Here is a 57,671-nt window from a genome sequence, read left to right as displayed (position 1 = left end):
TTTAGGAATTATGTAGGCCTCCAAACGAAAGCTGTCCGCACCGCCCAGCCTGATAATTCCTCCGTAGGGCACATCAATTTGTTCGTTTTCGCGGAGGGCTGTGCCGGCCAGGAAAGTTCCATTCAAACTTCCACGATGTTGCCTGGTAACGGGATCTGTGGTTCCATCCTGAAGGCGGTAACGTAGCAGCCCAGTCCATTTATCAAAGCTTACGTCCAGCGTGCAGTGCCGCCGGCTAATGAAGCACTTTCCCTGGTGCATAAACCGGTCAACAACCACCGTGCACTCCGTCGATAAGCCGATCACGTTCAAACCAAATTGAAGCGGATAGACCACCGGCGTCGCGCTTTCTGTATAAATTAATTGTCCAAAAGAGGGCAAACCCGCTGTGATGCTCGGATCATAATAGCTCTGCGTCAACAGTTTATTGACGTAGCCGCAGCCCGGATGTTTACAAGTGATTTCTCCCCGCTCCCGGTCGGAGGCTTTCACCATAACCATCTGCCGACAGCCTCCGCAATGAATCAGGGTATTTTTAAATGCGTGCATTGCGTTCAAAGATTATTTTCTTCGGCAGCATGATTATTATAATCTGGATCCGAAGTCGTCTCATCGTCCACATCATCGAATTTATGAGCAACGAAGAATGAAGTATCTTCTGTGTCATTGTCTGGCACCAAAGCTCCGGGCCCGTAAAGCTGGTTTTCCAACCCGTTCAGACCTTGCTCAAAGTCCTCATTCGAAAGGTGCAAAGGATGGGCGATGCGTTCTGTTTTAAGCACTTTCTGGCTCAGCGTATCGTAGACAAACGCGGTGTCAAGGCCGCCATCTCCCTGCTGATCAACCAATATAATTTCCCGATCATGGCCCCCCGGCAAAACCACCATGTCTACAATGCCGTCGAAGTCATCATCAATCCCAATTACCCGGTGCCCATTTACCAAAGCATCCATCATGATGGGCTCGATAGGGTCAGGCTCCACGCGAACGGTTTGATCGGTGTAAGGTTTGAAGCCCAGATCCGTTAAATATTCCTGCCGCTGGGCCAGCGAAAGGGAGTTCCACTCTTCTTTGTAATAGGTGTTGTACGTTTGTCCCTGCCAGACAAAAACGCCCCCGGGGCCTGCCTCCGCGCGAGCCGCATTAAATGCATCGTTGAACGACATTTTCTGGTTGACATGCGCGATCTGAATATCCCGATTTGGGTGCACCGTTCCGCCTTCAACGGGCATAGTCGTATCGTGTTCCAGAACTAGTTCAGGTTGCCCCTTGGCTAAAGGCCGTAGATTTTCAGAGTCTGTTCCGTGCAGGTTGGGCGTTTCGGTAATCTGCGAAATACCCCAGGCCAGGGTTGACGCCCCAACGAGTACCGACGCCGTCATAATCACCCCTCTTTTTTTAGCTGTAAATGGAGCGTGTGTTGTGGGGATTGAGGAATCTTGCGCGAAATAGTCAGTAAAGTCGTTCTGTGTTGCCATAGTTTTAATGAGCCGATCTGTTTATTGCTTTATCAAGCAAACCAGTAAAAAGTAAGGGATCAGGCTGGATTATTTTACCCAGATAGCTTTGCATTTGGAACAACTCTTCTGGCGCGCCAACGAATTCCACTCCCGGTTCCCAAATGGATCGCGGCAGTTTGGATTAGGACAGCGGTAAATCTCTCGGTATTCTCTATCTAATATTTCTATTTTTTCTTCGGTAGAAAGGATGGTCGAACTAAGCGTGGGGATAAGCATGCCTAATCCGGCGCTGGATAGTATTTGCAGCACTGGCAACGTTCCTCCGCTGGTCAATATGGCGCTAACCCCAATTGCTGAAGAAAGAATAACGCTTCCCATCCGAATCATCTTTTCACGATTGCGGCAGCCTTTGCGCAGCTCTGGGTATTGCTCATGCACTACTTTCAAAGCTTGAAATGTCTGAGTAATATCCTGGGAACTATTGTCTTCCCGAAGCAGGTCTGCAACAACTAAAGCACTAGTTGCCAGGAAAATATGATCTTCTGGACTAACGATTTTACGGGAGGTACGAAATCCGTTTACAAACGTACCGTGTTTGCTTTCCAGATCTTCCAGTAAAAAATTATGCGGAGAAAGCTGCGTCAGTTGAGCGTGGTAACGACTGATTTTTTCGTTCGCCAGTACAATCCGATTGTCTGAATTCCGCCCGATGGAATAAGTGACTGACGAATGCTGCGACAGCGCAGTTTCCAGGATTGTTTGGAGTTTACTCAGACTCATAAGGGTATGCACAAACCATTGCTAACCAGAAAATACCAAGCAAAATAAAAATAGATGGCTTCTGTTCCAAGTGGGTAGTGCCGGATTTCAAAAATTATTCGTTGCGCGACAAGCGCAGATGCCTTACTAGCCACCAGCACACACTGGCGGAAAGAACGCAGAGGCCCAGACAGAGGGTCCACAAAGTAGCAAAGCCGTATCGCTCCACAACCTGCGATCCATAAACCGGAGCCGTAATCTGGGCGACGGCGTAGGCCATTGAGTACAGAGCCAGGTACTGCCCCCGATTTTGGGCGCTGGCTCGCTCTACCGCAAACGTCTGCATGAAGGGCATCGCCAGCATCTCACCCACCGTAACCAGCAAGACCGAAACTAACACCAAACCCGGCCACTGCCCACCGTTTAAGAGCCAGAATGACAGCCCGACCAGCAAAATTCCGTAGGGAATAACTTTAATTTTCTGCGTTCCATACCGCTTCTCAATGCTGTATACCAGGGCCATTTCTACGGCGACAATCAGCAGGCCATTCAGGGTCATCAGCAGGCCAATCTGCGTTTCGTCCAAATGCAGAACCTGCTTGTAGTACAGAGTCGCCATGCTGAACAACTGCATAAAAACAATGGCGAACAGCACCGTGGATACCAGAAAAAGCAGGAATAACCGGTCGCGGTAAGGCGATGTGGTAACCGCTGCGCCTTCGTCTTGCGACAATTTAACCGAACGGGTAGTTTCAGCGCTGGGAGGCAGAAAAAACCGTAAAACCAACGCGGCAAAAACGCAGGTCAGTCCATCCGCCCAGAACAGTAATTTATAATCAATACCCGCCAGATAGCCACCGATGCCGCCGCCAAATGACCAACCGAGATTGATCGCCAGTCGATTAAGTGAATACGCCCGTGTTCGGTTTTCGGGTAAGCTGTAGTGCGCAATGGCCGACGAATTGGCCGGACGAAAAGCATCGCCCAGCAAGGTGTAGATGAAAACGGTTCCGCACATGGTGTAAAAACCGTCGATGAATTGCAGAAGAATCAGAAAGAAGCCGGAAATAAGTAAACTCAAAAACTGGACGTAATAAAATCCAATCCGGTCCGACAACCAACCTCCCAGAAACGTACCTGCCAGCGCGCCCGTGCCATAGACCGCCATCACAATACCCGCCTCTTTGACGCTGTAGTGCAGGTGTTGCGTTAGATACAGCGTGAGGTAGGGCAAGACCATCGTACCGCTGCGGTTGATGAGCATTACCCCAGACAAGAGCCAAATGGAGGGCGACAACCCCCGGTAAGCATCGCGATAAATGCGTAGACTTTGACGAATCATGCCTCAAAGGTCGGATGCTGATGATCAATAACAAAGAATGGCTTAGCAAACGTCTTTTCCCTTTATGTGACCATTTTCTCTTGTCCGCAAATGTACGTAGGGCGTCCGTTTACGGACAAACAAGCGCCTAACTTCATTGTAATTACCTAATATATAGCTAAGTATGTATTCTGGTATAGCATTTGGACTTATATTTTGGCCAATGATCAACTGGTTATTGTACACCCAGATTTAACCTGCTGCTTTTCTATGTTCCTAAACTATCTCAGAATTGCGCTGCGGAATTTACGCACCCAAACGACCTACTCGTTTATCAATTTGTTTGGTCTGGCGGTTGGTGTAGCCAGTTGTTTGCTGATTGTTCTTTTCGTGAAAGATGAGCTGGCATATGACCGGTTTTTGCCCAACGCGGAGCGAATTTATCAAGTCAATACATCCGGTAATTTTGGCGGAAGTGACTTTACGGCCAGTAGCTCGCCCACGCCCGCGGGCAAAACGCTGGTCCGCGAATTTCCCGAAATTGAGACCTATACGCGCACTTTTCAGCCTACCGACGCCGTGGTACAACGCGAAAAATTGGGCAAAATCGAGCATTCCTTTACCGAACCAAACATCATGGCGGTGGACTCCAATTTTCTGGATGTATTCCGCTTTCGGCTGGTAGCCGGGAATCCTGCAACCTGCTTGCTTGAGCCTAATTCACTGGTTCTGACAAACCGCATGGCCCAGAAATATTTTGGGAAGCAGGACGCAATGGGGCAAGTTTTACGGGTTGATAAACAGCCCTTTAAAGTAACGGCTATTCTGGCCGACGTCCCTTCCCAATCCTCGGTTAAGTTTGATTTCCTGACGCCCATGAAAACCTACAGCGTGGTGCAATACTTCGACTGGAGCTGGGTGTGGCTGAATGTGGCCACCTACGTTCGGCTGAACGAGAACGTGGCTAGCCAGCCTGGTCAGGTGCAGGCGCTGGGTGCTAAGCTACCGGGCATGGTCAAAAAATACGCGGAAACGACCTTTAAGCGCATTGGCCAGCCCGAGTTCCTGACGAAAGGAGGCCGCTGGGAGCTACAGCTTCAACCGCTGACGAAAGTGCACCTGCACTCGAGCGAAGTCATGACCTCCTACACCAATTTGGGCGACCGTAAACAGGTCATGACGTTCTCGGTAGTCGCCGTTTTTATCATTATTCTGGCCTGCGTGAATTTCATGAATTTGTCGACCGCCCGCTCCGTCAAAAGGGCCAAGGAAGTCGGCGTTCGGAAAGTACTAGGCTCCTACAAAAGCACGCTTGTTGGCCAGTTTCTGACCGAATCCCTGCTTTATAGCCTGGCGGCAACTACCCTGGGCATTGGTCTGGTCCTGCTGACGTTGCCCTTTTTTAATCAATTGGCCAGCAAGAATTTTACCACGCAGAGTCTGCTCACGCCCGACATTTTAAGCCTGATTGGCGCACTGGTCCTGGTGGTTGGGCTGCTGGCAGGTAGTTACCCCGCGTTTTACCTGACCTCTTTCAACCCAGTTCAAACGCTCAAAAACGGCATCCTAAAGACTTCCCTGGCCCACCGGCTAATTCGAAACGGGCTGGTCGTCTTCCAGTTTTCCGTATCAACGGCGCTTATCATCGGCACGATTGTGGTGTTCAGTCAGTTGCGTTTTGCGCAGAACAAAGAGCTGGGTCTCAACAAGGAAAATGTACTGGTGATTCGCAACGCAAACCGCCTCGGAACGAATGGCGAAGCATTCCGGCAGGAACTGACCCGCTCGGCGGAAGTCATCAACGCCAGCATTTCGTCCAGTGTTCCGCTACAGGGTGGCTTTGGCGATTTCTACAATCCAGTGGCAAGGGGGGAAAAACAGGTTGCGAAAGACCTCGCTCTCTATTCGTTTATGACCGATTATCAGCTTGTCCCGACGCTAGGACTTAAATTGGTGCAGGGGCGAAATTTTTCCGAAGCTTTCTCCGACTCGCTCTCCGTAATCCTGAACGAAACGGCAGTCAAACAGATTGGCTGGAAAAACCCGATTGGCCAAACACTGATCTATCCCGGCGGCGACATGCAACCTTATAAAGTGATTGGTGTCATGAAGGATTTTGACATGGAATCGGTGCGCTCAGCCATGGTGCCTTTTGCGCTGTTTCATACTTCTTCCAAATCATACGAAGTGCCTAATTCTTACCTGGTTGTACGTCTCCGGGCGGGGCAACTTGAACCGGCTCTCAAAAAGATTGAGGCCCAGTGGAAACACTTTTCGCCCGATACGCCGCTTGATTATACATTTCTGGATAATGAATTTAGCAATGCTTACCGCACGGATCAGCAAACAGGTCGGGTGTTCGGCATCTTTACAACGCTGGCCATCTTTATTGCCTGTCTGGGACTTTTTGGACTAACCACTTTCGCCGCCGAACAGCGCACCAAAGAAATCGGGGTACGGAAGGTGCTGGGTGCTTCCGTTTCCAACATTGTGGCCCTGCTTTCCAAAGACTTTCTCAAACTCGTTTTGATCGCCATTATCTTGGCTATTCCGCTGGCCTGGTACGTTATGAATCGCTGGCTGGAAGATTTTGCCTATAAAATTGACATCAGTTGGTGGATATTTGCCCTGGCTGGTAGTATGGCGGTGCTGATTGCGTTTGCGACAGTCAGTTTCCAGAGCATCAAAGCGGCCCTGATGAATCCGGTAAAAAGCTTAAAAAACGAATAAGTAACAAGCGTGAAATTAAGCCCGTAAGCCAGGTACCCTACGGGCTTAATTTCGCTATAAATGAATCCAGCGCATCAAACTCCAACGACTAAATAACAAATGCTACGTAACTATTTCACCACCGCCTTCCGCAACCTTCGGCGAAACTGGAATTATTCAGTTCTGAACATCGCCGGGCTTTCTTTGGGATTAACGTGCTGTTTGCTCCTTTTTGTGTCTATTCGCTACGAACTTAGCTTTGATCGCCACCACAGCCAGGCTGATCAAACGTTTCGTTTGGTAACCCATTACCAGTCAGCGAATTTTGATGGCTTCAACGTAGGCATGCCGATGCCTGTCATCAGTGCCTTGCGGAGTGATTTCCCGGAGCTGAAAAAAAACGTTACCCTCGTTACAAGCCTGAATAATATCGTCGCCACAAAGGTGAACGGACAGATTAAGAAGTTTCAGGAAGAATCCGATAACTTGGCTTTTATCGAGCCTGAATATTTCAACATCTTCGATTACACCTGGTTGAAAGGCAGCCCGGCAACGTCTTTGCAAAATCCAAATTCGGTGGTCTTGACGGAGGCGATGGCACAAAAATATTTCGGCTCTGCCAACCCCATTGGCAAAATACTCCGGGTTGCCAACCGAATGGATTTCACCGTTACGGGCCTCGTCGCCACGCCACCGGTAACGACTGATTTTCCGTTTGGCATTATGCTTTCCTTCGCTTCTTTGAAGGAATACGGCCCCAATACCGATTGGGAAGACTGGCATTCATCTTACAGTGGAGCACAAATCTACATGGTTCTGCCTAAGTCGCTTTCGGCCCAACAAGTAGAAGGACAACTGGTTGCCTTCAGCCAAAAGTACAAAAGTCCCGAGGAGGCACGCGAAGAAACGTTTGAGCTTCAACCCTTGAAAGACATTCATTTTGCCACTAAGATGAGCATTTACAGCGAGCGTTCGGTGGGTAAAGAGCTGATTTGGGCCATGGGCCTGATTGGTTTGTTTATCCTCATTACGGCTTGCGTAAACTTCATCAACATGGCAACCGCACAAGCTCTTCGGCGGGCCAAAGAAGTGGGCGTGCGCAAGGTTCTTGGCAGCTCGCGGATGCAGCTAGTCCGTCAATTTTTGGGTGAAACTGCTTTTCTGACTAGCTGCGCCTTGGTGCTATCGCTGTTACTGGCCCAACTTTCTATTCCCTACGTGGCGGACCTGATGAACATCAAGCCGGAGAGTTTTTCACTAACGGAGCCACTTGTGATTGGTTTTCTCTTTTTGCTGGCTTGTCTTACGACGCTGTTGGCCGGCTTTTATCCGGCGTTGGTCTTGTCGGGTTATCAGCCCGCTCTGGCCCTGAAAGGCAAATTGAAAACGGGAAAAACCGGCCAGCTTTCGCTACGACGAGCTTTGATCGTTCTTCAGTTTACTATTTCGCAAACCCTGGTTATTGGCACCATTATCGTGTATAACCAGATGGAGTATTTTCGCTCAGCGGATCTGGGTTTTACCAAAGAGGCCATCTTCACCTTACCAATCCCCGACAAAAATTCGGCAAAGCTATCGGCCTTAAAAGCCAAATTAGCGACATACCCGGCTATTCAGTCGTTGAGTTATGGCATGTCTGCACCTTCTGCTAATGGCAACTGGAAATCCAGTTTTCGCCTGGGTAATGCAGACAAAGAAGCTGATTTTGGGGTTGTGATGCGCCCCGCCGACACGGCTTATGTGCGTACTTACGGGCTTAAACTAATTGCTGGCCGGATGTATCAGTCTGCCGACACCATGCGCGAAGTCATTGTCAATGAGACTTTTGTGGAACGAATGAATTTCAAAAATCCACAGCAGGCTCTCGGACAGCTGATTAGGCTTGGCGCAGATAGTCCAAAGCTGCCTATCGTCGGTGTTGTAAAAGACTTCAACACGTTTTCCCTGCACCGGAAGACGGAACCCTGCTTGCTTTCGTCCTACAGGGATAATTATAGTAGCCTGGGCGTTCGTCTAAATACCCGTTCGGGGGGAATAGGTAATCTAAATCAGCTCATTAGCCAGATTGAGAAAGATTGGACCGCTACATTTCCCGATCATTTATTCAAATACCAATTTGTTGACGCGCAATTGGCCAAATTCTACGAGAGCGAAGAACGGATGTTCCAGCTTTTTAAACTCCTCGCTTCGATTGCCATTTTTATCGGTTGTTTGGGCCTCTACGGTGTAGTGGCCTACATGGCCGAAGCCCGCACCAAAGAGGTCGGAATCCGGAAAGTGCTGGGCGCTTCGGTCGCTAGCATCTTCGGTCTTTTCTCGTTGGATTTTGTCAAATTGGTGGTGATTGGCTTCGTGCTGGCATCGCCGCTAGCCTGGTATGTCATGAGCGACTGGCTCGAAGACTTTGCCTATAAAATTGATATTAAGTGGTGGATGTTTGGTCTGGCCGGTCTGCTTGCCGTGAGTATAGCCCTGCTGACAGTAAGCTTCCAAAGCATCAGAGCAGCCACCCGAAATCCAGTGAAGAGCCTGCGGGCTGAATAAGAAAGCAGCCTATCCAGCACGGCAGTGATACCGTGCTGGTTTTGTTCTTACCAGCCGATGTATCCTTCGGGCGTAATACCATTCAACCGAATATAGCAGATAGCCTGCCCCCGGTGATGGATAATGTGATTTTCCAGGGCGTAGAAAACCCGCCATTTGGGCATTTCCTCACCCGCGTAGTTCTCTGTTTCCAGCAGTGCTTTGTCCGGTAAACCCGTCATGGTTTGTTTTACCCAGTCGTAAAACTTCTGAATATCAGTTGCCAGCGCGGCTTTCGTTAGCTTATTCCAATATTCGTTTGTTTTGCCCTCGTACGGATTTTTCAGGTCTAGCCGACCAGCCAACTGAGCCGCCGTAAAAACAATGCAATGCACAAATTGCGTGCGAAAACTAAACGATTCGGGCGTATAACGGTAATCCAAACGCTCTTCGGGTATCTGGTTGAACACCGTCAGGGTATATTGGCAGGAACGATCCCAGGCAGCAGCAAACTCCGCCCGAATATCCCGCGCCAAGTCCGCTTGCGCAGTGGTCACCGTTGGCAATGTTACGGCTCCGGCCAATATAGTTTTTAACGCGTTTTTACGATTCATGCAATGGCAAGGCTATCTTTCTTGCAAATAACGCATTATTATCAATTACTTATCGCTTATTTATAACAATTCCACATAATAATAAAGTGTAGTTACTGCGCAATCTTTTTTCTAAACCCCATGCAACTATCGGCTGTGTTTAAACATCATCCAGTTACCACAAAGACAACAACACTATGAAATTTCTCCAAAACACCTTTCTCGCAACGGCCGTATTTGCTGCCAGCGGTGCCTTCGCCCAGTCGTCGAACGAGCAGCCTTATAAAACGCAAAATTTCTCCGGTAACTATAATAACGTCCGCGTTCAGACTTCGGGCGGCAGCATTACCGTAGAAGGCAGCCAAAATAGCGGTGCTAAAGTTGAGATGTACGTTCGTGCCAACAACGGTAACGACCGGCTTAGCCAGTCTGAGCTTGAAGATCGATTAAGAGACTACGACATTTCAATTACTACCGAAGGCAACACCGTTGTCGCCACAGCCAAACGGCATCAAAACAATCAGGACTGGAAGCGTTCTGTAAGCATTGCCTTCAAGGTATTTGTTCCCCGCACCATAGCGACTGACCTGAAAACCAGTGGTGGTAGCATCCGCATTTCCCACCTCAATGGGCAGCAGAATTTCCAGACCAGCGGCGGCAGCCTGCACCTGGTAGACATAGAAGGAACCGTTCGGGGCCGGACTTCAGGAGGAAGTATCCATCTCGACGATTGCCGCAAAGACATCGAGCTAACCACCAGCGGCGGCTCTATCCACGCCAAAAACTCGAGCGGAGATCTGCGCCTGAAAACCAGCGGAGGCAGCATCCATCTGCAAGATTTGAAAGGCATGATTCAGGCTCGTACGAGCGGCGGAAGCGTCAACGTGGATGGCGCCGATGGCGAACTGATGGCCAGCACATCCGGTGGTAGCATTCGCCTCCGCGACATTACGGGCAGCATTCGGGCAGAAACCAGCGCGGGCGGTATTGACGCCGACATTCGGAAACTGGGCGAATTTCTGCGGTTATCTACTTCAGCGGGCAGCGTTCGGGTGAACTTACCAATGGATAAAGGCATGGACATTGAACTGCGCGGCAACCGCGTAGCAACTGGCGCCCTCCGTAGCTTCGATGGTACTATGGAAAAAGACCATGTTCGGGGCCGCCTTAACGGTGGTGGCGTTCCGGTTCAGATTTCAGCCGGAAGCGGCAACGTGTATGTAAACCAGTAACGTCGAAATAAATCTTTGTTGAGCTTCTGCGGGAAACCAGAATTCTGGTTTCCCGCGCGTATTTTAGGCCCACCCAACCGCTTATAGCTGACCTGTTCACAAGCGGACAAACCCTGTCCATATTCGGACAAAACCCCGCTTTAATTTTTAGGTAATAAACTATTCTTCAGCTATTTACTTTTGTTGGCACGTCCGTTGTTTTAGTGTATGCAGTCATAAACAGGACGTGCATATGATTCGTAATTACCTCAAAATAGCCTTTCGGAACCTTTGGAAAAATCGCCTGACCACCGCCATCAACGTAGTCGGTCTGGCGGTTGCTTTTGGGAGTAGCGTTCTTCTTTTTCTAACAGCCTGGTTTGAGTGGTCTTACGACGAATTTCACACGAATGCCAACCAGATTTTCCGCACTTATTCCGTTAGCAACGATCCCGAAGGCGTCAGCAAATCGGAGACGATGCCCTTTCCCCTGGTCCCCACGTTAAAGCAGGAGTTTCCAGAAGTCGAGAAGGCCGCCCGCATCATGTGGGGATCGAGCGTTATTCAATACGGTGACAAGCAACTGCGGAAACAGGTTCGTTGCACAGACGCCGATTTTCTGGAGATGTTTTCGTTCCCCTTAAAGCAGGGAAGCTCACAAACGGCTCTGAATAGCCTCAGTAGCCTTGTTATCAGCGAAAACACAGCAAATGATATTTTTGGCAACGCCAGTCCTATGGGTAAAACAGTCCGGATTGGCTCCAATGGCGTCTGGAAAGATTACGTCGTGACGGGTGTGGTAGCCGATGCGCCTAAAAATTCGACCATTGAATACGATGCCTTCATTCGGATTGAAAATTCACCCAGTTACGCCGAAGGCAAAGGGCGCTGGGACCAGGCCAACCACGAAGTTTTTGTTAAGCTGCGCCCTGATGTAGACCAGGCAACGATGGAAAAGCGGTTACGGCCCTTTACTGCGAAATATTACCAGCAGAACATACGCGAAATGAAGCAGAACGGCGCTAAGCCCGACAGCCAGGGCGAGTTGTTCAGCTTGCGGTTGCAACCGCTGCTCGATGTCCACCTCGATACGCAAAAAGTAGAAGGCTCGGGCACGGAACAGCTTTATGTCTACACACTGGTGCTGATTGGCCTGTTTATCCTGGCCATTGCCGGTATCAACTACGTAAATTTATCGCTGGCACGCATTTTCACGCGGGCTAAGGAAGTGGGCGTTCGTAAAACGCTTGGTGCCCTGCCCCGCCAGTTATTTGTTCAACTCTGGAGCGAATCGGTCTTGACGTGCCTTGCAGGATTGGCTTTCGGATTGCTCCTGGTTAGCTTGCTGCTGCCCGCCTATAACACCCTTTTCAAGTCCGGCCTGACGCTTGCGTTGATTTATAGCCCGGCTTCGTTGCTAGTGATTCTGGGAGGTTTTCTAGCCATAACCTTGCTGACTGGCGGCTATCCGGCAGTGGCATTAACCCGCTTCAATATTGTAACCGTTCTGAAGGGAAAGTTATCTCCCCAAAAGCCAGGAGCACTGCGCAACTCCCTGATTGTGGCACAATTTGCCCTAGCCTGTTTACTCATCACCTGCACGTTGGTTATTTTGCAACAGCTTCGTTACCTGCGGGATAAACCGCTGGGCTTCGACGAAGAGCAAGTCATTAGCATTCCCGTTGGAAACGACAACGATGGCAATGCACTCCTTACTCTGATGCGCACTCGATTGGCCACGAATCCAAACGTTTTGGGCGTAACCGGAACAGGCGTTAACCTGGGTCGTGGCCGCGACGGAAGCAGTTCACGAAGTATTTCGGGCTTCATGCACAAAGGTCACGAAGTAGCTACCGATTGGGTGCGCGTCGATTACGATTACCTAAAAACACTCGGCATCAAACTGCTGGCTGGCCGGGAGTTTAGCCCTCAATACGCAACGGACTCGGTTTCCTCGGTGATTATTTCGGCTAGCATGGCTAAAGCGCTGGATGAGAAAACGCCGGTTGGAGCCCGCTTCCAAACCGATAGCGGCGGGGTTTATTACCAGGTTATTGGCGTTATTCCGGATATTCATTTGTATGCTCTCCACCAGAAGGTTAAGCCCATCACCATGCACATCCAGCGGCGGGATGACCTCGACTACATTCTGGTTCGGGTAACGCGTCAAAACATGGTTTCCACGATGGATCAGTTGAAGGCGCTGTACAAAGAGCTGGCTCCACGGTCGGAGTTTATGGCTTCGTTTCTGAGCGAAAATACCGACCGCTGGTACAAACGGGAAGAGCGATTATCAACGATTTTCAGCATTGCCGCCGCCATTACTGTTGTACTGTCGTGCATGGGCTTGTTTGCCATTGCGCTCCTAACCATTGAGCAACGGACTAAAGAAATTGGCATCCGGAAAGTACTGGGAGCCTCCGTTCCAGGAATTGTTGCGTTGCTTTCGCAGAGCTTTCTTAAATTGGTTTTTCTTTCTATTATCTTGGCTTCGCCGGTTGCGTGGTATGCCATCGACAAGTGGTTACAGGATTTTGCCTATAGAATCGATGTTCCTTGGTGGGTTTTCCTGCTATCGGGTAGTCTGGCCATTCTGATCGCCTTGTTAACCGTTAGCTTCCATAGCGTCAAAGCGGCGCTGATGAATCCAGTGAAGAGTTTACGAAGTGAATAATAGCTCCGGTTCTAACCCATATTTACCTGATCCTTACAACCATGATCCGCAACTATTTTAAAATCGCTCTTCGTAACCTCTGGAAACACAAGCTGTTTTCGTTCATTAATATCTTTGGACTAGCAGCGGGCATTATGGTCTGTCTGGTGGCGCTAACGCACATCAAAGGCGCGTACGACTACGATGATTTCCACCCCAACCGGGAGCGCATTTACCGCGTTCTGACCGATGTTACCGATCAGGGGAATAATCGTTCTTTGTTTGCCTCCTCTCCCATTCCGCTGGCTGGCGAATTGAAGAGCGGCTATGATTTCGTCGAATCCACCGCGCGCGTTATTCGGCATTACGGCGAAATTGACGTTAGCCACAAACGCTTTAATAACCTGCTGCTGCGGGCCGTTGATCCTTCTTTCTTTTCCATTTTTGGGTTTAAATTACGGCAGGGTCAATACGCCACCGAACCGAAAACGGCAGTCCTCAGCCCGAAAACAGCGGAACGCCTTTTTGGTAAAGCCAGCCCCATTGGTCAGACCCTACAGCACAGCAGCTTAGGCGCGTTTACGGTGGTGGGTGTTGTCGATGATGCGTTTAATCAATCGCATTTACGGTTTGATCTGTTGGTTGCCATGCCGCCCGCTTCTTTCACAGAGCAGTCGGCAAACGACTGGCGCGACTACCGAACAGCTTATACATACGTGCTTTTAAAACCCGGAACACCGGCAGACTTACTTCAAAAGGCCGTTACGTCGGTAAGCAATCGCGTTACGCAGGGCCTGCAACTGCATCCGGCCAACAGACCCAACGAAGGCGACAAGGACTACACGTTTCTTACCCAGGCGCTTACGAATTTTTCTCCCGCGCGTCAGCAATTGTACAACGGCACCCACGAGCCTGATCGCATCGCCTTGACTATTGAGATGGGAGTCTGTTTACTTACCTTGTTGCTGGCCGGTTTTAATTACGTCAACTTAACGCTGGCCCGCTCGCTCAGTCGGGCGCGGGAAGTGGGTATCCGCAAGGTGGTTGGTGCCTTGCGCTGGCAGCTCATGGGGCAATTCATGGCGGAATCCCTAATCCTGTCCTTATTCTCATTGGGGCTGTCCTATGCCATGTTACAGATCGTGAAGCCGATGGCAGCCATCCAACAATGGTTTATTGGTGGCGTTCGGGAAGATGGTCGGCTCTGGCTTATCTTTATTGCTTTTAGTCTATTCACGGGTTTGGTGGCGGGCCTCATTCCGGCGCGGGTACTCTCTGGTTTCCAGCCAGCAATGGTCTTACGAAGCCAGACAGGCTTGCGGGTTCTACGTGGCATCTCTCTGCGTAAGAGCCTGATTGTTATTCAGTTTGCTCTGACACTAACCGCCGTGATTCTGTTGGTAACCATGACTCGGCAACAGCGCTACATGGCCAATGCTGATTATGGGTTCCGGCGTGATGGTGTACTAAACATTCCGCTGCACGATGTTCCTGTACAGCGATTAGCCAATGAATTGGCCAAAATTTCGGGCGTTGAGGGCGTTTCTCCCCTGTCGATCATGCTGGGCGACCACGGTGGTGATGGTGCCATCGTCCGGCGGCAACGGTCAGCCGACGACTCTTCCGCATCTTTTGTGATCGCGGCCGATGCTGGTTTTGTGCCCACCATGCAATTAACGCTGGCTGCCGGACAGAATCTGCCGCAAACGCATACCGATTCGGCTAGTCGCCTGGTACTGATCAACGAAGAGGCCGTACGAAAATTTGGTCTGGACGATGCGCGTGCCGCCGTTGGGCAAACCATCTGGCTCAATAACAACGAGGAAGTTCAGGTTGCTGGTGTACTCAAAGACTTTCAGTATACCACCTTTGCCTGGTCGATTAAGCCGCTAATTGTGCGTTATTCCCCCGATCGCTTTCGCTACGTTAACGTGGCTGTAGCCAGAGGGTCCGAAGAAAATGTGCTGGCGGCAACCCGGCAGATTTGGAAGCAGCTTCATCGCTACGGTTCGTTTGATGGCCAATGGTATGATACGTATCTGGAAGACCGCCACGGACATTACGAAGATTTGCATGTGCTGCTCCTGCTGATTGGACTGGCTCTGTCCATTGCGTGTCTGGGCTTGTTGGGTATGGTGATTTATACGACTGAAACCCGCATTAAAGAGATTGGTATTCGCAAAGTAATGGGCGCGCAGGTTAGTCAGATTAGCTGGTTGCTGTCTTGGGATTTTGTGCGGCTGTTGATCATTGCGGGTGTGATTGCCTTGCCGTCGGGGTATTTTATCGGCAACTTTTTTATACGAAATTTTGCCTACCACGTTGACATCGGCTTCGAAACACTGGGACTATGTTTTGGCCTGATGCTAATTATTGGTAGTTTGACCATTGGAATTAAAACCTACCGGGCGGCACAGGCCAATCCGGCGGATAGTTTACGAAGTGAATAATTAAAAGACATTTATACATAAATTTTATGATTGTACTGAATAACGTCTCCAAATACTATCCCGTTGGTTTTGGCCGCAATTACGTGCTACGGAATGTATCACTTGAAATTAAGGAGGGAGAATTTGTGTCGATCATGGGGCCGTCTGGTTCGGGCAAATCAACCCTGCTGCATATTCTGGGCTTGTTAGAAGAGCCTTCCGAAGGAGAGTATCTTTTCCTGGATCAACCCGTTCAGAAGCTATCGGAGAAGCGCCGGACTGACCTGCACCGCAACCACATTGGTTTTGTGTTTCAGGCTTACCACCTGATTGACGAACTAACGGTGTATGAAAACATCGAAACGCCATTGCTTTACAAAGGCTTATCGGGTTCCGAACGCAAAAGCCGCGTTGCCGACCTGCTCGACCGATTCAACATTGTAGGCAAAAAAGATCTTTTCCCGAGCCAGTTGTCGGGTGGTCAGCAACAGTTGGTCGGAATTGCCCGCGCCATTGCTGCCCAGCCCCGGGTTATTTTCGCGGATGAACCAACCGGAAATCTTCATTCCGACCAGGCAAAAGAGATTATGGAACTGTTCAAGAAATTGAACAAAGAAGACGGCGTAACCATCGTACAGGTGACGCACTCGGAAGTAAACGCGGAATACGGCAACCGAGTTCTGCACCTGAAAGATGGCTGGCTAGAATCTTCCGAGACGAAGCTGAGTCAACAGGATGCCTAGCGGGTTTTCGTCGGACATCACCCAGGGAAACGGATTGTTCACGAGCGGACTGTCTACGCTTCGGAACCATTGAACACCGGCGGCATTGGTACAAAAAACGGCTTCGGCCTCGCTCAACGCCTCGGGTTTGTACAATCCCTGGTGAATCGGAAGACCGAGCTGTTGTCCCAGACGAAGGATTTGTTTCCGCATGATTCCATCGATACAGCCCGTTTGCAACGAAGGCGTATAGATGGTCTGGTTCTTGTACCAAAACAGGTTTGAGGCCAGGCATTCGCTTAGATTTCCGTCGGTGTCGAGTAAAATCACGTCGTCAACGCCCTGTTCCAGCCTTGCCATACCGGCGAGTACGTAGGGCAGGGCATTAACGGTTTTGTAGGCCGAAACGGGGGTAAGGTTTAACCGAAAATCCTCGAAAATGCCTACTTTTTCTTTCTCTGTCACGGAGAAAGGCTGACCAGGGCGGGTAGTAATCAGGTAATCGATTTCATGCCGGGTAGGTGTATAAAGGCCACCGGGTTTACGCCAGACCTGTAGCTTGATGTAGATGGGTTGGTTACCCGCTCCGTTTTGGTCCAGCAGTTGGAAAATAATTTGGTAAATCCGCTCTTCGGAAAATTGCGTAGGTGCAATCATACGTAAGGCGTGCATGCCGCGACTGAGCCGGTCGAAATGATCAGACCAGTACCAAAGTTTGCCCGCTTCATACCGAATGGTTTCAAACAAACCATCTCCGTATTGAAATGCCCGGTTTGTAAACGAAAGTTCTCCCCCATTCTGTGGTAGGACATCACCATTATAAACCGCGTTGGTTCGTATATTCACCGCTTATACAAAAAAGAATAGTCAGACCACAAGATAGTTTTTAACATTGAAGATGAAAAGCGTAGCCATGATGAAGACAATGGTTTATCAGTTTCTGCGTAGAGGAGTAGGGTTAATGAGTTTTGTGGCCGTAAATGCCGCATTTGCTCAGACAACAGTGCAGAACCAACCTGCTGAACGATACTCTCTTAAGCAGTGTATCGAAATTGCTTTGCAGAATAACCTTCAGATTCGGCAGCAGCAATTAAATGTGCAGAACAACAGCCTGTCCCTGCAACAGGCAAAGCTCAACCGCTATCCGAACGCAAACTTATTCGCGAATCAGGCTTTTAATGGGGGTTATAGCATTGACCAGGCCTCCAACGAATTTGTTAACCAGACGTTCCGATCAAACAATTTCCAGGCCTCTTCTACCCTAACCATTTTCAATGGTTTTGCGCTCCAAAATGCCGTCAAACAAAGTAAGCTGTCGCTAGAGGCATCGCAGCAAAATTTGTTTGCAACCCAGAATACGATCTCAATTACAGTAGTCCAAAATTACCTGAATGTCCTAACGTATACAGAGCAGTTGGAAATTGCCCGTCGGCAAGTAGAGGCGTCCCGTTCTCAGGAAGAGCGGACCCAAAAGCTGGTTAGTGCGGGTACATTAGCCGAAGCCGATTTATACACCATTCGGGCGCAGGTAGCTAACGACCAGCTAGCCATTGTAAATGCCCAAAACAACGTAGACTTGGCGAAACTGGCTTTGTTGCAGGCCATGAACATTCCGTCGGGAACACCCGCTCCCAGAGAAGTGGAAGTAGAACGGTATCAACTTGACGATCCTTCTGTTGCGGCGTATCCATCGACAGCGCAGCAGGTTTACGAAACGGCTTTGCAGTTTATGCCGGACGTGAAAGCCTCTGATTTGCAGGTTAGAGCGGATGCAATGGGTGTGCAGGTAGCTAAAAGCCGCTTGTATCCTACCCTTTCGGTTAATGGTAGCTTAAACTCCGTCTATTCGAACACAGGTTTCCGCCGGGTAGTTAGTGCGCTACAGGAGCCGAGACGAACGGAAAACTTTGTAATTGTCGATAACAATCCATATCCGGTATTCTCAACTGATCCTATATTTACTGCCGTTCCGACTACTTTTGGCCAACAGATCCGAAATAATTTCAACCGGTCATTGGTGTTTAGCCTGAATATTCCCATTTTTAATTATTCGAGAAACCGGAACTTAGTCACATCGGCCATTATTACCCAGAAGTCATCCGAAATTACGGCGGATAACACACGCTTGACGCTACGGCAGAACATCGAAACAGCGTATACCAACATGCTGGCTGCTTCCAATCGGTACCAGGCTACGCAAATTCAGGTAGAGTCTTTCGCCCAGGCATTCAGAGCGGCGGAGAGCCGTTTTAATGCCGGTGCTTTTAATTCCGTCGATTACAACATCGCCAAAACCAATTTGGATAAATCGCGGGCTGATCTGGTGCAGGCGAAATACGATTATATTTTCCGGACTAAAATCTTAGATTTCTACCAGAACCGCCCTTTAACATTTTAAGGTGATTAGGTGGTTGGACGAAATAAATCATTAGTCAGGCAATCCATATTTTTTTGTTTTATTTGCCAAATAACTTGAATTCTCCAATTACCTAAGCAATAATGAAGCGTAAATCAAATCGTATCTGGTGGATTCTGGGTGGTATTGTCGTGCTACTCATTGCCGGCCTAGTAGGCGCCAAACAAGCTGGCTTGATTGGCCAGACCAAACCGACAGAAGTTGACTTTGCGGCAGTTAAAAGAGCCGACATTATCGAACGTGTTAGCGCTTCCGGACGCGTTCAGCCGGAAGTTGAAGTAAAAATAAGCCCGGACGTTTCTGGTGAAATTATTGGGCTGTATGTCGCGGAAGGTGATTCGGTGAAGCAAGGACAGTTGTTAGTCAAAATTCGACCAGACAACTACGAATCCCTCCTGGCCCGCGCCCGCGCTACGGTGAACTCCAGTCGGGCCCAGTACGAGCAGTCGAAAGCGCTGGTTTCTCAGTCGGAAGCACGCCTTGTTCGCGCCAAGGCCAATTATGAACGCCAGCGTAAACTGTTGGCCGAAAAAGTAATTCCAACGTCTGATTTTGAGCAGGCTGAGGCTGACTATAACGTTGCCAAACAGGATGTAGAATCCGCGCAGGCAAACGTTCGAGCAGCTCAGTTTAACATTCAGGGTGCTGATGCCAGCTTGCGGGATGCTAACGAGAACCTGCGGAAAACGACCATCTATGCGCCCGTGAACGGAACGGTTTCCAAGTTAAATATTGAGTTGGGTGAGCGCGTGGTAGGTACATCGCAAATGGCGGGTACGGAAATCATGCGGATCGCTAACCTTAATAATATGGAAGTTCGGGTTAACGTCAACGAAAACGATATTGTCCGGGTTAGTCTGGGCGATTCGGTTGATATCGACGTAGACTCGTACTCCACTACCGGCCGCAAGTTCAAAGGGCTCGTTACCGAAATTGCGAACACCGCCAACGGTTTGGGTAGTAGCACCTCCGCGGCCAGTGCTTCGCTGTCAACTGATGCCGTTACGGAGTTTGAAGTGCGTATCAAAGTTTTGAATAGCTCATACAAAGATTTACTGACGCAGAAAGGTCGAAAAACATCGCCCCTCAAACCGGGTATGACCGCTTCGGTGGAAGTGATTACCGAACGGAAAACCAAAGTGCTGGCCATTCCGATTGCGGCGGTTACTACGCGGGGAGCGGCGCAGGAAGCCATGAATGCCACGCCTAACCAGGAGGGCAATAACAACAAACCCGAGGAGTCAAAAGCTGCGCCGGCCAAGAAAGAGGAAATCAAGGAAATCGTTTTTGTCAACGAAAATGGGAAGGCGGTTCAGCGGGAAGTTAAAACGGGCATCAGTGATTTCGAAAACATTGAAATTGTTTCTGGCTTGAAAGAAGGCGATCAAATTGTCTCGGGGCCCTTCATAGCGGTCTCGAAAAAGCTGAACAGCGGCGATGCGATTGCCAAACGCGATCCGAATAAGAATAAAAAGCCTGAGAAAGAAGCTGAAAACTGATACAACTAGTGAGTTTACAGGCTTTATCTATGTAGCATAAGCTGACCGGAAAATAAGCGGTAGCAGCTAGCGAACGAAGAGCAGGAAAAGAGAAACGAGGCGAACAGGAAATAATCCTTTTTGCTTTTCCTTTCTCCTTTCCTGCTTTCTTCTTTTTTTTACTCCATGAATCAACCCGCTCGAATAACGGTCGTAGGAGGAGGTAGCTGGGCCACCGCTCTCATTAAAATGCTTTCGGAAAGTAATGTGCAGATTCGCTGGTGGATGCGAAGCAAAACCGACGCCGACCACATCAAAAAATTTCATCACAATCCGAGTTACCTCAGCGACGTTCAGATTAGCTCGCGCAAGGTGCGGGTCTGTATGAAGATCAAGGAAGCCTTGCGGGATAGTCAGTACGTTATTCTAGCCGTACCTGCGGCCTTCGTCAGCGAAGCATTGAAAGGATTAAAAGCCGAAAATTTCGCGGATAAGTGCATTGTATCGGCCATCAAAGGCATGGTTCCCGAAAAGAATGTGCTGGTGACCGATTGGATGGAGCAGGAGTTCGACGTTCCAGCGCAAAAACTGGCGGTCATCGCGGGTCCTTGCCACGCCGAAGAAGTAGCGCTGGAAAAGCATTCCTACCTAACTATTGCCTCAACCGGCCTTGACTGCGCCGCCAGCGTAGCCGAACTGCTGAGCTGCCGGTTTGTTCAGGCCTCTCCCATCGATGATATTTACGGGGTTGAGTATTGCGCCGTCATGAAGAACATCATTGCCCTCGCCTGCGGAATCACCCACGGTTTGGGCTTCGGTGATAATTTTCAGGCTGTTTTGGTGTCCAATGCCATGCAGGAAATCAAGCGGTTTGTCGATGCTATTTATCCCAAACACCGTGATTTAAGTGGTTCGGCCTACCTGGGTGATTTGCTGGTAACGGCTTACTCTCCCTTCAGCCGGAATCGTACGTTTGGCCACCTGATCGGGCGCGGCTACAGCGTGCAGTCGGCCCAAATGGAAATGAACATGATTGCCGAAGGCTACTACGCGGCAAAAAGCATTCACGTCATCAATCAGCATTACAAAGTCGATATGCCAATCACGAATATGGTTTATAATATTCTCTACGAGAAAGCGTCGCCTGTTGCCGAGACAAGTGCGTTAAGGGCGCTTCTTAAATAAAGATTCCAATTGGCTCAGGTACTTACAATTGAGCCAATTGGTACAAAACGGCCATCCGAACGGCAACGCCGTTTTCAACCTGATCGAGGATAATGCTGTGGTGGGAATCTGCCGCGTCGGAGGTTAATTCCACGCCGCGATTGATCGGGCCGGGGTGCATCAATACAATGGGCCGGTCCAGCTCGTCCAGCAATTTTTTGCTAATCCCAAAATACAGCGAGTATTCCCGCAGCGAAGGAAAGTATTTGATCTGCATCCGCTCCAACTGAATGCGCAATACATTGGCTACGTCACACCATTGCAACGCTTCCCGGACATTGTGCGATATTTTCACACCTAACGCAGAAATGTATTTGGGTATCAGGGTTGTTGGCCCACATACCATCACCTCTGCCCCTTGCTTCTGTAGGCAAAAAATATTCGATAAGGCCACGCGGGAGTGCAGAATATCACCGATGATGGCCACGCGTTTTCCGGCCACGTCCCCTAGTTTTTGCCGGATCGAAAAAGAATCAAGCAGGGCTTGCGTGGGGTGTTCGTGCGTTCCGTCACCCGCATTAACCACATTGGCCGCAATGCGGGTCGACAGGTAATGCGGAGCGCCCGGGCTGCTATGGCGCATCACAATCATATCAACTTTCATCGCCAGGATATTATTGACCGTATCCAGCAATGTTTCCCCTTTTTTGACGGAGCTTCCCGAGGCCGAAAAATTAACGACATCCGCCGAAAGACGCTTTTCCGCCAATTCAAAAGAAAGCCGCGTCCGCGTTGAATTCTCGAAGAAAACGTTCGCAATCGTCACATCGCGCAGCGAAGGCACTTTTTTAATGGGGCGGTTGATGACTTCTTTGAACTGACCCGCCGTTTCCAGAATAAGCTGGATATCATTTTCGGTCAGGTTTTTAATACCCAGCAGGTGTCGAACGCTGAGATGTTGCATAACGAATAGCAGAGGAAAGTTTTGCAAAGATAGCCAAGCGACTCTTACTCAAAAATTACGCACGCTTAAAAAACAATTCTTCTCTTTCCAAAAGCATTCGTTTACCTTGATAAACAGTTCTCAAGAACGGTTCTTTAACCTAGTTAATGCACCATGTTTCAGTCACTTATACGCTTTGTCGGGCGATTATATGCGCTAATTTGGTCCTTCATTATAATTGCGTTTCTTGCTTTTGTCGCTTGGCTACTCTGGCATTTTTATGGGGAAGCCCGACTCGACAGGCAATTTACCGAAGCAGGAGAACGGGTTCGGGTGCAAGTCAAGGCAGTCGATTCGGAGCGACGCACCTGGTTTGACCTGGGCCAAAGCGTTTACCTTTCGTTCGATTACAAAAATAAACGCTACACTACCCGCTATGTTTTTGACACAACCTGGGCAAACGAAGGCGACTATATTCAGTTGCTTTACCACCCGCAAGTAGACGAATTTCGACAAGTGCCAACGGTACAAAAGGCTAACTCGTCCCGCCTTGTTTCGCGTTTGATTCGTTGGAGTTCTCTTCACACGCTCAGTACCGAACACAAAATGCTGGGCGGGTTCCTGTTCATTCTTCTTTTTCTTTTCTTCTACGCAGGCGGCGTGGTAGTTGGCCTGACCGGCTGGACTTTTCCCCAGCAGATTGCCCGCTTTACTTTGTTGCTTGCTCTGGGCGCAGCGGCCTTGTTTTTTACCTACGAAACCGTGACTTACTACCGGTATTACCAGCGCATTCGGGTTAATGGAAAGCCCATGGAGGTAACCGTTCTGGAAACAGACCGCCACAGCGTTGGCCATAGTCGGAGCAGCAGCTTCAAGCAGTACAATTACGAAGTTGTTTTTCGCTATCAAAACCAGGAAAGAGTGGCCCCCATTACCGAAGATGAATACGATGTTTTAAAGCCCCAAAGCCGGTTGCGGGTGCTCCACGACGAGGCACTGGATGACTTTATGTCGGCCACTTATCCCGGCGATTACCTGAAAATCCTGGTGCCTTTATTCTTCTGGATCCTTTTTATTATTCTCTGGTGGAATACTTTTTTTAAGTCCAGAAGCAAATATTCTCGCTAGTTGGCAAACAATTACGGTTGGTTTTGGAGTAGTACACAAATGGACGTCCTATCTGAGAAAAAGCAACCTGTTGTTACGTTTACCATCTTGCGGTATTCTTTACGCTACCGATACCGGGCTTTTGCCAACATGGGACGCTGGATTTGGCAACCTTTCCAAACGAAAGGACTCGGCTTTCAAAAATTGATGGGAAGTGGGAAAAGCTTTGGTTTGATACCTGATTTCTCAACCTATGTATTTTTGGCCGTTTGGGATACGCCCGAAGCAGCCCGCCAATTTTTTACCTCGGCTGCCTGGAGCCAGTATGTAACAGGCACTACTGAAACAGGGACACTATGGTTGCAGCCGCTTCGCTCGCATGGCAGTTGGGACGGTAGCGATCCTTTCCCGAAAGGCCAACCCATCGCAGCGCAGGATGCTGCTAAACCCATTCTGGTCCTCACGCGTGCGACCATCCGCACGGGTGCTTTACTCGATTTCTGGCGGTATGTTCCACAGGCACGTGCGCACTTAAAAAAGCACGACTCCGCCTTACTCTTTGCTATTGGCGTTGGAGAAAAGCCTGTTGTTCAGCAGTGTACAATAAGTATCTGGAACGATCCTAAAGTCATTGAACAATTTGCTTACCGGCAAAGCGGCCATAAAGAAATTGTTCAACGCACAAGAACAAAACGCTGGTATAAAGAAGAGTTATTTGCGCGTTTTGTCGTAATCGATAGTGAAGGGTTTTTCGCTAACATTCTGGATCAAACGAAGCAAAAAATCTTTACCGAAACGAATTAGATGAAGTGAAAAGCGGCTACCAGGCGCGTAACCAGGGCATACCGCTACGAATATATTTGTCCAGTGGCTTCTGCGCGAGCAGATTAAATTGCTTTTCAACAGCACTGGATGAAACAGTGGCCTTTTTTTTGTTCTTTTCCTTATACAACTCATCACCCATCATGCAATTGATGAGAAAATAGCGGTCGTAATTCATATGTTTTCGAAAGGGAGCGTGTTATATCTATCCAAAATTGCTAATAACAAGCCAATCTTACAACGCATTCAGTAGATTTTAATAAGACTTTAACCCTCTTTTAACAAACGGCTGACTAGTGGTTAAACCTTGACAATCAAGCATTAAAGTAACCATTCTGCACAAATAGTAAACTTACAAGAACTGAGTAACCGGTAAGTCGATTAATGGTTTTTAATATCGCTTATTTTCTAGCAAAAAAACACCAGGTGCTTGTCGCCAACGCTCCTGAAAATCAGGGGGCGTAGGGCTGACAGCCCGGAAAAAAGACCCCAGTAATACATCTAAATCACCATCCTGATCAACATCGGCCGCCTTTATGGTTAACCAGCGGCCCTGGTCTGAACCGGCGAAGGTTTGAGGCGCAAATTTCAGATTTCCCTTGTTCTCAAAATAAACAAAATTCTCCAGCGGCTTCTGGGCAAAGTCCGGAAAAAAGGCAATAGTCGCAAAATCAATATCACCGTCACCGTCAAAATCCCCGGCCTGGCTTTGAGTCGCGCCGTACAGGGGATAAAACCAGGCTTGTTTGAAGCGGAAATGGCCGTCATTCTGGTAGATACGAATTCCGTGGTAAGGCTTCAGCGCATACGAATAGTCGGCATTGTCGCCATTGGTATAAATCAAATCTTCATCCCCATCCTGGTCTATATCAGCCAGTTCGAAATAACTGGACCCGTATACCGGCGGAAAGCGCAAAACCGTTTCTTTCCGAAACGAAGTGCCATTTTTTTCATTGTAGTAAATAGCTACCTGCTCGTCGCCCTGCGTCAACAAGACAACAAGATCCGGCCACCCATCCCGATTCACATCCCGAACAACAACGCGCCGCGCTCCCGGAACTGCCTCTAATACATGCTCCTGGTAGGTATTCGCTTTTCGTTCAAACCAGCTTAATTTTCCGGTCAGGTGTCCAAATTGGCAAACAACCATATCCTCCTGCCCATCTCGGTTGAAGTCGGCAAAGGCGGCGTCAACCGGACGATGCAGTTTGGGCACGACAACGGCCAGCTTTGGCGTTTTATTTGCCCGCTGTACGGACATCCAGCTTCCGACAGAATCGTCATTGGGGTCCATGATGCCCATACTCAGCAGATCAACCTGTCCGCCCCGACGCGCCTGAATACTGGCCGCTGCGCTACCTACCGACACTGAATCAAGCCCCTGTAGCTTCGGACTGAGCCAGTAAACCAAACCCCGTCGGTTACTCAAAATGATTTCCTGCGCGCTCGAATCGAACCCAATACCCGTTATCAGTGCTTCCAGAGGTTGCTTGGGCTTGTGTACCTGAAACAGGGGCAGAGCAACCGCAATGGCTGATTTGGCCGCTTGACGGGGCAATTCCTTCGGCGCGTTTTCCAGGTAATACCGCACTAACTTTAGCCAATCCGCCCGCGCCAAGACTGGCTGAGCGGGAAAAACGCCCATTTTAATCCCGTGCTGGTAGTCTTCCTGTTCAGTCATCTGGTTGGCCAGTGAAGCGGTATCCGACAGAATGCCCAACCGCAGTCCCATTTTGGGCAGAATTTTTGTTTCCCAAAGCTGTTTTGGCAGTAAATTCGGCTCAGGAAATTGGTGACAGCTGGCGCAATAGGTCTTGGCCAAGTCTTTACCGGACAATTGCGCTGCATCTTGCGTTTGTCCACAGCCAATGAATAGTAAACCGCAGGCAGCCCCGATAAAGAAGTAAACAATAAGTAATTGGTAAGAAAAATGAGGAAGGCAAATTCTCATTGGGCGGGTTTAGCTATTTTTACCGAAATATACGATTCAATTTCTGATTATTCCCGCGCTCTACTTCTGACTCATGACCTGCATTCTCGGCGTCGATATTGGTACCACAAATGTTAAATGCCTCGCTTTTAGCCCTCAGAATGGCTCAATTATCGCCCAGTCATCGGCTCCCGTAACGACTTATTACCCCGAAACCGGCTATTGCGAACAGTTGATTACCGAAGTCTGGCAAGCCTTTCGTCAGGTTGTTGATGAAGTTTGCCTGGAAGTAAGTCAACATCAGATTACTATCGAAGCCATCGGATTTAGTGCTGGTATGCATAGCATGTTGGCGGTAGACGCCGCTGGTAAGCCTTTAACCAATGTATTGATTTGGTCTGATAACCGCTCGGAAACGCAGGTTGAGCGCCTGAAAGAAGAGCAACCAGAACTGGTTCGCGACTTATACCATCATACAGGAATTCCTGTCCATCCAATGGCCCCTTTCTGCAAATTACTTTGGTTTCGCGATCAGCAGCCGGAGGTGTTGGACAAAACGGATAAAATTATTTCCATCAAGGAATATCTCTGGCACCAACTAACTGGCTTATACCAAATTGACTATTCCATTGCCACGGCGACCGGCCTGTTTGACGCGACTTCGCTGACTTGGTATACGCCTGCCTTGAACCAGATTGGCATCCAAACCGACCAGCTTTCTGAGCCTGTCCCAACCACCCACATCGTTACCTACCACAAAGCCTCTGCTCTCTCGGAAACGGAGTTGCCCGATGGTGTCCGGCTGGTGATTGGCGCCTCGGATGGTTGTCTGGCAAACCTGGGAGCTGGGGCCATCGAGTCGGGCATTACTACCATCACCATTGGAACGAGCGGTGCCATCCGGCAAACCTGCTCGCAGCCCCTGCGCGATCCACAGGCACGCCTGTTTAGCTATATCCTGGACGCAGACGAGCGTAGTCCGTATTACATTGTCGGTGGCCCTACCAACAACGGTGCCAACGTCCTCCAGTGGCTTTCTGAACACCTGACGAAACAGGAAACCGAAGAGGTCTTGCACGAAGCGGCCACGATTCCGGCGGGCTCCGAAGGGTTGCTGTTTTTGCCTTACCTGCAAGGCGAGCGGGCGCCGCTTTGGGATGCCCACGCCAAGGGCGCTTACCTGAACGTTTCCTGGCTACATACACGGGCGCATTTTGCCCGGGCGGCTCTCGAAGGCGTCTTGTTCAACCTGCTTCGCATTCAAACGCTGCTCGCTCAACATACAGGGCCAACCCGCGTTATTCATGCGAACGGCGGATTTGCCCAATCGGATGAATGGGTGCAAATGATGGCCGATATTTTTGGGGTTCCCGTTCGGTTGAATGACAGCAACGAAAGCGGTTCAATTGGCGCTATCTTACTGACTATGAAAGCCATTGGCACCACGCAAACCATTCAGGAAACGATGCATTTCGTGCAATTTGGACGGACATTCAAACCTGATCCAGCTTGTCACGAGGTCTATCAAAAAGCGTATCAGGCCTTTGAGAAAGCCCTGCCTTCCTGAATCTAAGGCAGAATTTCGCCCTCTTTTCCAACTAAACGAGCCCGCTGGGGCTCTTCTTTAAAACGATTAATTATGCAACGAATACTAAGTTATTGCTGGGTTTTGTGTTTCCTGATTGGCTGCGACCGTAATGTTGACGCGAAAGAAGAATTGGTTACCATACTCTCGTACGATAGCAGCACAACTCCCTGCGGCACATCCTGGACTTTAAAAGGCGAAAAGGGAAACTTACGCGCGCTGAATGTCCCGACGGAATTTCAGCAAAATAACCTAACAGTCTGGGTTCGCTACGAAAAATCGGTTGCGCAACGGTCACTGGACAATCCGCAGTGTGGTTTCATTCGGTTAACGTCTATCCGTCGCCAATAAGCAAACGAAATCCCAAACCTGACGAGTTTCATCCCAAACCTATTGGACTTGGTCCCACTTCGTTGTCGGCCCGGTGGGTGGCGTTTACTTTTGATGCATCGATTGACAGACAAGCATCCTGTTTCAACTCATCAGACATCAAAAAGCATGATACGCCCGACACAAAACCTGACCATGTCCTCATTTAACGCCCAGATTTACGGATTCCTCGCTTTTCTGGTTGGTTTTCCTGCGCTTCTAGCCCCTTTTTACTGGATGTGGGGATTGGATAAGTCACGGCTTATGTCCTCGCCAACGATGTACGTGTTAATCATCGTTGTTCTGTTTGCCGGTGTTGTTCTCCACGAATTAATTCACGGTCTGACCGCAATCTGGCACGGTGGAGTTTCCTGGCGGCAGGTTAAATTTGGCGTACAATGGAAAAGCCTTACGCCCTACTGCCATAGCGTTGTGCCGATGCGGGCAGGTCAATACCGCCTGGTTGTGTTAATGCCGCTGATTGTGATGGGCCTCGCTCCGTATGCCGCCGCTTTGTTTTTCAATAACATCGGTTTGCTGGCGTTTGGGACTTTCTTCACCCTGGCCGCCGCGGGTGACCTAATGATCATCTGGCTTATGCGTAATTTACGTTCAGATGAGCAGGTGCAGGATCACCCTACAAAAGTTGGCCTACTGATTACTGCCTGATAATAAAAGGCGGACTACTTAGAAGCGGTAGTCCGACTGAACTGTTTAAGCCGGACGCGTTCCTCCGAATCCTGAATCAGTTCGGTCAGTCGCTTTTGTTTCGTTACTTCCTGTTTGGCACTCATTACCCACCAGATAGCCGCTTTCCGGTACGATGGGGCCTGGGTGTTAAACCAGGTCCACGCCGCCTCATTTTGCCGAAAAGTAGCCTCCGCAATTGCATCCAGTTGAACGGAATCCTGCTCAAAAGAATATACTTTCGACTTTGATTCTTCCCGCTTTTCAAAAGCAGCTAGTCCCGCCGGAGCCATAAGTCCCAGACTGGAAAGATCTTGCACCTTCTTGATGTTAACGGCGCTCCAGATGCTTTTCGCTTTACGCGGTGTAAACCGAATCATGTAACTGGTTTCATCAATGGATCTCCGAACACCGTCAATCCACCCGAAACAGATGGCTTCGTCAACGGACTCCGACCAGGTTATACTGGCTTTTCCCGCCCCAACTTTATAGAATCCAACCAATAATTCCGTTTCCTTCTCGTGATTTTCCATAAACCACGCCCTCAATTCCGACTGGGTAGTAAAAAACGTTGGTGTCATTTTGAAAGCAACAAGGTTTAAACAGCGCTTTTTTAGACCGGAAAAATACGCATTGATAAGCGAATATTTGCCTAACTTTTTGGGCCGCTTACGGATTAAAACCGTTTAGTTGTTGTGTTCAATTCCTAATAAAATGGCAACAAAGCTTCATTTAACCGGAAAAGACCTTCGTCGAATTGGCTATCCAGAAGGCAAAGTAATCAGCATTGCGCTTGCCGTTATGCAGCAAAACTTCAAGCATACAAAGCAGCAAGAAGCCATAGACCTGCTTCAAAAAGTGCTGGAAAATCCAGAAGATTATATTCACAATGCAACCCTGAGTAAAATCGCTGCCGAACTGGTCGAGAAGCCAGCTAATGCCGGCAAACCTTATGTGGAAATCCCTCTGAATGAAGAGCGAAAAGAATATACGGTTTTTGGGGCTGATCACATCGAAGCGGGGGCCATCAATCAAATGGAAGTTGCCATGCGGTTGCCCATTACGGCGGCGGGAGCCTTGATGCCGGATGCGCATCAAGGGTACGGGTTGCCCATTGGAGGCGTGCTAGCCGCCGAAAACGCGGTGATTCCCTTTGGGGTTGGCGTCGATATTGGCTGCCGGATGTGCCTGAGTATTTATGATTTACCCGCCCAGCTCGTGCACAGCGATGTAAGCCGTCTGAAAAATATTCTGCAACGCGAGACCCTGTTTGGGGCAGGGCAGGAATTTTCCAAACCAATGGATGACGAGGTCCTGGCCCGAAAAGCGTTTCAGGAAATTCCGCTTCTGCGTAGCCTGCATCATAAGGCCGTTCGGCAGATTGGCACCTCGGGCTCCGGCAATCACTTCGCCGAATTCGGTATTGTCGAAATTACGGCATCGAATCAGGATGACGATGACTTTAAGGTTCCACCGGGCACCTATCTGGCGCTCTTGTCGCATTCGGGTTCGCGCGGATTAGGTGCGTCCATCGCGGATCATTTCACGAAATTGGCCATGCACAAAACGCCTCTGCCCCGCGAGGCAAAACACCTGGCCTGGCTGTCGCTGGATTCAGAAGAAGGGCAACAATACTGGCTTAGCATGAATCTGGCCGGAGATTACGCGTCGGCCTGTCACCACCAGATTCACCGCAAAGTAGCGCGCGCGCTGGGTGAAAACCCGCTTAAAATGGTTGAAAATCACCATAATTTCGCCTGGAAGGAAATGCACGAAGGCCGGGAATTGATTGTGCATCGCAAAGGTGCTACACCCGCTGGGAAAGGCGTCTTGGGGGTTATTCCGGGGTCGATGACGCAGCCGGGGTTTATCGTTCAGGGAAAGGGCGAAGCAACTGCACTCGATTCAGCCTCGCACGGAGCAGGACGGCGCATGTCGCGAACAGCGGCCAAAAACAGCATTACGCATTCGCAGATGAACGCTGCCCTCAAAGAACAGGGAATCACTTTGATCGGTGGCGGTCTCGACGAAGCTCCGATGGCTTATAAAGACATTAACCAGGTCATGAGTTTTCAGCAAAATCTGGTGGATGTTCTCGGAACGTTCCAGCCCCAGATTGTACGCATGGACTCATAAACATCGGATGGGTTATGACCCATCCGATGATTCTTTTTTAGTGACCGCCTCCGTAAGCCGGCTTGTCTAAGTCCGGCTTGTCCGTATTGCGGTTTGGGTGCGTCTGACGTACCCCATCCAGGTTATCATTTTCGTCCAGGTAGTTCTCCTCGATCTCGGTAATTGGCACTTCCGGAATTTCTTCATCCGGCAGCTCACTACCAACTCCACCCTTTGCATCGCCAGACTGATCGGCCAGTCCAGCTGGTGATATAGCTTGTTTTGCTCTGATTTGGTCTTCTTTCGATTGATCTTCCATAACGCAATTGATTTTATTATGCATATAGTAACTCGCTAAGGCATGGGTTGTTTACGGGAGTCAGGTTATGGGGAGAAAAGAATTTGCTTCTGGTCACGTTGCGTTTTGGTCCCGCTTATCCGAAACTAGTCTCTAAAAACCGAGCCGAGCCGTAAATTGCACCCAAAACCAATCGCTCTTTTTGAAACCATGAAAAAATCCATCCTTACGCTGGTGCTGGCCCTTGGCCTCGGCTCACTTAGCTACGCCCAGATTCAAACGCCCCAACCCAGCCCAGCGGCTTCAGTTTCGCAGGTGGTTGGACTCTCTAAAGTTTCGGTTAACTACAGCCGCCCCTCACTGAAAGGCCGGAAAATGTTTGGCGAACAGCTCCCTTACGGCAAAGTCTGGCGGACGGGAGCCAACCAGGCCACTAAACTTACATTTTCGGAAGATATGCTCGTGAACGGGCAAAACGTAGCGGCTGGTTCCTACGCCTTGTTCACCATTCCCAACCCGACCGAGTGGACTGTTATTTTGAGCAAAAGCGCCAATTCGTTTGGTTCGTTTGAGTATAAGCCCGAAAATGATGTTCTCCGTTTTACGGTAAAGCCAACCAAACTAACGACGCCTGCCGAAGCCTTCACGATTGAATTTACCGATTTTACGGCTACCAAAGCCATGCTGGCGCTGCGCTGGGAAAACGTAGAAGTCAAATTTCCGATGGAGAACAATCCAGACGAAAAAATTATGGCGCAGATCAAGGAGCAAACGGCCAATCCAGCCGCCAAGTCAGACGTGTTTTTTGCCGCTGCTGACTATTATTACCAGAACAACCGTGACTTGAAACAAGCCCACGAATGGGCCAGCAAAGTCATTGAAACTCAGAAAGAATACTGGACGTATTACCTGCGCGGAAAGATTGCCGCCAAAATGGGAGACTGCAAGTCGGCCAGAGCCGATGCCACTGCCGGTCTGGAGTTAGCCAAGAAAGCCGGTGATGATGCCTACATTACCAACCACCAGCGAATTCTGGCCGAGTGCAAGTAAGATTAAAATGCAATGAATAATGGGCTCTGAACCCCTAAAAGTGACCTTTGCGGTACCTTGGTTCATTGCTCATTATTCATTACCAGCGTATCTTGCGCCTCTGTTTTGACCCCTAACTATGTTTGTTGAAGCCATTGAGCGAATAAGTACATTTTTACGGCCCATTCTGACAATCAGCCGCGCCTACGGCGGTAGCATAATTAACCGGACCAGCTCAACCCTGTTTTTTGTGAATGAATTCGGTTGCGCCATTACCTGCAAGCACGTTGCCGAAAGCCTCATCAATCCTGAAAAATATCGTCAGAATCACCTCAACTTCCTGGGTGAGCGTCAGTCGATTTTGCGGGATAAACAGTTCGATCGCAAACTGGTTGACTTAGAGAAAAAATACGATTTGAAGCCCGGAACGATCGTTCAGCTTCGCCATAAATTTCCGAATACGGTTGACAGTGAAGAACCCGCTTTTGAGCTGCACATGCACCCCACATACGATCTGGCCATTATCCAGTTTTTGGGGTATAAACAGATTCAGTATAATTCGCACGCCGTTTTTCTGAAAGACAGCCGGAAGATCAAGCCAGGAAAATCACTGTGCCGGTTGGGTTATCCCTTTCCTGAATTCAAGAATCACCAATACAACAAAGAAAAAGACGAAATTGAATGGAACACGGAAGGGCGCTCCAATACGCCTTATTTTCCGGTAGATGGTATCGTGACCCGCTTACGCACGGATAACAATGGGGTGCTTTCGAGCGTTGAAATGAGTACACCGGGCCTCCCTGGTCAGAGCGGCGGTCCGCTTTTCGATACCAACGGCACTGTCTACGGCCTGCAAAGTGCCACCCGTCACCTGCATTTGAAGCTCGACGTGGTGGATGAGGAAGTGATTATCAATGGCCGGAAAACAATTGTCTCCAATTATCCGTTTCTGAACGTCGGAGAATGCATACACGTTGATGTCATCAAGCAATTTTTGCGCGAAAAAGGCATTAAATTTTATGAAGAGTAAACCACCTCAGAACACCGTCTGAGACTGGCATTTGTAACTTGTACTTGAAGAGGATATGATTTCACAATTAACGGCCTACTCGTTGGAAACCATTACAGAATCAGCCATCTATCTGCTAAAACGCCTGATTGCAACGCCGTCTTTCAGCCGCGAAGAAGCAAAAACTGCCCAGCTGATCGAGCAGTTTTTCCAGGAACACGGTATTCCTTACAAACGAACCAAAAATAACATCTGGACGCACAATCGTTATTTCGATCCGGCCAAGCCAACGATTCTGCTGAACTCTCACCACGACACGGTGAAACCCAATCCTTCCTGGAAACTCGATCCGTTCAAACCGCTCGAACGCGAAGGAAAACTGTATGGTCTGGGTAGCAACGATGCCGGCGGTTGTCTGGTGTCGCTTATCGCCGCCTTCTGCCATTTTTATAAAAAGCAGGATATGGCTTATAACCTGATCCTGGCGGCTACGGCTGAAGAAGAAATTTCGGGCCGCGAAGGGCTGGAACTCATTCTGCCCGAGATGCCTCCCATCAGCTTTGCCATTGTGGGCGAACCAACCCAGATGCACCTGGCTATTGCCGAAAAAGGCTTGCTGGTGCTTGACTGCGTAGCGCACGGAAAATCGGGACACGCGGCCCGCAACGAAGGCGAAAATGCCATCTACAAAGCCCTGAAAGACATCGAATGGATTACGAATTATCAGTTTCCAAAAGTGTCGCCCACGCTGGGACCCATCAAAATGTCCGTGACGGTGATCAATGCTGGTTCGCAGCACAACGTGGTGCCCGATGCGTGCAGCTTTACCATTGACGTTCGGGCCACCGAGCAATACACCCTGGAAGAGATTGTTGAAACCATTCAGCGTCACATTCAATCGGAAGTCAAGCCGCGCTCAATTCGGCTGAAACCGTCGAGTATTCCGGAGGATCACCCCATCGTGAAGGCCGGAATCTGGCTGGGCCGGGAGACCTACGGCTCGCCCACCACCTCCGACCAGGCGCTGCTCGACTGTCCTTCGCTGAAATGCGGTCCGGGCCATTCGGAGCGTTCGCATACGGCCGATGAATTTATTTATTTGCGGGAAATTGAACAGGGCGTCGAATTGTATATTCGTATGCTGGAGCAAGTTCTGTAACTAGCCGAAACACTAAAACAAACACTATGTCTCTCTATCCACTCACGTTTGAAACCATTTTCAAAGACAAAATCTGGGGCGGCCAGAAAATTAAAACGGTTCTCGGAAAAGATTTTTCTCCCCTGCCCAACTGCGGCGAAACCTGGGAAATTTCGGGCGTGGAGGGCAACGTCTCCGTGGTGAAAGAAGGAGCGCTAAAAGGCCAAAGTCTGGAAGCGCTTCTGGCTGAACACAAAGGGGATCTGGTGGGAGCGCATGTTTACGAAAAATTCGGCGACACCTTTCCCCTGCTGGTGAAGTTCATCGATGCCAACGACGATCTGTCGATTCAGGTACACCCGAACGACGAACTGGCGAAAAAACGGCATAACAGCTTCGGAAAAACCGAAATGTGGTATATCCTTCAGGCCGACGAAGGGGCTGAGCTGAACTCGGGTTTTAACCGGGAAGTGAGCCGCGAAGAATACATCAAAGCAGTGGAAGAAAATACCTTGCCCGATATCCTGAACATGGAGAAAGTCGAGGAAGGTGATGTATTTTTTCTGCCCGCAGGCCGCGTTCACTACATCGGTAAGGGTTGCTTGCTGGCCGAAATTCAGCAAACCTCCGACATTACCTACCGCATCTACGATTTTGACCGGAAAGACGATAAAGGCCAGACGCGGGAACTGCACACCGAACTCGCCGTCGACGCCATTGATTACAAACATTACGACGATTACAAAACCCACTACGAATCGCGGCTGAACCAGAGTGTCAATGCGGTTAGTTGTCCGTATTTCACGACCAATGTGATCCATTTTGATCAGGAAGTGATGCACGACTATGCCCACATCGATTCGTTTGTGATTCTGGTCTGCGTCGGGGGCGGTGTCACCATCCAGGCCGAAGGGGCTCAAACCAGTTTGCGCACGGGTGAATGCGCTCTTATCCCCGCCGCCATCAAGCAAATCACCCTGATTCCAGATGGTGAGATGACGTTGCTGGAGTCGTATGTTCCGTAAGCAATATGGCGATTTTATATTACCTTTTTGCGTTTCTGACCGGGGTGGCCAACAGCACTCAATCGGGGGTTAATTCTCAGCTCCGGCAAGGACTGTCCAATCCCCTACTAGCGGCCGTCGGCTCTTTTGCCATTGGTTTTTTCTCGCTTATTGGTCTTCAACTAATCATTGGTGGTCCAATACCAACGCTCGAAGCGGTCCGGCAAATTAGCTGGTGGAAATGGACGGGTGGCCTGCTAGGCGCGTTCTACATCGTTACGGTTATTGTGGCCGTCCCGCGCGTTGGCGTAGCCAGCCTGCTTTGCCTGAGCATCGCTGGCCAGCTCATTGCGGCCGTTATCTACGATCATTATGGCCTGATGGGGTTCGTGCAGCATTCAGCTAATGGCTGGCGACTTCTGGGCGTAGTACTCGTTCTTGTGGGTGCCATACTGGTGGTTAAAAACTGATTCTACCATAGACTTTGGTCCGTGAACACAAACCGCATCTGTCTTGTTGACGGACTAAAGTCTATGGTTTTATGATTCGATACCGCTTCTACCCAACCTTGCTGAATACCTTTTCCCGTTACCTGAACGGAGCCAATTTTGGGGCTCAGCAACTGCTCGATACCATTAACCGCGTTCCAAGCCCAACCACTGTTGCGCAGGAACGAGGCACCCGTTTTGAAGATGCCGTTGTCAAAGGTGAGGGCGAAGAGCAGTTCAGCGTTGACATTCTGCAAAAAATCCGCAAGCTTCTCCCCCGCCCCATCGTCGAAACCCAGGTGTACTGCACGTACCAGATCGATGATGTTCTGTTTTATGGCTATGTCGATCTGATCGGTAAGTTCAAAGCTGTTGATATTAAAACCACGGCGTCCTACCAGCCCAACCGCTTCGTGCACAACCACCAGAATCTGTACCTCCACGCCCTGAAAAAACGCGGCATTCGCCTAATGGAATACCTGATTACCGACTTCAAGGATGTTTACGTGGAAAGTTATTCGCTCACGCATCCAATTGAAAAGCAGATGGAAGAGATCCGGTTGTTCAAGCAATTTCTGGAAGAGCACCGGGAGCTGATCACCGACAAAAAGATTTTTGCTGCTCCCGACGCTAGCCAGTAGCCAGCCGCAAACCGGGTAGATTATGCTTTTTCCAGACTTTAGTAAACGCTGCAATTAACCAACCGCGCTCATGAAAAAAGCATCTTTTGCCTTACTCAATCTGCTGTTTCTGGCTGCCTTTATCGCACCTGAAAAGGACAAGTGGGTTTCTCTCTTTAACGGGAAAGATTTCTCCGGCTGGACCATCCGGGGTGAAAAAGTGAAGAATGACTACCGCATTGAAAACGGCGAGATTGTGGGCACTTCCAAACCCAATTCGCAGAACACGTTTTTGTGTACGGATAGGAATTACGATGATTTTGTTCTGGAGCTGGAGGCCAAGATGGACACCGCCATGAATTCGGGGATTCAGTTTCGGAGCCAGAGTCTACCCTCCTACAAAAATGGGCGCGTACACGGCTACCAGGCCGAAATCGACGCCTCTACCCGGGCCTGGAGCGGTGGCCTGTACGACGAAGCCCGGCGGGCCTGGCTGGTTAACCTCAAAGACAATCCGGCCGGTCAAAAAGCGTATAAAAAGCACGACTGGAATAAATACCGCATCGAAGCCTGGGGGAAATCTGTCAAAATATTCCTGAACGGCGTAAAAACCACCGATTATACCGATACACTGGCAACCACCGGCTTTATTGCCCTGCAAGTACACGGCACTAAGGTAGAGCGTCCAATGGAAGTGCGCTGGCGGAATATTCGGTTGATGGAACTCACCAAAAAATAGCTTCTTTTCTGGTTGGGCCTATAAAGCGCCCAACCAGAAAAGGCCACCTTATTCGCTCCGTAGACTCTTCACCGGATTAATTAAAGCGGCCTTGATGCTTTGGAGACTCACCGTCAGCAACGTTACGACTACAACCAGCAGCCCCGCCAGCGCAAAAATCCACCACGCCAGGTCAATGCGGTAAGCGAACCCTTTTAGCCAGTCGTTCATGACCCACCACGCGAGCGGCGAGGCTATAACCAGAGACGCCACAACCAGCAGAACAAAATCCCGCGACAAGAGCCCGACGATGCTGCCAACCGACGCGCCCAGCACTTTGCGAATGCCGATTTCCTTAGTTTTCTGCTGCGTTACTAGTGCCACCAGTCCGTACAAACCAAGGCAGGAAATCAAGATAGCCAGACCGGCAAAATAGCCAATGAGCTTGCCAAATCGCTGCTCGCGCTCATACAGACGCTCGATGGTCTGATCCAGAAATTCATACGCAAATTCTTTTTCCGGGAAATACCGATCCCACTCTTTTTGAATCACCTTAATAGTTTCAGCGCTGTTCTGGGTGTTTATCTTGATGGAAAACAGCCTTAATAAGGGCTGATCGATGGTCAGCAACATGCCTTCGATGGGATTTTGCAGCGATTGGTTATGAAAATCTTTCAGTACTCCGACAATTTTGCCCTGCTTGCCTTCCAGATTGAGCGACTTCCCAACGGCTTCCGCCGCCGTTTTCCAGCCTAATTGTTTGACCCCCGTCTCGTTGATCAGAAAACCCTCCGTTTTATCGGTCGGGAAATCTTCAGACAGATCCCGCCCTGCTACGAATTTAAGACCGTACGTCTGGGCAAAATTAAAATCTACGCCCATCGCTCCAATGAACAGCAGATCATCGCTGGTACGGCCTTCCGGTACCACATTGCGCCGAACCGACCCGGCTCCCATGCCCCCCGTTGATAAGGTAACCTGCTGAATCTGCGGGTTTTTCAGCAAAATATCCCGGAACGTCCTCAGACGATAATACGTGCTGTCGGTTCGATTCGCGAATACATTGGTAATTTTTTCGTTTCGAGTATTGGCCGTGATAATAAAGTCTTTTTTAAACCCCAACGGCTGGTTCTGCACGTAGCGCAACTGCTGAAACGTAACCAAAGCACCGATAATCAAGGCAATGGAAGCCACAAACTGCACGCCAAGCAGTAATTGACGCACGGCCCCACCCTTGGCCTTACGGCTTATAAAACTTCCTTTCAACGTGGCGATGGGCTGAAAACCGGATACAAAAAAGGCGGGGTAACTACCGGAAAGCAGCCCCGTCAGCAGCGCAATTCCAACAAAGGCAGCCACAAACCAGCCGTCATTCAGGACGTAACCTAGCGTAAATTGCTTGCCGGTCAGGTTGTTCAGAGCGGGTAATAACAGCGCAATTGCCACAAAAGTCAGAGCCAACGCAATGAAACTCAACAGCATGGATTCACCCAAAAATTGCGCAATTAACTGCTTTTTTTCGCTGCCCAATACTTTTCGAATGCCCACCTCCTTCGCCCGTTTCAGCGACCGCGCCGTTGACAGATTCACGAAGTTGATGCAGGCGATTAGCAGCGTAATCAAGGCAATACCGACAAAAATGTACAGATAAGTCAGGCTGCCCGGTGCTTCGGGGGTGTTCTGCGCGTCGGACCGAAGGTGAAAATCCTTCATGGCTTCCAGCTTATACACAATGTCTTTCGCCAATTCTTTATCGGCATGAGTCATCAAAAACTGCGGAAAACGCGCATTCACTGTCTCTGGCGAACGGCCCGGTCGGAGCAGAACATACGTATAGCCGTGCGAAATGACCCAATTTTGCGGAAGATTTTGGCGGGCCGTTTCGCTTTCCGTCGCGAACATGGTCTCATAATTAGCCAGCAAATCCAGGTGGATATGCGAGTTATCCGGGAATTTATCCACCACGCCCGTCACCCGCAACGGGTGCTTCCCTTCGTAAAGCAGCGTTTTTCCCAACGGATTTTCAGACCCGAAATACTTGGCGGCAATTTCGTCGGTGATAACCACGGTGAACTTGTCTTTCAGCGCCGTACGCGGATCGCCCTGCCGGAACTGGAACGAGAAAATATCCAATAGGGTCGAGTCTCCGAAGAAGAAACGCTCTTCATCGAATTTGAGCGGATTTTCATGCCGTTGGTTAGGCACTTCAATGGTGGCGCTGCTGCGGTATACACGCGCTGATCTTTCGATTTCCGAGAAGGCTTCCGTCAGCAAAGGCGAGACCGGCGGCGGGGTTAATGCCAGCGGTTCCGTTAGTCCCGCGAATTTCGGCAGGTACGTAATCCGGTAGATGCGGTCGTATTTTTTCTGGAAGGTATCGTAGCTCAATTCATGCCGCACAAACAAGACGATCAAACAGCAGCAGGTAAGCCCAACGGTGAGGCCTGTAATGTTGATCGCCGAAAAGCCTTTCTGCCTGATTAGGTTTCGATACGCAATTTTAAGATAGTTCTTGAGCATATGCCGTGTGTAGGTATAGTAGGTGGTAGATTTCAGATTTAATAGAAACAAACCAGATTTCCTCTATTCGGCCTTCAGGCTTTTCACGGGATTTGTCAACGCGGCTTTGACGCTCTGAAAGCTCACGGTTACAAACGCAATGACAACGGCCAGAACACCCGCCAGTGCAAAGACCCACCAGCTAATTTCGACCCGGTAGGCAAAATCTTCCAGCCAGCGATTCATGGCGAACCACGCCAGCGGCGACGCGATAACGATGGCAATGAGCACCAGCTTCAGGAAATCACCGGAGAGGAGCAAAATGATATTTGGCACCGAGGCACCCAACACCTTTCGAACGCCAATCTCCTTCGTGCGACTCTCGGCGGTAAAGGCCGCCAGCCCAAACAAGCCCAGACAGGCAATAACAATCGATATCACCGCGAAGATGGTGAACAATTGGCTGGTCTTCTGTTCACTTTCGTACAAGGACTCAAAACGATCGTCCAGAAACGTGTACGTAAAAGGGGCAGGCGGATTAAAGGCGGCCCATTGCTGCTTGAACGAAGCCACCAGCTCCGCAACGTCCGTGGCTTTGACTTTTACCAGAATCGCCCCAGAATTGCGCATGGATAACATCACCAGCGGCGCAATTTTTTGCCGGGTAGATGTGTAATGAAAGTCCTTCACCACGCCAACGATGGTAAACTCCCTTTGCCCGGAACGAACAATCTTTTTACCGATGGGGCTGGTTTTTCCCAGACCTAATTCGCGAACAGCCGTTTCGTTGATGATGGCCGCTGCCGTATCGCTCAAAAATTCTTTCGAAAGAAACCGTCCTGCTTTCAATTGTATGCCCAAAGTAGCGAGGTAGTCCTCATCTACCCGGTAAACACCCGTCTGAATTTCGGCGCGCTGCTCGTTGCCCTGCTCTCGTTTCGCGTAAATCTGCGTGCCTTCCGTGCCGCTGCCCAGACCTACCGGAACATTTCCCGAAACACTCGCCTGAATGACGCGACTATCTCCGAGCAGTTGCTGTTTGAATACTTTTTCATTCTGACCCAGCATGTAGGAATCCTGAATCACCAAAACCTGGTCTTTGTCATACCCGACCGTTTTATTCTGCATGAAATGCAATTGCTGGTAAGCCACCGTTGTGGCGATGATCAACGTCCCGGAAATGGCAAACTGAAAGACAACCAGGCCACTTCGTAACGCACTGCGCCGACTCGCCTGTAAGGTGGACCCGCCTTTCAAAACCGCCGTGATTTTGGATAGCGAAAGCAAAAAAGCCGGATAAGCCCCTGCCAGGACCCCCACGCCAAGGCCAAAGACCAACATCAAAACGAGATTTCGTACCGACAACAGGCTAGGGAGCAGAATTTCTTTCCCGGCCAGTTGATTGAAATAAGGCAACAACAGACTACTGGCCAGCACGGCGAGCAGCAGGGCCAGAAACGTAAGCAAAATGGATTCGAGCAGGAACTGGTTAATCAACTGCGCCTTGACCGAACCCATTACCTTTCGGATCCCAATTTCTTTAGCGCGTCCCGCAGCACTGGCCGTCGATAAGTTGGTAAAATTGACAATCGCCAGGAGCAGAATAAAAACGGCCAGAATGCTGAAAATATAAACCGAATTAATATTGCCATTTGCCGCCAGTTCGAACTTCGAAGCAGAATGCAGGTGAATGTCCGTCAACGGCAGGAGAAAAAAGCGAAACGTATTGACCGACTTTTGGGCTTCGGCCAGACTGACGCCCATATCGCGCTGTATTTCTGGAACCACGTGCTTGGCCACCAATTGCGGAAATTTGGCTTCCAGTTTTGCCGGATCTGCGTTTTTATCCAGAACGATGTACGTGTAAAATCCAACGTTACTCCAGGTAGGTTGCCGCTGGCCCAGATCAGCCGTACTCAAAAAAGCATCGAAGTGAAAATGCGTGTTGCCGGGAATTTTTTCGATGACGCCCGTCACTTTACGAACCTCTTCACTTTTCCCAAACAGGATTGCTTTACCCAGCGCGGGGCCATTTCCAAAATATTTTTGCGCAAATGCTCTGGTAACGACAATTGACCCCGGTTCCCTGAGTGCCGTTTTGCGATCGCCCTCCGACAGCGGAAGCGAGAAGATTTCCAGAAAGTTGGAATCAACAAAGGCGATGGTTTTTTCCTTAAACTGCTTATCTTCGTAACGCATGAAAACGTCTCCCCTCGGCAACAGACGAGTAACATTCTGCACCTCCGGGAAAGCCTCCTTTATGCCCGGGCCAACTGCCCCGTCTACATTCGAAAAATCAGTTACGCTCTCATTTTCAGTTAGGTGTAATTCAACTCGGTAAATCTGCTCCGCCTGAGCTGGATACCGATCATAACTCAACTCATCCGTTACAAAGGCAGCAATCAGGATACAGCACGTCAAACCAACGGCTAGTCCAACGACGTTGATGAACGAGAAAATCTTGCTCTTCATCAAGTTTCGCCAGGCAATTTTGAAGTAGTTACGTAGCATTTGTTGTTTAGTTGTTTAGATCTGTTCGGATAAATAAAGTACTATGGCAATAAAGAATCCGGTAGCCGACTATTTATTCCGTCTTGAGGCTTTTCACTGGGTTCGTCAGGGCCGCTTTTACCGACTGGAAACTAACGGTAGCCAAGGCAACCAGCATAACGACAAAGAGAGGCACGACAAAGACCCACCAGGGCTGATCGACCCGGAAGGCGTAACTCTGTAGCCACTGGCTAATGGCATACCAGGCCAACGGCGTGGCAATGACGGAGCTAACAAGGACCAGAACGGCAAAATCTTTGTACAGCAACCGCAGGATTTCGCCGACCGACGCGCCCAGCACTTTCCGAATGCCGATTTCTTTGGTCCGCTGCATCGTCGTGAACGAAGCCAGCCCGAATAGACCGAGACAGGCCACCAGAATCGCCAACGCGGTGAAAAAGCCGAACACTTGTCCGAATCGCTGATCGGCGCGGTATTGATCATTAAAATGCTGGTCCAGGAAAAAGTATTCAAACGGGTTTCCGGGGAAAAATTGATTCCAGGCACTTTTCAGGGTGGAAACCATCTGAGCGGATTGACCGGCCATCATTTTAACGGAAAAATAGCCTTTTACATCCGGGATGAGCCGCAGAATCAGCGGTTCGTAAGCTTCCCGCAAAGACTGCTGGTGGAAATTATCCACCACCCCGACCAGCGTAAAGGTTTCCCCCCAGAAATCAATCTGCTTGCCAATCGCCTCTTCGGGTTTGTCGAAGCCTAGTTGTTTCACGGCCATTTTGTTAAAAATGAGTGCTTTCGGATCGGAGCCGAATTCTTTGGCAAAATTTCGTCCGCTAATAAGTTTTAACCCATATGTTTTCAAGTAGTCATAATCAACTCCGATAACCCGGTATTGGCTGCTACGTTCAGTTCCGAGCACCTTAATTCCACCCGCGTTCCAGATAACCGGCTGGCCGGGAATGGTGGTAGAGGCTGAAACGCTGCGAATGGCTGCAAAGCGGGTTAGCTCTTCTTTAAACGCCTGCATCTGCTGCAAATACGTCGAATCGTTGCTTACCAGAGGTGGCCTGATAATCAGGGTCTGTTCAATGTCTAGCCCCAGCTTTTGGGCCCGCATAAACTGAATCTGGCGAAAAACAGCCAGCGTTCCTACCAGCAAAAACAGCGAAGCGGCAAACTGAAGCACAACCAGTGATTTTCGGAGCAAAATTCCCTGACGCGCGTTGGCGACCTTGCCTTTTAGCACTTCAACCGGCTTGAAGCCCGACAAAACAAAGGCCGGATAAAGCCCCGACAGGAAAGTCCCCAGCAGGAAAAGGGCCGACAAAGAAAGCCAGAACGTTCCGTTTTCGAGCAGGGAAAGGGTTAGCTGCTGGCCCGACAAATCGTTAAAAATGGGAATGCCTAAAGCGACGATTCCTAGCGCCAACAAAACGGCAATGGCGTTGAGTACGGCCGACTCGGTAATAAATTGAGTGATCAACTGGCTCCGCAACGAACCAACTGCTTTCCGCACGCCCACCTCTTTGGCCCGATTGAGCGCCCGCGCCGTAGCCAGATTGATGTAATTAACCCAGGCAATAACGATGATGAAAAAAGCGATTCCTAGCAGTAAATAGACCGTTTGTCCATCACCGTTGGTTTCGGCCTCCATCATCAGGTGCGAATACAAATGAATATCGCGCAGCGGCTGTAGCTGATACGACACCGACGTATGCGTTTGGGTCGGCTCGTTGTCGATCAACTTTTTCACCAGACCCGGAAACTTGGCTTCAAGCGCCTGGGCATTTGCACTGGGCTTCAGGAGAAGATAGGTTAAACAGCCGTCCCAATCCCAGGCTTCGTCGGGCTTACTGTCCTTCCCTGCCTGCGTTATGAATGTCGCGTAGGAAATCAAATAATCCGCTTTCAGATGCGTATTAGCGGGCATGTCCTCATAAACACCCGTTACTTCAAAAGCCTCCCGGTTATTCAGCCGAACGGCTTTCCCGACTGCATTCTCAGTTCCGAACAAACGCTGCGCCGCCGACTTGGCGAGAACAAGGGTGTAGGGTTTTTCCAGGGCGACTTTAGGATTACCAGCCACAAGTGGGTAGGAAAATACGGAAAAGAACGACGGACTGGCAATAAACCCTTTTTCAAGCTTGATGTTTTTATGCTTATAATCAGCCATCAATGACTGTTGCTGAATAAGCTTGACGTAATCCTCCACTTCGGGAAAAGCATCCTTGAACGAATTTCCCACCGCGTAGGCACCGGCAGCCCATTGTGTGCTCAATTTTCCTTCCTCATACCGATTCTGCTGGACGCGGTAAATCCGGGCGCTTTTTGCGTGAAACTTGTCATAACTTAGCTCAAAGACCACGTATTGCAGAATCAGCAGACAAGCGGCAATGCCAATGGCTAAGCCCGTAATGTTGATGATTGAAAAGGCTCTGTGCCGAATCAGGTTTCGAAAAGCAACCGTAAAGTAGTTAAGCAGCATGGAGGGAAGAAGATTAGTGTGGACGCGATAAGAGCAACTTCCCAAATCTTATACCACAAAAAATACATCCCTAACTATCAGCATATTAACAAACTAAAAACAAACAAAACTGTCCGCAAACGGACGATTTTTCGGCCATTTGCGGACAGGACTTCTGTCGGAAATTAAGCGACTTATTTACTCTGTTTTAAGACTTTTCACCGGATTCAGTAAGGCCGTTTTTATCGTTTGCAAACTAACGAGCCCTGCCGTTAGCAAAACCAGGACAACCGCGACTAAAGCGAAGGGCTGCCAGCTTATTTCCTGGCGGTAAGCAAACCGCGAAAGCCAGTTGTTCAGCAGCCAGTAGGCCAGCGGCCAGGCAATCAGGTTGGCCACGATGATTACCGAAACAAATTCCCGCAGAAACAGCCCGATGATGTGCGGAACCGAAGCACCCAGTACTTTCCTGATCCCGATTTCCTTGGTCCGCTGCGTGACGTTCAGCGAAACCAATCCCAATACACCCAGCAACACAATAATTAACGCCAGCGCGGTTGCCAGACGGGCCGCCGCGCGTAGCTGTGTTTCGGTCTGGTAAAGTTTCTGCAGGGTGTCATCCATGAATTTATATTCAAATGGAGCGTCGGGGAATGTTTTTGTCCACTCCTGCTGCACCGCGCTGATCGTCTCCGGTATCCGGTCAGCCTCCAGCTTGAAAGATAGGTACCGGTAAATAGTAGACGTTCGAACATCGAAGAAAGCCAACGGCTGAATGGCATCGCGCAGGGAGCTAAAATGAAAGTTTTGCACCACACCACTCACAGTGGCACTGCCCATTCCCGCGAGCCGCACCCGCTTGCCCAAGGCGTCCACCGGTTTTTTCCAGCCCAGCGCACGGGCGGCGGCCTCGTTCAGTACAATGCGATCCTGGTCGTACGTTTTCCCAAAAAACTGACCGGCAGCCATCCGCATCTGGTAGGTTTCCGTAAACTGCTCATCGGTGCTTAGCAACTGGGTGGTTATTGCCTGCGTGCTGTCCTGCCCTTCCACGAACATATTGGCGTTGCCTTCGCTCGCCCCGTCGGGAATTTCGAAGGAAAGGCTTGCACTCCGCACGCCCGGAATGCGCGTAAAGCGGTTGCGGACCAGTTGCATCCGCTCCACCCCTTCCTTCGACCAGTCGCGCGGTACGGAGGTTATGGCCAGCACCTGTTCTTTCTGATAACCAAGCGTTTTGTCAAAGAAATAAGCCACCTGCCGAGCAATCACCACCGCGCTAATAAAGACCGCAATCGCCACCGTAAACTGAAAAATAATGAGTGTTCGGCGCAGGCCAAGCGGCTGCGATACTGCCGTTAGTTTCCCTTTGATGGTTTCTACGGATGGCAATGCCGCCAGCACAAAAGCTGGATAGCCCCCCGCCAGCAAACCCACCAATAGCAAGAGCGACAAAGCGGCCAGGAAGGCATACCCCGACCAGTCGAGCAGCGACACGATCGGCTTACCCAGAACTTGCGCAAAGGCCGACCGACCCAATTCATACCCAATCAATCCCAGCAGCACCGCCATTCCGGTCAGCATCAAGGCTTCGGTCAGAAACTGGGCTGCGATCTGCTTTTTCTGACCACCCAACGCTTTCCGGACGCCAATTTCCCGCAGCCGCGAAGCCGACGTACCAATGGTGATATTGACAAAATTGACCACCGCCATCAGGAGAATAAAAACAGCGACCAGACTCAGGGTCAGGATCAGTTTTTCAATAAGCCCGTTGTTTGCTTTCAGGTGATGATCGGGTAGCGAAATCAGATAAGGCTGAAAATTGGTTTTGATGTGTTCCGGCGCATTGGCCGCAATCAGCTGCGAAATGGCGCGGGTTAACTCCGTCGGAGAAGCTTCGTTCCGCAATTCCACGTAGGTGACGATGGTATTATTCTGCCACGATTCCATACCCGCCGGGTCCATGAAATAGCCCGCGTTCCGCATCGGAATAAACAGGCCATCGGGCATGGCAAAAAGCTGGGTTACGGAGTTCGGAGGCAAGTCTTCCAGCACTCCCGTAACCGTAAAAACCTGTTTGCCGCCAACGGGCGTCTGCACCGTCAGGGAGCGATTCAAAACGTCGGTTGTTCCGAAAAATTTCCGGGCTTTTTCGGCGGTCAGGACAATCGTGTTGGGTTGTTGAAGCGCCGTTTTAGGGTTGCCGTGCAACAAGGGGAAACCAAACATCGGAAGCAGCGTCGAATCGCCTACCTGAATCGATTCCCGAAAGTGCGTCTGTCCCTGAGAAACAATGGCCGTAACGCCGTACAATCGGTAGTAATTTGCCACCAGCGTTGGATACTGGCTTTTCAGCGTTGGTCCGAGTGGTGCCAGCGAAGCAATTTCGTTGCCCATGCCGGGGCTTTTCCAGCGACTCTGGACCAGCCATTGTTGTTCCGCATTTCGGAGCGTTCGGTTTACCTGTAGTTCGCCGCTGATGTAACTCCCGATCAGAAGCGCGAAAGTGATGGAAATGCTCAGGCCCAGCAGTGTCACCAGCACGTAAAATTTACGGCGAATGAGGTTTCTCCAGGCAATTTTAAAGTAGTTCTGAAGCATGGCTGTACGATTTTGCGGCAAGCTACGCACAGCCATGTTCATCAGTCTGTTAAAAAAAGTTAAGCTTATTTTGCTTACTTCTTCCGGTTCTGTAGCAGCTCCAGCCGGGCGTAGATTTCCAGCATGGCCGCCTGATCGATCAGGGTTTTCCAGGTGTGCCGACCAAGCAGGTTGGTGGCCGCATCGCGTTCCTCTTGCCAGATACGCTCGGCATCATCGATGAAAAACTGCAAGCGGCTCTTGTCCTTGTCGATGCTGTATAATTCCAGATAGCCCCGCAACAATACGGCATTAAACCAGTAGTCATGAGGCAGTTTATTGTTCCGGTAAAAGTAGGCTTTGGCAGTTTTTGCCAACCGCTGCGCCTCGGTTAGATAGGCTTGTTTTTTGGTCAGTTTGTACAACAGCGCGTTGGCCTGTAGCATGGTGCCGGTGTTGTAGGTGTACCGCGCCGAATCGATGCGTAGGCTGGGCAACTTGATTGCATCGTAATAAACGCCTTCCGGCGCAAGCAGGTGTTTGTTAGTCCAATCGTACAATAGCACGGCCTTATCCAGATAAGCTTTCTGTTTGGTGATGCGGTACAATTCTAGCGCAACCAAAATGCCCGGGCCATTCGAGCAGGTGTTTTTAGTGGTTTTGTCGTCTTCTTTCCAGTAGATTCCGCCCCCGGCAGCCTGGTCGTAGCCAACCATCATAAAGCGGTAAATATCCTCGCCGAGCGTTAGGTAATCTTTCTTTTGCGTCCGATTATAGGCATCCAGCGCGGTAATACCAATCCACTGATTATCGTCGTAAAACCGCGTGTCCACGCCTGCTTTTCGGATATAAGCCTGATAACCAGGAACCGGCGGAACCGTGTTGTGGTACTGTTCGATGGCCTTCCTGACCGGAGCCATGTAGTTTTTGGACGGTTCCAGCACTTCCCGTTCGTTGGTCGCCTGATACAGCGCGCACAAAGGCCACAGGTACGAATTTGGTTTTTCGTTATGCGCCGGATCATTGGTTTCCAGATACAGCCCTGTTTGGGGCATATAGAAAACCTGATCAATGTTTTTCTGAATCAGCGCCAGCCGGGTCGAGTAATCCACCGCTGGTTTTTGCGCCTGAAGCCCGGAGAAAGACAGTGTTAAAAGAATAAAGGCAAAAAGGGATTTTCTGAAACGTTCCATCGAGTAATTGAACTAAATTTTCGGGAAATATACCGGAAAATCGCCTTTCTTTCTTTATTCTTCACCAGTCGCTTACTCATTCTGCCCGTAAGCTCTTCACAGGATTCATAAAAGCGGCTTTGATGGACTGGAACGACACGGTTACAAATGCGATGGCCACGGCAACAAACCCCGCCAGCGCAAAGACCCACCACGGTACGTCAATTTTATAGGCGAAATCCTTCAGCCACTGGTTCATCCCATACCAGGCAATCGGCGTTGCCACAAGAATGGCGATCAGGACGAGTTTGAGAAAATCCTTCGACAACAAGCCAACAATGCTGGCCGTGCTGGCTCCCAGCACTTTCCGAACGCCAATTTCCTTCGTGCGCTGTTCGGCCATGAAAGCGGCTAACCCAAACAACCCCAGACAGGCAATCAGAATGGCAAGTACGGAAAACACCAACACAATCTGCCCCACCCGCTGCTCAGCGCGATACATGGTGTCGAAACTATCCTCCAGAAAATAATAATCAAACGGCATCCCCGGTGCCATCTGCCGCCATTTCGCTTCTACCTGCTTGACCAGACCCGGAATATTCGGCCCGTTGAGCCGGAATGAAATCGCGCCCAGAGAAGGTTCCATGATTAAAGCGACCGAACCGATATTCTGCCGCAGCGACTCAAAATGGAAGTTTTTCACAACACCTATTACCGTATACGTTTTGAATTGCTTCCCCTCATTGTCAGTCATCCGCATGATCCGCTTGCCAATGGGATTTTTGAATCCAAAGGTTTTAACCGCCGTTTCGTTCAAAATAATGGCGGAAGAATCAGCAATGGATTCCCGCGAGAAATTTCGGCCCTGCGCTAGTTCCATACCCAGCGTCGGAATGTAGTCCGCATCGACTGCCCACTGCTGCGAAGAAACCGCTTTGCTCTGGTCGACCTGGCCTTCCGGGAACATGCCGCTATCGCTTCGATCCGATGGGACCGGCAGATAGCCCGAGATTGAACCCGTGACGACACCCGGCAGTTTCAGAACTTCCTCCCTGAAGGCCTGCACCTGATTGCCCAGCGCATATGCTTCGTTGATCGTCAGAACCTGATCGCGTTTGAATCCTAGTTTGGTGGTTTGAATAAAATTGATCTGCCGATAAACCACAATCGTTCCTACAATCAGAATTACCGACATCATGAACTGAAAAACCACCAGACCGCTGCGTAAACCGACGCTTCTGAAGCCTAGATTTACCTTGCCTTTTAAGACGCTGATGGGCCGGAACGAAGAAAGGAAAAACGCCGGATAGATGCCCGCCAGAAAACCAACTACCAGCGGTAGGCTGCCCAAAAGAGGCAAAAATTGCGGAACAATGAGACTATGTAGCGTTAATTGTTTGGTTGAAAGTTCATTGAAAAAGGGCAGAACCAGCGCGACCAGAAGCAGGGCCAGGGCCATCGCCAGCGTGGCCATTAGCACCGATTCTGTCATAAATTGCCCGATTAGTTGTCCTTTTACCGATCCCAGCACTTTCCGAACGCCCACTTCCTTGGCCCGATTGGACGACCGGGCCGTCGAAAGATTCATAAAATTGATGCAGGCAATCAGCAGCACGAAAATCGCCACCGCCGAGAAAATGTAGATATACTGAATATCACTGTTCGGCGCCAATTCGATATTTTGTTTGGAGCGCAAATGAATGTCCGTCAGCGGAATCAGGGAGTATTTTATGCGTGTGCCGGATGCGCGCAATTGGCCCAGTGACGCACCGAAAACCTGCTGCGCCTGCGGACTCATGTACTTCTGGAGAATGGTCTCAAAATTTTGGTTGAATTTCTGATAATCAACACCTTCTTTCAAAACAACGTACGTATGGTGATTATGGCTTAACCAGTTTCCCCAGGGATAATCGTCGCTTCGCATACACACAAAAAAGTCCGTCCGGAAATGGGAGTTGGTGGGCATGTCCTGCATTACACCCGTTACCCGGCAGGGTAGGCGATTGTCAAGCGTCAGGGACTGCCCCATCGGATTCTGGTTGCCAAAATAGCGCTTGGCAGCCGACTCACTGATAACAACGGTGTTGGGTTCGGTCAGTGCCTGTTTAGGATTGCCCGCCACCAGCGGCAGCGTAAACACATCGAAGAGCGTCGAATCGGCAAAGATGATGTCTTTCTCTTGCCGATTAGTAGGCTGCCCGGTCCGCTTAACCAGCCAGGTGCCCCGCCCGTGCAACCGCACAAAAGTCTCGACCTGCGGATAATCCTTCAGCAAGGTTGGCCCCATCGGGTCAGGCGCCACCGCCATGTGCATATCGTTTCCGCCGAACTTGATATCGGAGTTAATCCGGTAAATCCGGGCCGCTTTTTCGTGGTAGCGGTCGAAGCTCAGTTCATCGACCACATAAAGCGTAATCAGCAGGCAGCAGGCCAGCCCCACAGCCAGCCCAACAATGTTGATGAACGTAAAACCCTGCTGCTTGCGAAGGGTACGAAAAGCGATCTTAAGGTAATTCCGTATCATATCAGAACTGAAAAAAGTAGGTCTTGGGTACTCATCTCGTTTTTGTTGGCCAGCAAATGGTTTCAGAAACCCCAGCACATCGCGCCAGTAGCGCCAACGCGCTTGCCGTTCGCCCACCCGCCGGACCTGGTACTGAAATTCTTCGTGCAGGTCGCCCTGAATTTCTTCCAGCAGCTGCGAGTCACAAAAAAAGGTCAGCAGGCGGTCGGCCAGGCGGGGCGGTTCGACGGGTTGGGGTCTGGGCGTCATTGCTTTTGGTTTTAAGTAAGATCGCGCCGACTTTATTCGGACCGAAGTGATTTTACCGGATTAATCAGCGCTGCTTTAATACTCTGAAAACTAACCGTCAACAAGGTCACGACTAACGTACCAATGCCCGAGGCGACGAATATCCACCACGAAATTTCAGAGCGGTACTCGTATTGATCCAGCCAGTGGCTCATAAAATACCAGGCCGTAGGCGTAGCAATCACGAACGCGATGATCACGAGTATGACAAAATCCTTTGATAACAGGCTCCATAAATTCAGCACACTGGCACCGAGCACTTTGCGGATACCAATTTCTTTCGTGCGCTGTTCGGCGACAAAGGAAGCCAGACCAAACAGACCAAGGCAGCTGATAAAGATGGCTAAGCCCGCAAAGAAGGTGGCTAGCTTGCCAATGCGCTCTTCGTGAGCAAACTTCTTCCCAAACTCTTCATCGGCAAATTTATAGTCGAAGGGTGCCGTCGGAATGTGTTTTTTGAAAGCGGCTTCGATGGTTGTCAGACACTCATTGGCGCTTTTGGCCGGATTCAGCTTCATGTTGATCCAGTTGACGTTATGGTAACTCATCAAATAAATCGTCTGCTTCACGGGTTCGTACGGCGACGACATCAGCATGTCTTTGATAACGCCAATTATTTTATATTCCGTCATGTTCTCCCCGCTACCCCAGCGAATGACAGTGCCCACCGGATTCTTGATGTTCATGAACTTTACCGCTGCTTCGTTCAGGACAATGGCCGAAGAATCAGACGTAAATTCCCGCGAAAAATCCCGACCTTCTTTAAATTGCCAGCCCACTGTCTTCCCAAATTCGTGCGTGACCCAGACCGTACCAAAATCCGTATCCAGATTGGGATCTTTGCCCTGCCAGTGAAACCCACCACTGTTTGACCATACGTCTGTAATCGGGCTGGATGATTCGGCCAGCTCCTGAATGACACCAGCGTTTTTGAGTTCGGTGCGCAGTAGGTCAAACTTGCCGTAAAACTCCGGCGACTTCATCTCAATCATTAGCAGGCCGTCCCGGTTGTAGCCGATGGGCCGGTTTTTGGAATATTGAATCTGGTTATAGATGATGATGGTTCCAATAATCAGCGCTAACGAAACCGTAAACTGCACCACGACCAGTACTTTACGAGGCACAGCCGCAAACCGCCCCGCCCGAAAGGTTCCTTTCAGCACCTTAACTGGTTGGAAAGAAGACAGATAAAGCGCCGGATAACTACCTGCCACAAAACCAGTAAATAGCGTAAATCCTAGCCCAAATGTCCAGAACAGCGGGTTAGTCCATAGCATCGTAATCCGTTTGTCAGCCACCTGATTGAACCAGGGCAGAACGAGCAGCACCAGCAGCAGAGCCAGCCCAAAAGCGAAAAAGACCACCAGAAAAGACTCACTAAAAAACTGGTTCACCAGCTGGCCTCGAACGGAACCAACCGCTTTGCGAATGCCCACCTCTTTGGCGCGTTTCTCACTGCGGGCGGTGCTCAGATTCATGAAGTTAATGCAGGCCAGCAGCAACACAAAAAGGCCGATAAAGCCAAATAACCAAACATAATCGATCATCCCGCCGGTCTTTACGCCATTTTCCCAGTTCGAACGCAACCGCCAGTCTCGCATGGGATTAAGGACAATCGCTGCCTTGAACTTTTTTTCGTTAGCCGGAACGTTGTTCAGTTTAGCATTTAAAATGCGTTTGTTAACCGACTCATAATCTGTATTGTCAGCAATCTGGACAAAAAGCTGAAAGGAGTTATCACCCCAATGGCTGTTATCGCGCGCCCGCTGAATCCATTTCTCCGAGGCGACATAAAGCTCCCAGGGCGCAATAAACTTCACCTTACCGTATTGGGCGTTGTGCGGCACGTCTTCGTAAACCCCCGTAACCCGCACATCCATTTTATTGTCAATCTTGATCAATTGATTCAGCGGCTCCCGGTCGCCGAAAAGGGCTTGGGCAGTCGTTTCAGAAAGCAGAATAGAGTTTGGCTCTTTGAGCCCGTCGTACGAACCCTTCAGCATGTGCAACGTCAGCATCCGGGGCGCATCGACATCCATAAAACTGCCTTCTTTGGTTATCTTTTTTTCGCCCAATGACAGGAAGTGTTCACCCTCCCAGGACGACATGACGACGTATTGGAAACTGCTCCCGTATTTCGTCTGAAGCTCTTTCCCCAGTGGAAAAGGTATGGCCTTACCGGTGAAGACTTCCCCATTGCTGGTCTGATGCTGCCATACCTGAGCAATGCGGTCGTAATTTTTGTGGTAAGTATTAAACGACAGCTCATCCCATATCCATAGGCCAATGAGCATTGCAACGGCCATACCCGTGGCTAAGCCCGCAATATTAATAGCCGAATACGTCTTGTGTTTAACCAGATTTCGCAGGGCGATTTTGAGATAATTCCGTAGCATATCAGGACTGATTAATGGGGTTGTTGGGTAAGTATTTTGTTGTTTTTTTCTTGTGAACGATTGTCTGGCCCGGAGCTTCAAGAAACCCAGCACATCCCGCCAGTAGCGCCAACGCGCTTGCCGTTCGCCCACGCGCCGAACCTGATACTGGAATTCTTCATGCAGATCACCCTGCATTTCTTCCAGTGTATACGGATCGCAAAAGCGTTCGAGCAGGCGGTCGGCCAGGCGAGGTGGCCCGCCAGTACGAGGTTGGGGACTCATAGACTGGTGGCTGGTTTGAACGGATGTAGGAGGCGGCTCCACAAAGTCACGCGCACTTCCTGAATTTCCTGCAATGTCCGACGACCGTAGGCCGTTACCGTAAACAGTCGTTTCCGCCGGCCACCGCGTTCGGCCGTTGGTTCGCCCATCTCCGATTTAACCATTCCTTTCTCTTCCAGCCGCTGCAAAGCGGAGTGAATCTGGTTCAGGCGAACCGAACGCCCCGTCTGCTCAATAATCTCATGGGTTAGCGCGACGCCGTAAGCCTGTCCTTCCAGCACCGCCACCGTCAACAGAACAATCTCCTCAAACTCGCCTAAGTAACTGCGTTTCATGGCTATTAATTAGTTCTATTTTTGCTGATCAAATACGCGGCCAATTTCAAAAAACTGGTCAGAAGCATCATTTTAGAGGTTGAGTAACAAAGTTTGTCCGAAATCGTACAGGTATCCTGTCCGGTATTGAACAGAATAAAAGGCGGAGATACAGCCGACTGCCGAACCTCCGCCTGTGTGCATAGCTATTCGGTTTTAAGGGATTTAACCGGATTCGTCAGGGCCGCCTTGATGGATTGGTAACCAACGGTCAACAGCGCAATCAAAAGGGCCGCCAACACCGCCAGGGCAAACATCCACCACTGGATTTCGATGCGGTTGGCAAAGCCTTCCAGCCAGCCATTGAGCGCCCACCAGGCTACCGGCAGAGCCACCACCGAGGCCACCAGCACCAGTTGCAGAAAGTCTTTCGAAAGCATTAGCACGATGGTCGTGACACTGGCCCCGAGCACTTTACGGATGCCAATTTCTTTCGTGCGCTGTTCCGCCGTAAAGGTGGCCAGTCCAAACAAGCCAAGGCAGGAAATGAAAATGGCCAGCCCGGCGAAATAACTAGCCAGCTTACTAACCACGTTTTCACTTTTGTAGTAAGTCCCAAATTCCTGGTCGGTAAACAGGTATTCAAAGGGATACTTCGGATTAAATTTCTTAAACGTTTTTTCCAGATTAGCCAGCGCTTCCCGGGTGCGACCGGCTTCGGCTCGTACGATCACGTAACCACTGTATTCTTTGCGTTGCATGTGCAGAATCAAAGGCTCGATGGCCACGTGCAACGAATTGATGTGGTAATCTTTCACCACCCCAACAATGGTCCCTTTGCGGCCCCAGAAAGTCAGCTCCTGCCCTACCGGATTCTTATGCCCAATCTTCCGAGCGGCGGCCTCATTGATGATGTAATTGGTTGTATCCAGGCTGTAATCCGGCGAAAACTCCCGGCCTTCTTTCAGCCGAACACCCATTGTTTTCAAATACCCGTAATACACCGCTGTCTGGTTGAACAAGATCTGCTGGGTCGTGTCTTTTCCGCGCCAGTTGACGCCCATGGTCGAACTGCCCACCTGAAGCGGATCATCCCAGGCGCAGCTAACCGCCTTTACTCCTGGCTGCGTCAACAACTCGTTTCGGAAGGTTGGATAGCTGGCTTTCAGATCGCCTTCCAGGGGCATGTAAACCAGATTTTCGCGATCAAAACCCAGGTTTTTGTTCTGGATATAGTGGATCTGGCGGTAAATAATAATCATTCCCACAATTAGAATGATGGACAAGGAAAACTGAAAAACAACCAGGCCTTTCCGGAAAATTGTCGCGCTGGTTTTGAATTTCAAAACGCCTTTCAAGACCACAATTGGATTGAGCGACGACAGAAAAACCGCCGGATAACTGCCCGATATGATTCCGGTTAGCGCCGTTAGTCCGAGCAAGGTTGCCCAGAAAGCCGGATCAGCCAGTTCGAGGTTGAGTGCTTTACCCGTAAGTGTGTTGAACGTCGGCAGTATCAAGGCAACCAGCAACAGGGCAACCGACAAAGACAGGATAGCTATCAACAGGGATTCACCAATGAATTGGCCCATCAGTGTCTGCCGCATAGCCCCCACCACCTTCCGAACGCCGACCTCTTTCGCCCGTTTCACCGACCGCGCCGTGGCCAGGTTCATGAAGTTGATGCAGGCAATGACCAGAATAAAAATGGCCACGATCACAAACAACCGCACATACTCAATACGCCCCCCATCCAGCGCGCCGTTTTTAAAATTAGAATACAGGTAATAATCGCTGTATGGGTACAGAAACAGGTCGATATTGCTCGTCCGTTTGTTGGTTTTTACCTCAATGTAATTCCTGATTTTTTGCGTGACTTTATCGGCATCGGCCTGCTTGCTAAGTAGCACGTAGGTATGCGGACCGTTATTTTCCCACTCTTTGGCCCATTCGTTGAGCTTCAAAAAGCGCTCCCACGACATCAGGTAATCGAATTTCAGCGAGTTGTACGGAATATTTTCTTTCAGTACGCCGGTCACCATCATATCGTCTGTATTATCGACCCGGATGGTTTTCCCGATTGGGTTCTGGTTGGGGAAATACTTACGCGCCAGCTTTTCCGAAATCACAATGGCATCCGGGCGTTTCAGGGCAGTTTGTGGATCGCCCTGCACCAACGGAAACGAAAGAATTTCCAGAAATTCGCCGCTGGCATAGCGTCCTTTTTCTTTCCCAAACGTATTGCCAACCGTTAGCAGGATTTCGCTTTGGTAGGTCGCCACGGCAGCCTTCTCTATCTCGGAAAAATCGCGCTTCAGGTTTTCGGCCAGAATACCCGGCGTTGCCGTTGTGGTGCTGAGGTCGCGCCCCGCCCAGTCCTGGTTTTCCATCACCCGAAAAATGCGGTCGTTGTTGGCATGAAAGCGATCTACCCGCAGTTCATCCTGCACCCAAAACAGAATGAGCAGACTACAGGCCATCCCGAGGGCCAAACCAAGGATATTGATCAGTGAGAACAGCCGGTTTCGCTCAAGATTCCGCCAGGCGATTTTGAGATAGTTCGTTAGCATAGTTGTATTTATTCACTTTTTAAGCTTTTCACCGGATTTACCAAAGCCGCCTTCAGCGACTGAAAACTCACCGTCGCCAGCGCGATCAACATCGCCATGCCACCGGCCAGTACAAACATCCACCAACTTAATTCTACCCGATAGGCAAAATCCTGCAACCACCGATCCATGAAATACCAGGCCAACGGCGTGGCAATGAGCAGAGCGACAAAAACTAACTTCAGAAAATCTCTGGATAAGAGCGCCACAATGCTCCCCGCCGAAGCGCCCAGCACTTTTCGGACGCCGATTTCCTTAGTCCGACGCTCTGCCGTGAACGCCGCCAGTCCAAACAGTCCCAGGCAGGAAATCAGGATGGCTAGCCCGCCAAAATAATTTACCAGTGTATTCACCAGCGTTTCGCTGTGGTATAGCTTTTCGTAGTTTTCGTTCAGGAAATGATACTCAAATGGGTAATCGGGATTGAATTTCCGTACCGTCTGCTCTAGAGCCTGAATCGCTTCGACGGTTTGTCCGGGGGCGGTCTTCACCAATACGAAATTCGTCCAATCGGGCTTAAGCCTAAAAATCAGCGGTTTGATTGGCTCGTGGAGCGAACTCATGTGAAAGTCTTTCATCACGCCAATGATCTGGCCTTTTTTCGATTGGTAAGTAATCGGCTGCCCCACGGGATTTTTCAATGCCATCAGTTTTGCCGCCGATTCGTTAATCAGGTAATTGGCCTGGTCAGCCGGTGAAGTGGGGTCAAAATCACGGCCACCCGCTAGCTGAACGTTCATGGTTTTGACA

At 49.9% G+C, this 57,671-nt stretch carries 43 protein-coding genes (2 of these 43 running past the window's edge); 22 read left to right on the top strand and 21 right to left on the bottom strand.

All coding sequences use genetic code 11. From position 1 onward, the window contains the following. From L0Y31_RS09530 to L0Y31_RS09515, 4 genes are all read right to left on the bottom strand, one after another. A protein-coding gene (locus L0Y31_RS09530) for an FHA domain-containing protein (RefSeq protein ID WP_234736895.1) crosses the window boundary here: on the bottom strand, positions 1-549 show its 5' portion. The gene continues 57 nt to the left of window position 1, outside the view; only the first 549 of its 606 coding nucleotides appear in the window; its start codon is at positions 547-549; its stop codon lies off the left edge, out of view. A gap of 5 nt (positions 550-554) precedes the next feature. Continuing rightward, entirely contained in the window at positions 555-1,478 is a 924-nt protein-coding gene (locus L0Y31_RS09525) for a hypothetical protein (RefSeq protein WP_234736894.1), read from the bottom strand. A 69-nt stretch (positions 1,479-1,547) separates the two neighbouring features. Beyond that, a complete protein-coding gene (locus L0Y31_RS09520) occupies positions 1,548-2,240 on the bottom strand; it encodes an FHA domain-containing protein (RefSeq protein ID WP_234736893.1) in 693 nt (230 codons plus the stop codon). 94 nt (positions 2,241-2,334) lie between these two features. Beyond that, a complete protein-coding gene (locus tag L0Y31_RS09515; RefSeq protein ID WP_234736892.1) occupies positions 2,335-3,561 on the bottom strand; it encodes an MFS transporter in 1,227 nt (408 codons plus the stop codon). A gap of 249 nt (positions 3,562-3,810) precedes the next feature. Here L0Y31_RS09515 and L0Y31_RS09510 point away from each other — a divergent pair, with 249 nt between their 5' ends. Together L0Y31_RS09510 and L0Y31_RS09505 are read left to right on the top strand one after the other, a co-directional pair. Then, complete coding sequence (locus L0Y31_RS09510; protein WP_234736891.1) at positions 3,811-6,270, top strand: ABC transporter permease; 2,460 nt, start codon at positions 3,811-3,813, stop codon at positions 6,268-6,270. Positions 6,271-6,369: 99 nt separating this feature from the next. After that, positions 6,370-8,793: an ABC transporter permease gene (locus tag L0Y31_RS09505; RefSeq protein ID WP_234736890.1), complete on the top strand. Its 2,424-nt coding sequence runs from the start codon at positions 6,370-6,372 to the stop codon at positions 8,791-8,793. Between the two features lie 47 nt (positions 8,794-8,840). Here L0Y31_RS09505 and L0Y31_RS09500 read toward each other — a convergent pair whose 3' ends face one another. After that, positions 8,841-9,386, bottom strand: coding sequence for a DinB family protein (locus tag L0Y31_RS09500; protein WP_234736889.1), 546 nt, complete (start codon positions 9,384-9,386; stop codon positions 8,841-8,843). Between the two features lie 176 nt (positions 9,387-9,562). Between L0Y31_RS09500 and L0Y31_RS09495 the strand changes: the two genes are divergently transcribed. The 4 genes from L0Y31_RS09495 (at position 9,563) to L0Y31_RS09480 (ending at position 16,401) form a co-directional block, all read left to right on the top strand. Beyond that, complete coding sequence (locus tag L0Y31_RS09495; protein WP_234736888.1) at positions 9,563-10,597, top strand: DUF4097 family beta strand repeat-containing protein; 1,035 nt, start codon at positions 9,563-9,565, stop codon at positions 10,595-10,597. Between the two features lie 232 nt (positions 10,598-10,829). Next, a complete protein-coding gene (locus tag L0Y31_RS09490; protein ID WP_234736887.1) occupies positions 10,830-13,250 on the top strand; it encodes an ABC transporter permease in 2,421 nt (806 codons plus the stop codon). Between the two features lie 41 nt (positions 13,251-13,291). Beyond that, positions 13,292-15,679: an ABC transporter permease gene (locus L0Y31_RS09485; RefSeq protein ID WP_234736886.1), complete on the top strand. Its 2,388-nt coding sequence runs from the start codon at positions 13,292-13,294 to the stop codon at positions 15,677-15,679. Positions 15,680-15,705: 26 nt separating this feature from the next. Then, positions 15,706-16,401 (top strand): ABC transporter ATP-binding protein, encoded by a 696-nt coding sequence (locus L0Y31_RS09480; RefSeq protein WP_234736885.1) that lies wholly within the window; start codon positions 15,706-15,708, stop codon positions 16,399-16,401. On the opposite strand, the gene L0Y31_RS09475 is transcribed toward L0Y31_RS09480, so the two are convergent. Then, positions 16,360-17,226, bottom strand: a complete 867-nt coding sequence (locus tag L0Y31_RS09475; protein ID WP_234736884.1) for an aminotransferase class IV — start codon at positions 17,224-17,226, stop codon at positions 16,360-16,362. The two genes, L0Y31_RS09480 and L0Y31_RS09475, sit on opposite strands and share 42 nt — an antisense overlap. Before the next feature lie 52 nt (positions 17,227-17,278). Here L0Y31_RS09475 and L0Y31_RS09470 point away from each other — a divergent pair, with 52 nt between their 5' ends. From L0Y31_RS09470 to L0Y31_RS09460, 3 genes are all read left to right on the top strand, one after another. Then, the gene (locus tag L0Y31_RS09470) at positions 17,279-18,778 is read left to right on the top strand and encodes a TolC family protein (RefSeq protein WP_234736883.1); all 1,500 of its coding nucleotides are present in this window, start codon (positions 17,279-17,281) and stop codon (positions 18,776-18,778) included. 101 nt (positions 18,779-18,879) lie between these two features. Then, complete coding sequence (locus L0Y31_RS09465) at positions 18,880-20,295, top strand: efflux RND transporter periplasmic adaptor subunit (RefSeq protein ID WP_234736882.1); 1,416 nt, start codon at positions 18,880-18,882, stop codon at positions 20,293-20,295. A 165-nt stretch (positions 20,296-20,460) separates the two neighbouring features. Continuing rightward, positions 20,461-21,459 carry an NAD(P)H-dependent glycerol-3-phosphate dehydrogenase gene (locus tag L0Y31_RS09460; protein ID WP_234736881.1) on the top strand — a complete coding sequence of 333 codons (999 nt, stop codon included), beginning with the start codon at positions 20,461-20,463 and terminating at the stop codon, positions 21,457-21,459. A gap of 22 nt (positions 21,460-21,481) precedes the next feature. On the opposite strand, the gene L0Y31_RS09455 is transcribed toward L0Y31_RS09460, so the two are convergent. After that, positions 21,482-22,402, bottom strand: a complete 921-nt coding sequence (locus tag L0Y31_RS09455) for an aspartate carbamoyltransferase catalytic subunit (protein WP_234736880.1) — start codon at positions 22,400-22,402, stop codon at positions 21,482-21,484. A 153-nt stretch (positions 22,403-22,555) separates the two neighbouring features. Here L0Y31_RS09455 and L0Y31_RS09450 point away from each other — a divergent pair, with 153 nt between their 5' ends. Then, the gene (locus L0Y31_RS09450) at positions 22,556-23,509 is read left to right on the top strand and encodes a hypothetical protein (protein WP_234736879.1); all 954 of its coding nucleotides are present in this window, start codon (positions 22,556-22,558) and stop codon (positions 23,507-23,509) included. Between the two features lie 39 nt (positions 23,510-23,548). Continuing rightward, positions 23,549-24,292 carry a DUF3291 domain-containing protein gene (locus L0Y31_RS09445; protein ID WP_234736878.1) on the top strand — a complete coding sequence of 248 codons (744 nt, stop codon included), beginning with the start codon at positions 23,549-23,551 and terminating at the stop codon, positions 24,290-24,292. 16 nt (positions 24,293-24,308) lie between these two features. Here the strand turns inward: L0Y31_RS09445 and L0Y31_RS09440 are convergent, their stop codons facing one another. Continuing rightward, positions 24,309-24,488: a hypothetical protein gene (locus tag L0Y31_RS09440; protein ID WP_234736877.1), complete on the bottom strand. Its 180-nt coding sequence runs from the start codon at positions 24,486-24,488 to the stop codon at positions 24,309-24,311. Between the two features lie 213 nt (positions 24,489-24,701). Continuing rightward, positions 24,702-26,261, bottom strand: a complete 1,560-nt coding sequence (locus tag L0Y31_RS09435; protein WP_234736876.1) for an FG-GAP repeat domain-containing protein — start codon at positions 26,259-26,261, stop codon at positions 24,702-24,704. A gap of 73 nt (positions 26,262-26,334) precedes the next feature. Between L0Y31_RS09435 and L0Y31_RS09430 the strand changes: the two genes are divergently transcribed. The 3 genes from L0Y31_RS09430 (at position 26,335) to L0Y31_RS09420 (ending at position 28,863) form a co-directional block, all read left to right on the top strand. Further along, on the top strand, positions 26,335-27,807 hold the full coding sequence (locus L0Y31_RS09430) for a gluconokinase (protein WP_234736875.1): 1,473 nt from the start codon (positions 26,335-26,337) through the stop codon (positions 27,805-27,807). A gap of 72 nt (positions 27,808-27,879) precedes the next feature. Further along, positions 27,880-28,176: a hypothetical protein gene (locus L0Y31_RS09425; protein ID WP_234736874.1), complete on the top strand. Its 297-nt coding sequence runs from the start codon at positions 27,880-27,882 to the stop codon at positions 28,174-28,176. Positions 28,177-28,323: 147 nt separating this feature from the next. After that, positions 28,324-28,863, top strand: coding sequence for a DUF3267 domain-containing protein (locus tag L0Y31_RS09420; protein WP_234736873.1), 540 nt, complete (start codon positions 28,324-28,326; stop codon positions 28,861-28,863). A 14-nt stretch (positions 28,864-28,877) separates the two neighbouring features. On the opposite strand, the gene L0Y31_RS09415 is transcribed toward L0Y31_RS09420, so the two are convergent. Next, on the bottom strand, positions 28,878-29,462 hold the full coding sequence (locus L0Y31_RS09415) for a YdeI/OmpD-associated family protein (protein WP_234736872.1): 585 nt from the start codon (positions 29,460-29,462) through the stop codon (positions 28,878-28,880). Positions 29,463-29,595: 133 nt separating this feature from the next. Between L0Y31_RS09415 and L0Y31_RS09410 the strand changes: the two genes are divergently transcribed. Then, positions 29,596-31,017 (top strand): RtcB family protein, encoded by a 1,422-nt coding sequence (locus L0Y31_RS09410; RefSeq protein ID WP_234736871.1) that lies wholly within the window; start codon positions 29,596-29,598, stop codon positions 31,015-31,017. A gap of 37 nt (positions 31,018-31,054) precedes the next feature. On the opposite strand, the gene L0Y31_RS09405 is transcribed toward L0Y31_RS09410, so the two are convergent. Next, positions 31,055-31,315, bottom strand: a complete 261-nt coding sequence (locus tag L0Y31_RS09405) for a hypothetical protein (protein WP_234736870.1) — start codon at positions 31,313-31,315, stop codon at positions 31,055-31,057. Between the two features lie 189 nt (positions 31,316-31,504). Here L0Y31_RS09405 and L0Y31_RS09400 point away from each other — a divergent pair, with 189 nt between their 5' ends. The 7 genes from L0Y31_RS09400 (at position 31,505) to L0Y31_RS09370 (ending at position 37,321) form a co-directional block, all read left to right on the top strand. Next, positions 31,505-32,344, top strand: coding sequence for a DUF2911 domain-containing protein (locus tag L0Y31_RS09400; protein ID WP_234736869.1), 840 nt, complete (start codon positions 31,505-31,507; stop codon positions 32,342-32,344). A 118-nt stretch (positions 32,345-32,462) separates the two neighbouring features. After that, positions 32,463-33,353, top strand: a complete 891-nt coding sequence (locus L0Y31_RS09395; protein WP_234736868.1) for a S1 family peptidase — start codon at positions 32,463-32,465, stop codon at positions 33,351-33,353. Between the two features lie 55 nt (positions 33,354-33,408). After that, positions 33,409-34,491, top strand: a complete 1,083-nt coding sequence (locus L0Y31_RS09390; protein ID WP_234736867.1) for a M20 family metallo-hydrolase — start codon at positions 33,409-33,411, stop codon at positions 34,489-34,491. 26 nt (positions 34,492-34,517) lie between these two features. Next, a complete protein-coding gene (locus tag L0Y31_RS09385) occupies positions 34,518-35,495 on the top strand; it encodes a type I phosphomannose isomerase catalytic subunit (protein WP_234736866.1) in 978 nt (325 codons plus the stop codon). A 5-nt stretch (positions 35,496-35,500) separates the two neighbouring features. After that, positions 35,501-35,944, top strand: a complete 444-nt coding sequence (locus tag L0Y31_RS09380) for a DMT family transporter (protein ID WP_234736865.1) — start codon at positions 35,501-35,503, stop codon at positions 35,942-35,944. Between the two features lie 71 nt (positions 35,945-36,015). Further along, positions 36,016-36,603, top strand: coding sequence for a PD-(D/E)XK nuclease family protein (locus tag L0Y31_RS09375; protein ID WP_234736864.1), 588 nt, complete (start codon positions 36,016-36,018; stop codon positions 36,601-36,603). A gap of 70 nt (positions 36,604-36,673) precedes the next feature. Then, positions 36,674-37,321: a 3-keto-disaccharide hydrolase gene (locus tag L0Y31_RS09370; protein ID WP_234736863.1), complete on the top strand. Its 648-nt coding sequence runs from the start codon at positions 36,674-36,676 to the stop codon at positions 37,319-37,321. 48 nt (positions 37,322-37,369) lie between these two features. On the opposite strand, the gene L0Y31_RS09365 is transcribed toward L0Y31_RS09370, so the two are convergent. The 10 genes from L0Y31_RS09365 to L0Y31_RS09320 form a co-directional block, all read right to left on the bottom strand. Further along, positions 37,370-39,820, bottom strand: coding sequence for an ABC transporter permease (locus L0Y31_RS09365; protein WP_234736862.1), 2,451 nt, complete (start codon positions 39,818-39,820; stop codon positions 37,370-37,372). Positions 39,821-39,883: 63 nt separating this feature from the next. Beyond that, the gene (locus L0Y31_RS09360) at positions 39,884-42,310 is read right to left on the bottom strand and encodes an ABC transporter permease (RefSeq protein WP_234736861.1); all 2,427 of its coding nucleotides are present in this window, start codon (positions 42,308-42,310) and stop codon (positions 39,884-39,886) included. Between the two features lie 73 nt (positions 42,311-42,383). After that, a complete protein-coding gene (locus tag L0Y31_RS09355) occupies positions 42,384-44,795 on the bottom strand; it encodes an ABC transporter permease (RefSeq protein ID WP_234736860.1) in 2,412 nt (803 codons plus the stop codon). 177 nt (positions 44,796-44,972) lie between these two features. Further along, the gene (locus tag L0Y31_RS09350) at positions 44,973-47,375 is read right to left on the bottom strand and encodes an ABC transporter permease (RefSeq protein ID WP_234736859.1); all 2,403 of its coding nucleotides are present in this window, start codon (positions 47,373-47,375) and stop codon (positions 44,973-44,975) included. Positions 47,376-47,449: 74 nt separating this feature from the next. Continuing rightward, entirely contained in the window at positions 47,450-48,547 is a 1,098-nt protein-coding gene (locus L0Y31_RS09345; RefSeq protein ID WP_234736858.1) for a glycoside hydrolase family 76 protein, read from the bottom strand. A gap of 76 nt (positions 48,548-48,623) precedes the next feature. Further along, positions 48,624-51,299, bottom strand: coding sequence for an ABC transporter permease (locus L0Y31_RS09340; protein WP_234736857.1), 2,676 nt, complete (start codon positions 51,297-51,299; stop codon positions 48,624-48,626). A 32-nt stretch (positions 51,300-51,331) separates the two neighbouring features. Further along, complete coding sequence (locus L0Y31_RS09335) at positions 51,332-53,998, bottom strand: ABC transporter permease (RefSeq protein WP_234736856.1); 2,667 nt, start codon at positions 53,996-53,998, stop codon at positions 51,332-51,334. Further along, entirely contained in the window at positions 53,995-54,333 is a 339-nt protein-coding gene (locus L0Y31_RS09330) for a PadR family transcriptional regulator (protein WP_234736855.1), read from the bottom strand. Before L0Y31_RS09330 ends, L0Y31_RS09335 begins: the two co-directional genes overlap by 4 nt. 185 nt (positions 54,334-54,518) lie before the next feature. Continuing rightward, on the bottom strand, positions 54,519-56,882 hold the full coding sequence (locus L0Y31_RS09325) for an ABC transporter permease (protein ID WP_234736854.1): 2,364 nt from the start codon (positions 56,880-56,882) through the stop codon (positions 54,519-54,521). An 8-nt stretch (positions 56,883-56,890) separates the two neighbouring features. Next, on the bottom strand, positions 56,891-57,671 hold the 3' end of the coding sequence (locus tag L0Y31_RS09320) for an ABC transporter permease (RefSeq protein WP_234736853.1). 1,565 nt of this gene lie beyond the right edge of the window; 781 of the gene's 2,346 nt are visible here — the last part of the coding sequence; the start codon falls outside the window, past its right edge; its stop codon occupies positions 56,891-56,893.

It is taken from the genome of Tellurirhabdus bombi (genome assembly GCF_021484805.1).
GTDB lineage: Bacteria > Bacteroidota > Bacteroidia > Cytophagales > Spirosomataceae > Tellurirhabdus > Tellurirhabdus bombi.
Note: the sequence above shows the minus strand (reverse complement) of the source record. Positions and strands in the feature narration are given on the sequence as shown.

What these genes read in the sequence shown, in the direction of transcription:
- L0Y31_RS09525 (WP_234736894.1), bottom strand. Translation starts at nt 1,478, where the DNA reads ATGGCAACACAGAACGACTTTACTGACTATTTCGCGCAAGATTCCTCA.
- L0Y31_RS09520 (WP_234736893.1), bottom strand. Translation starts at nt 2,240, where the DNA reads ATGAGTCTGAGTAAACTCCAAACAATCCTGGAAACTGCGCTGTCGCAG.
- L0Y31_RS09515 (WP_234736892.1), bottom strand. Translation starts at nt 3,561, where the DNA reads ATGATTCGTCAAAGTCTACGCATTTATCGCGATGCTTACCGGGGGTTG.
- L0Y31_RS09510 (WP_234736891.1), top strand. Translation starts at nt 3,811, where the DNA reads ATGTTCCTAAACTATCTCAGAATTGCGCTGCGGAATTTACGCACCCAA.
- L0Y31_RS09505 (WP_234736890.1), top strand. Translation starts at nt 6,370, where the DNA reads ATGCTACGTAACTATTTCACCACCGCCTTCCGCAACCTTCGGCGAAAC.
- L0Y31_RS09500 (WP_234736889.1), bottom strand. Translation starts at nt 9,386, where the DNA reads ATGAATCGTAAAAACGCGTTAAAAACTATATTGGCCGGAGCCGTAACA.
- L0Y31_RS09495 (WP_234736888.1), top strand. Translation starts at nt 9,563, where the DNA reads ATGAAATTTCTCCAAAACACCTTTCTCGCAACGGCCGTATTTGCTGCC.
- L0Y31_RS09490 (WP_234736887.1), top strand. Translation starts at nt 10,830, where the DNA reads ATGATTCGTAATTACCTCAAAATAGCCTTTCGGAACCTTTGGAAAAAT.
- L0Y31_RS09485 (WP_234736886.1), top strand. Translation starts at nt 13,292, where the DNA reads ATGATCCGCAACTATTTTAAAATCGCTCTTCGTAACCTCTGGAAACAC.
- L0Y31_RS09480 (WP_234736885.1), top strand. Translation starts at nt 15,706, where the DNA reads ATGATTGTACTGAATAACGTCTCCAAATACTATCCCGTTGGTTTTGGC.
- L0Y31_RS09470 (WP_234736883.1), top strand. Translation starts at nt 17,279, where the DNA reads ATGAAAAGCGTAGCCATGATGAAGACAATGGTTTATCAGTTTCTGCGT.
- L0Y31_RS09465 (WP_234736882.1), top strand. Translation starts at nt 18,880, where the DNA reads ATGAAGCGTAAATCAAATCGTATCTGGTGGATTCTGGGTGGTATTGTC.
- L0Y31_RS09460 (WP_234736881.1), top strand. Translation starts at nt 20,461, where the DNA reads ATGAATCAACCCGCTCGAATAACGGTCGTAGGAGGAGGTAGCTGGGCC.
- L0Y31_RS09455 (WP_234736880.1), bottom strand. Translation starts at nt 22,402, where the DNA reads ATGCAACATCTCAGCGTTCGACACCTGCTGGGTATTAAAAACCTGACC.
- L0Y31_RS09450 (WP_234736879.1), top strand. Translation starts at nt 22,556, where the DNA reads ATGTTTCAGTCACTTATACGCTTTGTCGGGCGATTATATGCGCTAATT.
- L0Y31_RS09445 (WP_234736878.1), top strand. Translation starts at nt 23,549, where the DNA reads ATGGACGTCCTATCTGAGAAAAAGCAACCTGTTGTTACGTTTACCATC.
- L0Y31_RS09440 (WP_234736877.1), bottom strand. Translation starts at nt 24,488, where the DNA reads ATGAATTACGACCGCTATTTTCTCATCAATTGCATGATGGGTGATGAG.
- L0Y31_RS09435 (WP_234736876.1), bottom strand. Translation starts at nt 26,261, where the DNA reads ATGAGAATTTGCCTTCCTCATTTTTCTTACCAATTACTTATTGTTTAC.
- L0Y31_RS09430 (WP_234736875.1), top strand. Translation starts at nt 26,335, where the DNA reads ATGACCTGCATTCTCGGCGTCGATATTGGTACCACAAATGTTAAATGC.
- L0Y31_RS09425 (WP_234736874.1), top strand. Translation starts at nt 27,880, where the DNA reads ATGCAACGAATACTAAGTTATTGCTGGGTTTTGTGTTTCCTGATTGGC.
- L0Y31_RS09420 (WP_234736873.1), top strand. Translation starts at nt 28,324, where the DNA reads ATGATACGCCCGACACAAAACCTGACCATGTCCTCATTTAACGCCCAG.
- L0Y31_RS09415 (WP_234736872.1), bottom strand. Translation starts at nt 29,462, where the DNA reads ATGACACCAACGTTTTTTACTACCCAGTCGGAATTGAGGGCGTGGTTT.
- L0Y31_RS09410 (WP_234736871.1), top strand. Translation starts at nt 29,596, where the DNA reads ATGGCAACAAAGCTTCATTTAACCGGAAAAGACCTTCGTCGAATTGGC.
- L0Y31_RS09405 (WP_234736870.1), bottom strand. Translation starts at nt 31,315, where the DNA reads ATGGAAGATCAATCGAAAGAAGACCAAATCAGAGCAAAACAAGCTATA.
- L0Y31_RS09400 (WP_234736869.1), top strand. Translation starts at nt 31,505, where the DNA reads ATGAAAAAATCCATCCTTACGCTGGTGCTGGCCCTTGGCCTCGGCTCA.
- L0Y31_RS09395 (WP_234736868.1), top strand. Translation starts at nt 32,463, where the DNA reads ATGTTTGTTGAAGCCATTGAGCGAATAAGTACATTTTTACGGCCCATT.
- L0Y31_RS09390 (WP_234736867.1), top strand. Translation starts at nt 33,409, where the DNA reads ATGATTTCACAATTAACGGCCTACTCGTTGGAAACCATTACAGAATCA.
- L0Y31_RS09385 (WP_234736866.1), top strand. Translation starts at nt 34,518, where the DNA reads ATGTCTCTCTATCCACTCACGTTTGAAACCATTTTCAAAGACAAAATC.
- L0Y31_RS09380 (WP_234736865.1), top strand. Translation starts at nt 35,501, where the DNA reads ATGGCGATTTTATATTACCTTTTTGCGTTTCTGACCGGGGTGGCCAAC.
- L0Y31_RS09375 (WP_234736864.1), top strand. Translation starts at nt 36,016, where the DNA reads ATGATTCGATACCGCTTCTACCCAACCTTGCTGAATACCTTTTCCCGT.
- L0Y31_RS09370 (WP_234736863.1), top strand. Translation starts at nt 36,674, where the DNA reads ATGAAAAAAGCATCTTTTGCCTTACTCAATCTGCTGTTTCTGGCTGCC.
- L0Y31_RS09365 (WP_234736862.1), bottom strand. Translation starts at nt 39,820, where the DNA reads ATGCTCAAGAACTATCTTAAAATTGCGTATCGAAACCTAATCAGGCAG.
- L0Y31_RS09360 (WP_234736861.1), bottom strand. Translation starts at nt 42,310, where the DNA reads ATGCTACGTAACTACTTCAAAATTGCCTGGCGAAACTTGATGAAGAGC.
- L0Y31_RS09355 (WP_234736860.1), bottom strand. Translation starts at nt 44,795, where the DNA reads ATGCTGCTTAACTACTTTACGGTTGCTTTTCGAAACCTGATTCGGCAC.
- L0Y31_RS09350 (WP_234736859.1), bottom strand. Translation starts at nt 47,375, where the DNA reads ATGCTTCAGAACTACTTTAAAATTGCCTGGAGAAACCTCATTCGCCGT.
- L0Y31_RS09345 (WP_234736858.1), bottom strand. Translation starts at nt 48,547, where the DNA reads ATGGAACGTTTCAGAAAATCCCTTTTTGCCTTTATTCTTTTAACACTG.
- L0Y31_RS09340 (WP_234736857.1), bottom strand. Translation starts at nt 51,299, where the DNA reads ATGACGCCCAGACCCCAACCCGTCGAACCGCCCCGCCTGGCCGACCGC.
- L0Y31_RS09335 (WP_234736856.1), bottom strand. Translation starts at nt 53,998, where the DNA reads ATGAGTCCCCAACCTCGTACTGGCGGGCCACCTCGCCTGGCCGACCGC.
- L0Y31_RS09330 (WP_234736855.1), bottom strand. Translation starts at nt 54,333, where the DNA reads ATGAAACGCAGTTACTTAGGCGAGTTTGAGGAGATTGTTCTGTTGACG.
- L0Y31_RS09325 (WP_234736854.1), bottom strand. Translation starts at nt 56,882, where the DNA reads ATGCTAACGAACTATCTCAAAATCGCCTGGCGGAATCTTGAGCGAAAC.